This window comes from Micromonospora sp. NPDC050686, assembly GCF_040654475.1.
Classification (GTDB): Bacteria; Actinomycetota; Actinomycetes; order Mycobacteriales; family Micromonosporaceae; genus Micromonospora.
In genome coordinates, this window is sequence record NZ_JBFAID010000001.1 from 387,297 (window position 1) to 443,920 (window position 56,624).

49 protein-coding genes and 5 tRNA genes (1 of these 54 only partly in view) are annotated in these 56,624 nt (G+C 74.7%); 26 read left to right on the plus strand and 28 right to left on the minus strand.

Annotated elements, in window-relative coordinates; translation table 11 throughout:
• Positions 1–26: 26 nt before the first annotated feature.
• Together AB0H57_RS01775 and AB0H57_RS01780 are read left to right on the plus strand one after the other, a co-directional pair.
• Positions 27–1,448, plus strand: a complete 1,422-nt coding sequence (locus tag AB0H57_RS01775; RefSeq protein WP_357501551.1) for a GH1 family beta-glucosidase — start codon at positions 27–29, stop codon at positions 1,446–1,448.
• 77 nt (positions 1,449–1,525) lie between these two features.
• The gene (locus AB0H57_RS01780) at positions 1,526–2,572 is read left to right on the plus strand and encodes a LacI family DNA-binding transcriptional regulator (RefSeq protein WP_357501553.1); all 1,047 of its coding nucleotides are present in this window, start codon (positions 1,526–1,528) and stop codon (positions 2,570–2,572) included.
• Between the two features lie 142 nt (positions 2,573–2,714).
• Here the strand turns inward: AB0H57_RS01780 and AB0H57_RS01785 are convergent, their stop codons facing one another.
• Positions 2,715–3,926, minus strand: coding sequence for an acyl-CoA dehydrogenase family protein (locus AB0H57_RS01785; RefSeq protein WP_357501555.1), 1,212 nt, complete (start codon positions 3,924–3,926; stop codon positions 2,715–2,717).
• Positions 3,926–5,218: a phosphotransferase family protein gene (locus AB0H57_RS01790; RefSeq protein ID WP_357501557.1), complete on the minus strand. Its 1,293-nt coding sequence runs from the start codon at positions 5,216–5,218 to the stop codon at positions 3,926–3,928. Before AB0H57_RS01790 ends, AB0H57_RS01785 begins: the two co-directional genes overlap by 1 nt.
• Positions 5,219–5,367: 149 nt before the next feature.
• Between AB0H57_RS01790 and AB0H57_RS01795 the strand changes: the two genes are divergently transcribed.
• Together AB0H57_RS01795 and AB0H57_RS01800 are read left to right on the plus strand one after the other, a co-directional pair.
• A complete protein-coding gene (locus AB0H57_RS01795) occupies positions 5,368–6,066 on the plus strand; it encodes an amino acid-binding protein (RefSeq protein ID WP_357501559.1) in 699 nt (232 codons plus the stop codon).
• A 79-nt stretch (positions 6,067–6,145) separates the two neighbouring features.
• Complete coding sequence (locus AB0H57_RS01800) at positions 6,146–7,246, plus strand: GNAT family N-acetyltransferase (RefSeq protein ID WP_357501561.1); 1,101 nt, start codon at positions 6,146–6,148, stop codon at positions 7,244–7,246.
• A 196-nt stretch (positions 7,247–7,442) separates the two neighbouring features.
• Here AB0H57_RS01800 and AB0H57_RS01805 read toward each other — a convergent pair whose 3' ends face one another.
• Both AB0H57_RS01805 and AB0H57_RS01810 read right to left on the minus strand, forming a co-directional pair.
• Positions 7,443–9,008, minus strand: coding sequence for an aldehyde dehydrogenase family protein (locus AB0H57_RS01805; protein ID WP_357501563.1), 1,566 nt, complete (start codon positions 9,006–9,008; stop codon positions 7,443–7,445).
• A 277-nt stretch (positions 9,009–9,285) separates the two neighbouring features.
• On the minus strand, positions 9,286–10,149 hold the full coding sequence (locus tag AB0H57_RS01810) for an LPXTG cell wall anchor domain-containing protein (protein ID WP_357501565.1): 864 nt from the start codon (positions 10,147–10,149) through the stop codon (positions 9,286–9,288).
• Positions 10,150–10,506: 357 nt separating this feature from the next.
• On the opposite strand from AB0H57_RS01810, the gene AB0H57_RS01815 reads away from it, so the two are divergent.
• Both AB0H57_RS01815 and AB0H57_RS01820 read left to right on the plus strand, forming a co-directional pair.
• Entirely contained in the window at positions 10,507–13,401 is a 2,895-nt protein-coding gene (locus AB0H57_RS01815) for a glycoside hydrolase family 9 protein (protein ID WP_357501567.1), read from the plus strand.
• A gap of 85 nt (positions 13,402–13,486) precedes the next feature.
• On the plus strand, positions 13,487–14,002 hold the full coding sequence (locus tag AB0H57_RS01820; RefSeq protein ID WP_357501569.1) for a DUF488 domain-containing protein: 516 nt from the start codon (positions 13,487–13,489) through the stop codon (positions 14,000–14,002).
• A gap of 1 nt (position 14,003) precedes the next feature.
• Here the strand turns inward: AB0H57_RS01820 and AB0H57_RS01825 are convergent, their stop codons facing one another.
• The 4 genes from AB0H57_RS01825 to AB0H57_RS01840 all read right to left on the minus strand — a co-directional run bounded on the left by AB0H57_RS01825 (position 14,004) and on the right by AB0H57_RS01840 (position 15,992).
• Entirely contained in the window at positions 14,004–14,510 is a 507-nt protein-coding gene (locus AB0H57_RS01825) for a GNAT family protein (protein WP_357501717.1), read from the minus strand.
• Positions 14,511–14,603: 93 nt separating this feature from the next.
• Positions 14,604–14,813 (minus strand): hypothetical protein, encoded by a 210-nt coding sequence (locus AB0H57_RS01830; RefSeq protein ID WP_357501571.1) that lies wholly within the window; start codon positions 14,811–14,813, stop codon positions 14,604–14,606.
• Between the two features lie 8 nt (positions 14,814–14,821).
• A complete protein-coding gene (gene bioB / locus AB0H57_RS01835) occupies positions 14,822–15,817 on the minus strand; it encodes a biotin synthase BioB (RefSeq protein ID WP_357501573.1) in 996 nt (331 codons plus the stop codon).
• A 10-nt stretch (positions 15,818–15,827) separates the two neighbouring features.
• Positions 15,828–15,992 (minus strand): hypothetical protein, encoded by a 165-nt coding sequence (locus AB0H57_RS01840; RefSeq protein ID WP_357501575.1) that lies wholly within the window; start codon positions 15,990–15,992, stop codon positions 15,828–15,830.
• A 154-nt stretch (positions 15,993–16,146) separates the two neighbouring features.
• Here AB0H57_RS01840 and AB0H57_RS01845 point away from each other — a divergent pair, with 154 nt between their 5' ends.
• From AB0H57_RS01845 to AB0H57_RS01860, 4 genes are all read left to right on the plus strand, one after another.
• Positions 16,147–17,283, plus strand: a complete 1,137-nt coding sequence (locus tag AB0H57_RS01845) for an 8-amino-7-oxononanoate synthase (protein ID WP_357501577.1) — start codon at positions 16,147–16,149, stop codon at positions 17,281–17,283.
• Between the two features lie 157 nt (positions 17,284–17,440).
• Positions 17,441–18,145, plus strand: a complete 705-nt coding sequence (gene bioD / locus AB0H57_RS01850; protein WP_357501719.1) for a dethiobiotin synthase — start codon at positions 17,441–17,443, stop codon at positions 18,143–18,145.
• A gap of 53 nt (positions 18,146–18,198) precedes the next feature.
• The gene (locus tag AB0H57_RS01855; protein WP_357501579.1) at positions 18,199–19,908 is read left to right on the plus strand and encodes a histidine kinase; all 1,710 of its coding nucleotides are present in this window, start codon (positions 18,199–18,201) and stop codon (positions 19,906–19,908) included.
• The gene (locus AB0H57_RS01860; protein ID WP_357501581.1) at positions 19,905–20,561 is read left to right on the plus strand and encodes a response regulator transcription factor; all 657 of its coding nucleotides are present in this window, start codon (positions 19,905–19,907) and stop codon (positions 20,559–20,561) included. The genes AB0H57_RS01855 and AB0H57_RS01860 overlap by 4 nt, the downstream gene beginning before the upstream one ends.
• 18 nt (positions 20,562–20,579) lie before the next feature.
• Here the strand turns inward: AB0H57_RS01860 and AB0H57_RS01865 are convergent, their stop codons facing one another.
• The 4 genes from AB0H57_RS01865 to AB0H57_RS01880 form a co-directional block, all read right to left on the minus strand.
• Complete coding sequence (locus AB0H57_RS01865; RefSeq protein ID WP_357501583.1) at positions 20,580–21,371, minus strand: ABC transporter permease subunit; 792 nt, start codon at positions 21,369–21,371, stop codon at positions 20,580–20,582.
• The gene (locus AB0H57_RS01870) at positions 21,368–22,291 is read right to left on the minus strand and encodes an ATP-binding cassette domain-containing protein (protein ID WP_357501585.1); all 924 of its coding nucleotides are present in this window, start codon (positions 22,289–22,291) and stop codon (positions 21,368–21,370) included. The genes AB0H57_RS01865 and AB0H57_RS01870 overlap by 4 nt, the downstream gene beginning before the upstream one ends.
• A gap of 69 nt (positions 22,292–22,360) precedes the next feature.
• Positions 22,361–23,515, minus strand: coding sequence for a cytochrome P450 (locus AB0H57_RS01875; protein ID WP_357501721.1), 1,155 nt, complete (start codon positions 23,513–23,515; stop codon positions 22,361–22,363).
• Positions 23,516–23,572: 57 nt separating this feature from the next.
• Positions 23,573–24,241 (minus strand): 50S ribosomal protein L11 methyltransferase, encoded by a 669-nt coding sequence (locus AB0H57_RS01880; protein WP_357501587.1) that lies wholly within the window; start codon positions 24,239–24,241, stop codon positions 23,573–23,575.
• Positions 24,242–24,418: 177 nt separating this feature from the next.
• Here AB0H57_RS01880 and AB0H57_RS01885 point away from each other — a divergent pair, with 177 nt between their 5' ends.
• Positions 24,419–25,300, plus strand: coding sequence for a hypothetical protein (locus tag AB0H57_RS01885; protein ID WP_357501589.1), 882 nt, complete (start codon positions 24,419–24,421; stop codon positions 25,298–25,300).
• A gap of 90 nt (positions 25,301–25,390) precedes the next feature.
• Here the strand turns inward: AB0H57_RS01885 and AB0H57_RS01890 are convergent, their stop codons facing one another.
• Together AB0H57_RS01890 and AB0H57_RS01895 are read right to left on the minus strand one after the other, a co-directional pair.
• Positions 25,391–25,966, minus strand: coding sequence for a TIGR03086 family metal-binding protein (locus AB0H57_RS01890; protein WP_357501591.1), 576 nt, complete (start codon positions 25,964–25,966; stop codon positions 25,391–25,393).
• 136 nt (positions 25,967–26,102) lie between these two features.
• Positions 26,103–26,705, minus strand: coding sequence for a TetR/AcrR family transcriptional regulator (locus AB0H57_RS01895; protein ID WP_357501593.1), 603 nt, complete (start codon positions 26,703–26,705; stop codon positions 26,103–26,105).
• A 221-nt stretch (positions 26,706–26,926) separates the two neighbouring features.
• Here AB0H57_RS01895 and AB0H57_RS01900 point away from each other — a divergent pair.
• From AB0H57_RS01900 to AB0H57_RS01910, 3 genes are all read left to right on the plus strand, one after another.
• A tRNA-Gly gene (locus AB0H57_RS01900) sits at positions 26,927–26,999 on the plus strand.
• Between the two features lie 34 nt (positions 27,000–27,033).
• A tRNA-Cys gene (locus AB0H57_RS01905) sits at positions 27,034–27,104 on the plus strand.
• A gap of 12 nt (positions 27,105–27,116) precedes the next feature.
• Positions 27,117–27,191, plus strand: a tRNA-Val gene (locus AB0H57_RS01910).
• 50 nt (positions 27,192–27,241) lie between these two features.
• Here the strand turns inward: AB0H57_RS01910 and AB0H57_RS01915 are convergent.
• Positions 27,242–27,478: a DUF6458 family protein gene (locus AB0H57_RS01915; RefSeq protein WP_357501595.1), complete on the minus strand. Its 237-nt coding sequence runs from the start codon at positions 27,476–27,478 to the stop codon at positions 27,242–27,244.
• A 161-nt stretch (positions 27,479–27,639) separates the two neighbouring features.
• On the opposite strand from AB0H57_RS01915, the gene AB0H57_RS01920 reads away from it, so the two are divergent.
• Together AB0H57_RS01920 and AB0H57_RS01925 are read left to right on the plus strand one after the other, a co-directional pair.
• Positions 27,640–27,712, plus strand: a tRNA-Gly gene (locus AB0H57_RS01920).
• Between the two features lie 13 nt (positions 27,713–27,725).
• Positions 27,726–27,800, plus strand: a tRNA-Val gene (locus AB0H57_RS01925).
• Between the two features lie 170 nt (positions 27,801–27,970).
• Here the strand turns inward: AB0H57_RS01925 and AB0H57_RS01930 are convergent.
• Positions 27,971–28,558 (minus strand): hypothetical protein, encoded by a 588-nt coding sequence (locus AB0H57_RS01930; RefSeq protein WP_357501597.1) that lies wholly within the window; start codon positions 28,556–28,558, stop codon positions 27,971–27,973.
• A gap of 399 nt (positions 28,559–28,957) precedes the next feature.
• Between AB0H57_RS01930 and AB0H57_RS01935 the strand changes: the two genes are divergently transcribed.
• Positions 28,958–29,947 carry an NAD-dependent epimerase/dehydratase family protein gene (locus AB0H57_RS01935; RefSeq protein WP_357501599.1) on the plus strand — a complete coding sequence of 330 codons (990 nt, stop codon included), beginning with the start codon at positions 28,958–28,960 and terminating at the stop codon, positions 29,945–29,947.
• Between the two features lie 58 nt (positions 29,948–30,005).
• On the opposite strand, the gene AB0H57_RS01940 is transcribed toward AB0H57_RS01935, so the two are convergent.
• Complete coding sequence (locus AB0H57_RS01940) at positions 30,006–30,980, minus strand: nitroreductase family protein (protein ID WP_357501723.1); 975 nt, start codon at positions 30,978–30,980, stop codon at positions 30,006–30,008.
• 215 nt (positions 30,981–31,195) lie between these two features.
• On the opposite strand from AB0H57_RS01940, the gene AB0H57_RS01945 reads away from it, so the two are divergent.
• The gene (locus AB0H57_RS01945) at positions 31,196–31,834 is read left to right on the plus strand and encodes a response regulator transcription factor (protein ID WP_357501601.1); all 639 of its coding nucleotides are present in this window, start codon (positions 31,196–31,198) and stop codon (positions 31,832–31,834) included.
• A gap of 60 nt (positions 31,835–31,894) precedes the next feature.
• Here the strand turns inward: AB0H57_RS01945 and AB0H57_RS01950 are convergent, their stop codons facing one another.
• Positions 31,895–33,565 carry a GAF domain-containing sensor histidine kinase gene (locus AB0H57_RS01950; protein ID WP_357501725.1) on the minus strand — a complete coding sequence of 557 codons (1,671 nt, stop codon included), beginning with the start codon at positions 33,563–33,565 and terminating at the stop codon, positions 31,895–31,897.
• A gap of 99 nt (positions 33,566–33,664) precedes the next feature.
• A complete protein-coding gene (locus AB0H57_RS01955) occupies positions 33,665–34,705 on the minus strand; it encodes a nitroreductase family protein (protein ID WP_357501602.1) in 1,041 nt (346 codons plus the stop codon).
• Between the two features lie 163 nt (positions 34,706–34,868).
• On the opposite strand from AB0H57_RS01955, the gene AB0H57_RS01960 reads away from it, so the two are divergent.
• Entirely contained in the window at positions 34,869–37,214 is a 2,346-nt protein-coding gene (locus AB0H57_RS01960) for a heavy metal translocating P-type ATPase (RefSeq protein ID WP_357501604.1), read from the plus strand.
• A gap of 708 nt (positions 37,215–37,922) precedes the next feature.
• Here the strand turns inward: AB0H57_RS01960 and AB0H57_RS01965 are convergent.
• The 4 genes from AB0H57_RS01965 to AB0H57_RS01980 form a co-directional block, all read right to left on the minus strand.
• Positions 37,923–38,789: a universal stress protein gene (locus tag AB0H57_RS01965; protein WP_357501606.1), complete on the minus strand. Its 867-nt coding sequence runs from the start codon at positions 38,787–38,789 to the stop codon at positions 37,923–37,925.
• Positions 38,786–41,188 carry a phosphoketolase family protein gene (locus AB0H57_RS01970; protein WP_357501608.1) on the minus strand — a complete coding sequence of 801 codons (2,403 nt, stop codon included), beginning with the start codon at positions 41,186–41,188 and terminating at the stop codon, positions 38,786–38,788. Before AB0H57_RS01970 ends, AB0H57_RS01965 begins: the two co-directional genes overlap by 4 nt.
• A 122-nt stretch (positions 41,189–41,310) precedes the next feature.
• Complete coding sequence (locus tag AB0H57_RS01975) at positions 41,311–42,135, minus strand: universal stress protein (RefSeq protein WP_357501610.1); 825 nt, start codon at positions 42,133–42,135, stop codon at positions 41,311–41,313.
• A 159-nt stretch (positions 42,136–42,294) separates the two neighbouring features.
• Positions 42,295–43,080, minus strand: a complete 786-nt coding sequence (locus AB0H57_RS01980) for a PP2C family serine/threonine-protein phosphatase (RefSeq protein ID WP_357501612.1) — start codon at positions 43,078–43,080, stop codon at positions 42,295–42,297.
• 82 nt (positions 43,081–43,162) lie between these two features.
• Here AB0H57_RS01980 and AB0H57_RS01985 point away from each other — a divergent pair, with 82 nt between their 5' ends.
• From AB0H57_RS01985 to AB0H57_RS02010, 6 genes are all read left to right on the plus strand, one after another.
• Positions 43,163–43,396, plus strand: coding sequence for an HTH domain-containing protein (locus AB0H57_RS01985; RefSeq protein ID WP_357501614.1), 234 nt, complete (start codon positions 43,163–43,165; stop codon positions 43,394–43,396).
• Between the two features lie 2 nt (positions 43,397–43,398).
• Positions 43,399–43,971, plus strand: a complete 573-nt coding sequence (locus tag AB0H57_RS01990) for a Clp protease N-terminal domain-containing protein (protein WP_357501616.1) — start codon at positions 43,399–43,401, stop codon at positions 43,969–43,971.
• Positions 43,972–44,121: 150 nt separating this feature from the next.
• The gene (locus AB0H57_RS01995) at positions 44,122–45,102 is read left to right on the plus strand and encodes a diacylglycerol kinase family protein (protein WP_357501618.1); all 981 of its coding nucleotides are present in this window, start codon (positions 44,122–44,124) and stop codon (positions 45,100–45,102) included.
• Complete coding sequence (locus tag AB0H57_RS02000; RefSeq protein WP_357501620.1) at positions 45,095–46,096, plus strand: YihY/virulence factor BrkB family protein; 1,002 nt, start codon at positions 45,095–45,097, stop codon at positions 46,094–46,096. Before AB0H57_RS01995 ends, AB0H57_RS02000 begins: the two co-directional genes overlap by 8 nt.
• 77 nt (positions 46,097–46,173) lie before the next feature.
• A complete protein-coding gene (locus AB0H57_RS02005) occupies positions 46,174–47,664 on the plus strand; it encodes a phosphatase PAP2 family protein (RefSeq protein ID WP_357501622.1) in 1,491 nt (496 codons plus the stop codon).
• A 4-nt stretch (positions 47,665–47,668) separates the two neighbouring features.
• Entirely contained in the window at positions 47,669–48,469 is an 801-nt protein-coding gene (locus tag AB0H57_RS02010) for an endonuclease/exonuclease/phosphatase family protein (protein ID WP_357501624.1), read from the plus strand.
• A 149-nt stretch (positions 48,470–48,618) separates the two neighbouring features.
• Here the strand turns inward: AB0H57_RS02010 and AB0H57_RS02015 are convergent, their stop codons facing one another.
• The 3 genes from AB0H57_RS02015 to AB0H57_RS02025 all read right to left on the minus strand — a co-directional run bounded on the left by AB0H57_RS02015 (position 48,619) and on the right by AB0H57_RS02025 (position 53,303).
• Positions 48,619–49,458 (minus strand): alpha/beta hydrolase, encoded by an 840-nt coding sequence (locus tag AB0H57_RS02015; protein ID WP_357501626.1) that lies wholly within the window; start codon positions 49,456–49,458, stop codon positions 48,619–48,621.
• Positions 49,455–50,417, minus strand: coding sequence for a TIGR03557 family F420-dependent LLM class oxidoreductase (locus AB0H57_RS02020; RefSeq protein WP_357501628.1), 963 nt, complete (start codon positions 50,415–50,417; stop codon positions 49,455–49,457). The genes AB0H57_RS02015 and AB0H57_RS02020 overlap by 4 nt, the downstream gene beginning before the upstream one ends.
• 102 nt (positions 50,418–50,519) lie before the next feature.
• Positions 50,520–53,303 (minus strand): ABC transporter permease, encoded by a 2,784-nt coding sequence (locus AB0H57_RS02025; protein ID WP_357501630.1) that lies wholly within the window; start codon positions 53,301–53,303, stop codon positions 50,520–50,522.
• A 445-nt stretch (positions 53,304–53,748) separates the two neighbouring features.
• On the opposite strand from AB0H57_RS02025, the gene AB0H57_RS02030 reads away from it, so the two are divergent.
• On the plus strand, positions 53,749–55,110 hold the full coding sequence (locus tag AB0H57_RS02030; RefSeq protein WP_357501632.1) for a cellulase family glycosylhydrolase: 1,362 nt from the start codon (positions 53,749–53,751) through the stop codon (positions 55,108–55,110).
• A 90-nt stretch (positions 55,111–55,200) separates the two neighbouring features.
• On the opposite strand, the gene AB0H57_RS02035 is transcribed toward AB0H57_RS02030, so the two are convergent.
• Positions 55,201–56,475 carry a sigma-70 family RNA polymerase sigma factor gene (locus AB0H57_RS02035; protein WP_357501727.1) on the minus strand — a complete coding sequence of 425 codons (1,275 nt, stop codon included), beginning with the start codon at positions 56,473–56,475 and terminating at the stop codon, positions 55,201–55,203.
• Between the two features lie 3 nt (positions 56,476–56,478).
• Positions 56,479–56,624 carry the 3' end of a YciI family protein gene (locus AB0H57_RS02040; protein ID WP_357501729.1) on the minus strand. It continues 247 nt past the right edge of the window, so 146 of the gene's 393 nt are visible here — the last part of the coding sequence; its start codon lies beyond the right edge, outside the window; it ends in the stop codon at positions 56,479–56,481.

The window sequence follows — 56,624 nt, forward strand, 5'->3', positions numbered from 1 at the left end:
CCGCAGTCGCGAGCAGAGGTGGATCAGTGAGTAACCCAGCCAGCCCACCGGGTGTCGGGCTCCTCGACGAGGGCTCGGCCGCCCTCACCTTCCCGCCCGGCTTCCTCTGGGGCGCGGCCACCGCCGCGTACCAGATCGAGGGAGCGGTCGCCGAGGACGGTCGGACCCCGTCGATCTGGGACACGTTCAGCCACACCCCGGGGCGGACGGTGGCCGGGCACACCGGCGACGTGGCCTGCGACCACTACCACCGGATGCCGGCCGACGTACGGCTGATGGCCGACCTGGGGTTGAAGTCCTACCGGTTCTCGGTCTCCTGGTCCCGGGTGCAGCCCGACGGCTCGGGCCCGGCGAACCAGCGCGGCCTGGACTTCTACCGGCGGCTGGTGGACGAGCTGCGGGCGTACGACATCGAGCCGTGGCTGACCCTCTACCACTGGGACCTGCCCCAGCCGCTGGAGGACGCCGGCGGCTGGCCGGCGCGGGACACCGCCGGCCGGTTCGCCGACTACGCCCAACTCGTCGGGGATGCCCTCGGCGACCGGGTGAACCACTTCACCACGCTGAACGAGCCGTGGTGCTCGGCGTTCCTCGGTTACGGCGCGGGGGTGCACGCGCCGGGCCGTACCGACGGGACGGACGCGGTGCGGGCGGGGCACCACCTGATGCTCGGCCACGGGCTCGCCGTGCGGGCGGTGCGGGCGTCCCGCCCGGGCGCGCAGCTCGGGGTGACGGTCAACCTCTACCCGGTCACCCCGGTCTCCGACTCGCCGGCCGACACCGACGCCGCCCGGCGGATCGACGGGCTGATGAACCGGTTCTTCCTGGACCCGATCCTGCGCGGGTCCTACCCCACGGACCTGCGGGCCGACCTGCGCGGGGTGACCGACTTCGGGCACGTCCGGGACGGCGACCTGGCGATCATCTCGACCCCGCTGGACCAGGTCGGGGTCAACTACTACACCCGGCACGTGGTGTCCGCCGGGACCGGCCCGGCGGAGCCCGGGCCGTCCTGCTGGCCGGGGAGCGAGGACGTCCGGTTCGTGAGCCGGGGCATCCCGGTCACCGACATGGACTGGGAGATCGACGCGCCGGGGCTGCTGGAGACCCTCCAGCGGGTGCACCGGGAGTACACCGACCTGCCGATCTACGTCACCGAGAACGGCGCGGCGTTCGTCGACGCGGTGGTGGACGGTCGGGTGGACGACGCGGACCGGTTGGCATACTTTGACGCGCACCTGCGTGCCGCGCACGCCGCGATCGATTCCGGGGTGCCGCTCAAGGGGTACTTCGCCTGGTCATTGCTGGACAATTTCGAGTGGGCGTGGGGGTACACGAAGCGGTTCGGGATGGTCCGGGTCGACTACGACGACCAGGCCCGGATCCCCAAGTCCAGCGCCCGGTGGTATGCCGAGGTGATCCGGCGTAACGGTCTGGCCGCACAATAGGCGGGAGACCAGTAACGGACGGCCCGGCACCAGCGCCGATCATGGTGCCGGGCAGTCCGACGTCGGAGGAGCAGACGATGACAACGCAGCGCACCCGGTCACTCGGGCGCCCGACCCTCGACGCGGTCGCCGCACGCGCCGGTGTCGGGCGAGGCACGGTATCCCGCGTGGTCAACGGCTCGCCCCAGGTGAGCCCGGAGGCCCGGGCCGCGGTGCAGCAGGCCATCGCCGAACTGGGGTACGTGCCCAACCGGGCGGCCCGGGCGCTGGTCACCCAGCGGACCGACTCGGTGGCGCTGGTGGTCTCGGAGTCCGGCGAGCGGGTCTTCACCGAGCCGTTCTTCGCCGGCATCGTCCGGGGCGTCAGCTCCGGGCTGCTGGACACCCCGATGCAGCTCTGGCTGGCCATGGTGCAGTCGCCGATCGAGCGGGAGCGGGTCGAGCACCACCTGACCAACCAGCACGTCGACGGGGTGCTGCTGCTGTCGCTGCACGACGCCGACCCGCTGCCCACCCTGCTGGAGGAGCGGGGGCTGCCCACGGTGCTGGGCGGCCGGCCGGCCCGGATGCTGCAACCCGGCGCGCAGCCGGCGTACTACGTCGACATGGACAACGTCGGCGGGGGCCGGCAGGCGGTGGAGCACCTCTTCGCGCAGGGCCGGCGGCGGATCGCCACCATCGCCGGGCCGCAGGACATGGGCGCCGGCCTGGCCCGGTTGTCCGGCTACCAGGAGGCGGTGCGGGCCGCCGGGCTCCCGGTGGATCCGGACCTGATCGCGTACGGGGACTTCAGCGAGGGCAGTGGCACGGCCTGCATGCGGCGGCTGCTGGAGCTGCGTCCGGACCTGGACGCCGTCTTCGCCGCCTCCGACCTGATGGCGTTCGGCGCGCTGCGGACCCTGCGTGAGCTGGGCCGCCGGGTGCCCGAGGACGTGGCCCTTGTCGGTTTCGACGACGCGCCGATCGCCCGTCAGTCCGAGCCGCCGCTGACCACGGTCTTCCAGCCGGTGGAGGAGATGGGCCGCCAGATGGCCCGACTCCTGGTGGCGAGAATCCGCGGCGAAGCCCTCCCCACCCCCCACATCCTCCTGGACACCAAACTCATCCACCGCACCTCCGCCTAACCCCCACCCCAACCCACCCGCGCCTCCCGCCCGCTCTCCTCGTTGATCAAGGGGTTTGGGTCAACGGCACCGGCGTGTCGTGACGCAAACTCCTTGATCAACCGCCTCCTCCGGGCGCGGGCGGGCGGGGGTGGGGTGGGGGTTAGGTTCGGGGGTGGAGTTCGCGTTTGGCCAGGGAGGATTTGTGGACCTCGTCGGGTCCGTCGGCGAGGCGGAGGGTGCGGGTCTGGGCCCAGAGGGCGGCTAGCGGGGTGTCCTGGCTGACGCCGGCGCCGCCGTGGACCTGGATCGCCTTGTCGATCACCCACTCGGCCATCGCCGGGGTGGCGATCTTGATGGCCTGGATCTCGGTGTGCGCGCCCTTGTTGCCCACGGTGTCCATCAGCCAGGCGGTCTTGAGCACCAGCAGCCGGGCCTGCTCGATGCGCACCCGGGACTCGGCGATCCACTCGCGGACCACGCCCTGCTCCGCGAGGGGCCGGCCGAACGCGACCCGCTCCAGCGCCCGCCCGCACATCAGCTCCAGGGCCCGCTCGGCCATCCCGACCAGCCGCATGCAGTGGTGGATCCGCCCCGGCCCGAGCCGCGCCTGGGCGATGGCGAACCCGGCGCCCTCGGCGCCCACCAGGTTCGCCGCCGGCACCCGTACGTCGGTGAAGTCGATCTCGGCGTGCCCGCCGTGCGCGCCGTCGGTGTAGCCGAAGACGGTCATGCCGCGGCGGACCGTGACGCCGGGGGTGTCCCGGGGGACCAGGATCATGCTCTGCTGGCGGTGCCGGTGGGCGCCCGGGTCGGTCTTGCCCATCACGATGAGGATCTGGCAGCGCGGGTCCATCGCCCCGGACGACCACCACTTGCGGCCGTTGACCACGTACGCGTCGCCGTCGCGCTCGATCCGGGTGGCGATGTTGGTGGCGTCGGAGGAGGCCACCTCCGGCTCGGTCATGCAGAAGGCGGAGCGGATCTCCCCGTCCAGCAGGGGCTTGAGCCAGCGGTCCCGCTGCGCCTCGGAGCCGAACTCGGCGAGCAGTTCCATGTTGCCGGTGTCCGGGGCGGCGCAGTTGCACGCCTCCGGGGCGAGGTGCGGGCTGCGCCCGGTCAGCTCGGCGAGCGGGGCGTACTGGAGGTTGGTGAGCCCGGCGCCGTAGCGCGGGTCGGGGAGGAAGAGGTTCCACAGCCCCCGGGCCCGCGCCTCGGCCTTCAGCTCGTCCAGCACCGGCGGCCGGGCCCACGGGTCCCCGGCGGCGGCGACCTGCGCGGCGTGCACCGGCTCGGCCGGGTACACGCACTCGGCGAGGAACGCCGCCAGCCGCTCGCGCAGCTCCTCGGTGCGGGCGTCGTACGCGAAGTCCATCATCGCTCCCTGACGGCGTGCAGGCCGTGCTCGACCAGCGGGTCGACCAGCTCGCCGATCCGGTCGAAGCCACCGCCGAGCGTCTGCCCGAGGGTGTGCCGGTAGTGGATGCCCTCGCAGATCACCGCGAGCTTGAAACAGCCGAGCGCCACGTGCCAGTGCAGCGGCCCGACGTCGACGTCGCTGCGGCCGGCGTACCGGTCGATCAGATCGGCCCCGGTGGGGAAGCCGGCGCGCGGGCCGAGGCCGTCCGCGACAGGGTTGCCCTCGGCGAGGTCGCTGTCGCCCAGCACGTCCCAGTACGTCAGCAGCAGTCCCAGGTCGGCCAGCGGGTCGCCGAGGGTGGCCATCTCCCAGTCCAGCACCGCCCGGACCGCCACCGGGTCGGTGGTGGTCAGCAGGTTGTCCAGCCGGAAGTCGCCGTGCACCACGCGCCCGGCGTCGGCCCGTTCCGGCACGCTGTCGGCGAGCGCGTCGCGCAGCTCCTCGACCCCGGGCAGCGCCCGACTGCGCGACTTCTCGAGCTGCCCGGCCCAGCGGCGCACCTGCCGACCGAGGTAGCCGTCGGGGCGGCCGAAGTCGGCCAGCCCCACCTCGGCCGGGTCGACCGTGTGCAGCGCGGCGAGCGTGTCCATCATCGCCATGGCCAGGTCGTGGCGCTGCCCGGCGGTGAGCGGGTCGGTCTGCACCCGGCTGCGCAGCACCCTGCCGTCGACCTTCGCCATCAGGTAGAACGGCGCCCCGATGATCGCGGGGTCGGCGCAGAGCAGCAGCGCCGCCGGCACCGGCACCGCGGTCGGCGCCAGCGCGGTGATCACCCGGTGTTCCCGGGCCATGTCGTGCGCGGTGGCCAGCACGTGCCCCAGCGGCGGGCGGCGCAGCACCAGCTCCCGGTCGCCGTCCCGCAGCAGGTAGGTCAGGTTGGACTTGCCGCCGGCGATCAGCGTTGCGGTCAGCGGACCACCGACCAGCTCCGGCCGGCGTTCGGCCAGGTAGGCCGCGAGCCGGTCCAGGTCGAGCCCCTTCGGTACGCCACCCCGCGTGGCGGGCGGCACGTCGGCGGGCTCCCCGGCCCGGCCCCCGCGCACGGCGGGCGGCGCGTCGACCTGCTCGGCGGCGGTGGCCGGGCCGCCGGGCGGTGCGCTGCCCTGCTCCTGGGCGGTGGCCGGACCGCCGGACGGCGCGTCGACCCGCTCCGGGGCGGTGCCGGAGGGCTGGTGTGGGGCGGCCGGGCGGGCCGGGGTGGCCGGCTGGTTTCCCGGCCGGAGCGCGTCGACGGCCGGATCGGTCATCCGATTAGTTGATGGCAGCTCAGCTTTGTTGTCAAGGTCGGATTTGACCGGCGGGTCACGGTGCCGCAACAGGGACGAAATGGGCGCGCGGCAGGCTGGGACCCAGCCTGCCGGCCGTCACGCGCCGGCCGCCGAGCGGAGGGACGCACATGTTGCTGCGAGTTCGGGTGACCCTGCCGGATCGACCCGGCACGCTCGGCCAGGTGGCCCGTACCCTCGGCGTGTCCGGCGCGGACATCGTCCAGGTGGTGGTCCTGGAACGGCTCGGCGGGCGCGCGGTGGACGACTTCACCGTGGTCTGGCCCGGGGCCGCCCGGGTGGAGCGGCTGATGGCCGGCCTCGCCGCCATCCCCGGCGTACGCGTCGACGGGGTGTGGCGGGCGATCGGCGCCCCGACCACCACCGGCCAGGACGCCGAGCTGCTGGCCCAGATCGCCGCGAACCCCGCCGACGGGGTGGCCACGCTGGTCGACGCGGTGCCCGGGCTGCTCGCCGCCGACTGGGCGGTGGCCGCGGTCGTACCCCTGGACTGGGCGTCCCGGGCCGGCGGCAGCGCGAGCGTCGCGCACGCGAGCTGGCGGGCGCCGCAGCCGCCGGTGCTGCCCGAGGTGACCCCGCTGCGGGCCCGCACGTTGACCGCCGGGGACGGCACCCACTACGCGCTCGCCCCGTTCGGCCGGGCCGGGCTGGTCCTGGTGGTGGCCCGGGAGCACGGCGAGCCGCTGACCGCCGCCGCGTTCCACTCGATCGAGGTCGACCGGCTCGCCCAGCTGGTCCGGGCCGGCGCGGTCATCCTCGGCGACCGGCTCGACCTGGTGGACGCCCCGCCGGTGACCAACGTCACCTGACCCGTCCCGCCGTTTCACCCGCGGGCAACGGGGGCGCAACAGGCCGCCGGCAGGGTCGGTGGTGAGGAAGGGAGCGGACATGACGCTGTGGCGGATCCGAGCCACCGTGGACGACCGGCCGGGTTACCTGTCGGTCCTCACGGCGAGTCTCGCGCTGCGTGGGGTGAACATCCTCACCGTGCAGGTGCACACGACCGAGGCGGGAGCCGTCGACGACTTTCTCGTCGACGCGCCCGACGCGCTCGGCGAGGCGGAGCTGGTCGCCGCCGTCGACCGGGGCCGGGGGCGGGACTGCTGGGTGGCGCGCAGCGAGGCGCGCGGGCTGGTCGACCAACCCACCCGGGTGCTGGCCCTGGCCACCCGGCTGGTCCGGGACCCCGACGCGACCGGGGCGGCGCTGCACGCCCTGCTCGGCGCGGACGACGTGAGCTGGCGGCCGACACCGGCCGGGGCGTCCGCCGGGGTGGGCGGGTCGACGATGCTGCTGGCCGACCCGGCTGGCGGGTCGTACCGGCTGGCCCGGCGGGAGCCGAGCTTCACCCCGGCCGAGTACGCCCGGGCGCAGGCGCTGGCCGAGCTGTCGGCCGCGGTGACCCGCCGGGACGCCGAGCGGGTGACCCTGGTGCTGCCCGACTCGGCCGAGGTGGTGGTCCGCCCCGCCACCCCGGACGACCTGCCGGGGCTGGTCGAGCTGCACGACGGGTGCTCGCCGCGCACGGTGCAGCGGCGCTACCTGAGCGGCGCGGCCCGGCCGTCGCCGGAACGGCTGCGCCGGCTGCTGGACCCGGCCCGGGGGCTCACCCTGCTCGCCACCGCCACCGCCACCGCCACCGCCACCGCCACCGCCACCGCCGGCGCGGCGGAGCGGGTGGTGGCGATGGCCAACCTGCTCGGCGAGGGCGACGAGGCGGAGGCCGCCCTGCTGGTCCGGGACGACTGGCAGCGGCGTGGGCTCGGCTCGGCGCTGCTGCGCCGGCTGCTCGGGCACGCCGACCGGGTCGGCATCGCCGCCGTGCTGCTGCACGTCCAGGCCGATAACACCCCGATGCTGCGCACCGTACGCCGGTTGGCGCGGCCGGCCCCGATCGAGCGGGACGGCTCGCTGCTCACCGTGACGGTCCCGCTGGCCGGCCCGGCGCGGGCGCCTCGGCCGGCGGACGCCGCGGCCCGGGCCGACTGAGACCCCGGTCCCGCCGTCCGGCGGGACCCACACCGACGCGGGGTGACAACGAGGTCACCGGCGACACCAGGGCCGACCTCCGGTGCGGGGGACGGTACGCCGGCAGGGCCCCCGGTGCGGGGGCCCTGTCCTTTGTCGCCGGCGGCCGCCCGGCCGAGCGCCGGCCGGACCTGGCCCGGGCCCGGCCGGCGCGGGCTCAGGTCGCCGGGTAGCTGCTGTAGTCGGGGAAGTTCCCGTACAGCCGGCCGTCGCCGCCCACGGTGACCGCCTGCACCAGCAGGTCCCCGCCGACGAACGCCCCCTTCCACGACGCGCCCCGGCCGCCGAACGGCTCGTCCCGGTCGCCGCGGGAGCGCGGCTTGTTGATGCCCACCTTGAACGCCTGGAGGTCGACCGCCAGCTTGCCGGCGAGGTCCTCGTCGTCGCAGGCGAGCGAGGCGACCAGCGCGCCGTTGGAGGCGTTCATCGCGGCGAGCAGTTCGTCGGTGGTGTCCACCACGACGATGGTGTCGACCGGGCCGAACGGCTCGGCGTGCATCAGCCGGGACCGGCCGGGCGGGGCGAGCAGGACCGCCGGCGCCACGTAGGCGGAGGTGTCCTGCCCGTCGAGGAAGGGCGCGCCGTCGAGCCGGCCCCGGTGCAGCGGGACGGCGCCGCCGCGGACCGCCTCGTCGACCTTGCGGCGCAGCTCGTCGGCCTTGGCGGCGCTGATCAGCGGGCCGAAGTCCAGTTCGGGCAGCGGGTCGCCGGCCGACCAGGTCCCGTCCACCGCGAGGGGATGCCCGAACCGGACCGAGCGGACGACCGGCAGGTACATGTCGAGGAACTGGTCGACCAGGTCGCGCTGCACCACGAACCGGGGGTACGCGGTGCACCGCTGCTTGCCGTACTCGAAGCCCTTCTTCAGGTGCGCGGCGAGCAGGTCCCACTGGGAGAAGTCCCAGATGCCCCAGGCGTTCAAGCCCTCCTGCTCGATGAAGTGCCGCTTGTCGGTGTCGAGCAGCGCGGCGGCCACCTTGCCGCCGTTGGACCGCCCGCCGACGAAGGCCACCGCGCCGACCTCCGGCGCCCGGACCAGCACCTCGGACAGTTCCTCCCCGCTGCCCGAGAGCAGGGTGGCGGGCAGCCCGGCGCGGTGCATCAGCGCGTGCGCCACGGTGAGGCAGACCGCGCCGCCTTGGGACGGCGTCTTGGCGATGACCGCGTTGCCGGCGAGCAGTTGCACCAGCTCGGCGTGGACCAGCACGCTCATCGGGTAGTTCCAGGAGGCGATGTTGCTGACCGGGCCGGGCAGCGGCTCGCGGCCGTCGGCGAGCATCCGGTCGATCTCGCCGACGTACCAGCGCACGCCGTCCAGCGCCCGGTCCACGTCGGCGCAGGCCAGCCGCCACGGCTTGCCGATCTCCCAGACCAGCAGCAGGGCGAGCAGGTCCCGGTGGGCGGTCAGCGCGTCGAGGGCGTCGTTGACCCGGGCCTTGCGGTCGGCCAGGTCGGTGGCCGCCCAGTCCCGGTGCGCGACGGCGGCGTGCGCCACGGCGGCCCGCGCGGTGTCGGCGTCCACCCGGGGCAGGTTGACCAGCACGGTGTTGTCGACCGGGGTACGGACCGGACTGGGCGTGCCGACCGCCCGCCACTGTCCGGATACCAGGTTGTGCAGCGTGCTGACGCCGTCGGGCCCGGTGCTGAAGGCCTCGGGCGTGGCGGCCATGGCGCGGGCGAGGGTGTCGGCCCAGGCGGTGCCGTCGGCGAGTCTGAGAGCCATCGCGATCTCCTCAGGGTTGACCAGGGAGCGGCGGCGTCGATGGCACCGCTGGTGTGGCGTACTGTCGCGCGTCGCCGATCGGGCGGGCAACCGTACGCTCGTATCCCAGGACGGCCGGTCCACCGGTTGGCGTGGCCGGTGCCGCGCCGGGCCTGCCTCGAGCTGCGGTTACCCGGGTCTATGATCGAAGATCACCGATTATGTGATCCACGCCCGCCAACGCGGAACCGGCCGCCGGACCAGGGGTCCGACGGCCGGTTGTGCAGTGGTGCGGGGATCAGCTGGTGAAGCGGACCTTGTCCCGGCGGCGACGCAGCGTCATCAGTACGACGCCGCCACCGATCAGGGCGAGGCCGGTGACCGCGATGCTGGTCGCGGCCACGCCGGTGAGCGGCAGCCCGCCGCCGTCACCGCCGCCGTCGCCGCCCCCGACCGACGAGCCGGGCGAGCCGGGGACGCCGCCGGTCGGCGACTCCGAGGGGGAGCCGGTCGGCGACTCGGACTCGGACGGCGACTCCGTAGCCGTGGCGGACTCGGACGGGTTCGGCGACTCGGACTCGGACGGCGACTCCGACGGCACCGGCGACTCGGACGGGTTCGGCGACTCGGACGGGTTCGGCGACTCCGACGGGTTCGGCGACTCCGACGCAGACGGGGACGCCGACGGGGACGGGGACGGCTTCGTGGTGCCGGCGCAGGTGTGGCTCAGGTTGAACCGCTCCGCCGTGCCGCTGATGACGGCGCTGCCGTCGACCAGGGTCCAGCCCGCCGGGGTGAACAGGTAGGCGTGGATGGTCTGCGGGTTCTTGCCGCCGGTGGAGTAGAGGTGGTCCGGGTACGCGTCGGTGGCGTCCGGAATCTTGACATCGACCTGGTCGGTGCCGTCGCTGAAGGTCAGCGAGAGCGTCTCGAAGCTGCTGGCGCCGCCCGGGAGGACGAAGTGCCAGCCGTCCTGGTCGGTGCCCCGGCCGGCGAACCGCTCGTCGTTGCACTCCTGGTTGAAGCCGGCCGCGGTCGAGCCCTTGTGCGCCGAGTGGAGCGGGACGGTGTTCGACGCCCAGGCCGGGGTGGCGAAGGCGAGGCAGGCCGTGGCGGCGACCGCGGTGAGGGCCGGGCGCGCGACGTGCCGACGCTGTGGCATAAGGAATCCTCCGAAACGGGAGCGGTGACGGCACATGATCGCACGGCGGTACCCGATCGGCGACATCGGACGTTCGGTCTGACCTGCGACAACATGACGGACCGAAGTTGACGCCGAAGCCGAACCCGGGCCGATTCCACGGCGTGTCGGCGTAACGCACAGAAGTCCGGCGGCGCTGCGGACCCGCAGCCGCCGCCTTCCCAAGGTGACGCCGAACCTATTACATTGTCGAACATCCATGGGAGCGCTCCCGCATCCCCGTGGCCACCCACCACCACCACCGCCGCCGCCGGTAGCTCGACCGCGACGTCGTTCCGGTCCGGGCTGCCGTGCGGCACCCACCCACAGGAGCTCGCCATGCCCCATCCGATTCCGCCGCCACCCGGCCGGGCCCGGGTCCGCCGCCTGGTCGCCGCCCTGGCGGTCGGTGCCCTCGCGGCCGTCGCCGTCCCCGGCGCGTCCGCCGGGGCCACCACCCGCGGCGCGGTCACCGCCGCCAGCGGGCAGGCCGCGGCCGCGCCGGCCTTCAACTACGCCGAGGCGCTGCAGAAGTCGCTGCTCTTCTACGAGGCGCAGCAGTCCGGGCGGAAACCCGCCTGGAACCGGGTCTCCTGGCGCGGCGACTCGGCGCTCACCGACGGCGCCGACGCCGGCCTCGACCTCACCGGCGGCTGGTACGACGCGGGCGACCACGTGAAGTTCGGCTTCCCGATGGCGTTCAGCGCGACCATGCTGGCCTGGGGCGCGATCGAGTACCGCGACGGCTACGCCGCCTCCGGCCAACTCCCGCACCTGCTGAACAACCTGCGCTTCGTCAACGACTACTTCGTCAGCGCGCACCCCGCGCCGAACGTCCTCTACGGACAGGTCGGCAAGGGCAACGACGACCACAAGTGGTGGGGGCCGGCCGAGGTGCTGCCGATGACGCGGCCCGCGTACAAGATCGATGCGAGCTGTGGCGGCGCGGACCTGGCGGGAGAGACGGCGGCCGCGATGGCGGCGTCGTCCATGGTGTTCCGCCCCACCGACGCCGCCTACGCCGACAAGCTGCTCGGCCACGCCAAGCAGCTCTACACGTTTGCCGACACGGTGCGCAAGAGCTACCACGAGTGCATCACCGACGCGACCAGCTTCTACAAGTCCTGGAGCGGCTACACCGACGAGCTGGTCTGGGGCGCCATCTGGCTCTACCGGGCCACCGGCGACGCCGCCTACCTGACCAAGGCGGAGACCGAGTACGACCGCCTGGGCACCGAGCCGCAGTCGACCACCCGTTCCTACAAGTGGACGATCGCCTGGGACAACAAGCAGTTCGGCGCGTACGTGCTGCTGGCCAACCTGACCGGCAAGCAGAAGTACGTCGACGACGCCAACCGGTGGCTGGACTACTGGACCGTCGGCGTCAACGGGCAGCGGGTGCCGTACTCGCCCGGCGGGATGGCGGTGCTCGACTCCTGGGGCGCGCTGCGCTACGCCGCCAACACCGCCTTCGCCGCGCTGGTCTACAGCGACAGGACCACCGACGCGACCCGCCGGACCCGCTACCACGACTTCGCCGTCCGGCAGATCAACTACGCGCTCGGCGACAACCCGCGCAACTCCAGCTACGTCATCGGGTTCGGCGCCAACTCGCCGAAGAACCCGCACCACCGCACCGCGCACGGCTCCTGGTGGGACAGCCAGACCGTACCCACCGAGACCCGGCACGTGCTCTACGGCGCGTTGGTCGGCGGGCCGTCCTCGGCCAACGACGCGTACACCGACAGCCGGTCGGACTACGTGATGAACGAGGTGGCCACCGACTACAACGCCGGCTTCACCTCCGCCCTGGCCCGGCTCACCAACGAGTACGGCGGCAGCCCGCTGGCCGGGTTCCCGGTGGCCGAGCGGCCGGACCTGGACGAGCTGACCGTGGAGACCACGGTGATGCAGGCCGAACCGCGGGCCACCGGGCTCAAGGCGATCATCTACAACAAGTCGGCCTTCCCGGCCCGCGCGCTGACCACCGGGAAGTTCCGCTACTACTTCCGCCCCGACGGCACCGGCCCGGTCACCGTCACCCCCGGCTACACCCAGGGCTGCCCGTCGCCGTCGACCGCCAAGCAGCTCAGCGGCGACATCTGGTACGTCGAGGTCGACTGCACCGGGTACACCATCGCCCCGGCCGGGCAGTCGCAGCACCGGATGGAGGTGCAGTTCAAGATCGGCGTACCGGAGGGCGGCACCTGGGACCCGACCAACGACCCGTCGTACCAGGCCACCGCCGGGCCGAACCGGAAGGTGCCGCTCTACTCCGGCGGCGTGCGGGTCTGGGGCGAGGAGCCGGGACCGGCCATCCCGGACACCACCGCGCCGACCACTCCCGGCACCCCGGTCGCCTCGGCGGTCACCGCCACCGGTCTCACCCTCACCTGGGCCGCCGCCACGGACAGCGGCGGCAGCGGCCTCGCCGGCTACGAGGTCACCCGGACCCAGGCCGGCGCCGACCCGGTGGTGCTGCCGGCCAGCACGAACAGCCTGGCGGTGACCGGGCTCGCGCCGCAGCGGACGTACCAGTTCACCGTGGTCGCCCGCGACGGTGCCGGCAACCGGTCGGCGGCCTCGCCCGCCGTCACGGTGACCACCCCGGCCGCCCCCGCGCCGGACACCACCGCGCCGACCCCGCCCGGCGCCCCCACCGCCTCGGCCGTCGGCCCGACCGGGCTCACCCTCGCCTGGGGGCCGGCCACCGACAACGTGGGGGTCACCGGCTACCGGGTCTACCGCTCCGGGAACGTCCTGGTCGGCTCCACCACCGGCACCACGCTCGCGGTGACCGGGCTGACCGCCGCCACCACGTACACCTTCACGGTGGTCGCGGTGGACGCGGCCGGCAACGTCTCCGCGGCCTCCGCGCCGGTCACCGTGACCACGACGGCCCCGCCGGCCGGCGGGAACTGCACCGTCGGGTACGTCAGCAGCGGCTGGGACACCGGGTTCACCGCGAACATCACGGTCACCAACACCGGCACGACGACGATCAACGGCTGGACCCTCGCCTTCACCTTCCCGAGCACCGGGCAGAAGGCCGGCGCGGGCTGGTCGGCGAACATCACCCAGACCGGCACCGCGGTGACCGCCTCCAACGTGGCCTACAACGGCACGATCGCCCCCGGGGCGTCGGTCAGCTTCGGCTTCAACGGCACCCACACCGGCACCAACCCCACCCCCACCACCTTCACCCTGAACGGAACCCCCTGCACCACCTCCTGACCCAGCCCGTGTGCAGATCTTGGCGAGTTGGCGTTCGGTACGAGCGCTGATTCGCCAAGATTCGGGGCACCCTGGGGAGGTGCTGGTGACGGTGGGGCATGGGGCGGCGGACCGCGAGCGGCTGGGGGAGGTGCTGGGTGGGGCGGGGGTCGCGCTGGTGGTGGACGTGCGGCGGTACCCGGCCAGCCGCACCAACCCGGACGTACGCCGAGAGGCGCTCGAACGCTGGCTGCCCGAACGGGGGATCGCCTACCGCTGGGAGCCCCGCCTCGGTGGCCGCCGGCACGTCCGCGCCGGGGAACCGGAGCCGGACACCTGGTGGACGGTGCCCGCGTTCCGGGCGTACGCCGCGTACACCCGGACCGCGGAGTTCGACGCGGCGCTGACGGAGGTGCTCGCCGACGCGGCGCACCGGACCACGGCGGTGATGTGCAGCGAGAGCGTGTGGTGGCGCTGCCACCGGCGGCTGATCGCGGACGTGGCGGTGCTCGGCCGGGGCGTACCGGTCGAGCACCTGATGCCTGACGGGCGGCGCACCCCGCACCGGCCGGCCGACGGTGCCCGCCGCCTCCCCGACGGCCACCTGATCTGGGACGGCTGAGTCAGTCCGCCAGCTCCTCGGCGAGCAGGTCCATCAGCAGGCCGTCGTGCCAGCGGCCGTCCGCCCCGCGCTCGTAGCGGCGCAGGATGCCCACCGGCCGGAACCCCACCTTCGCGTACGCCCGGATGGCCGCCGTGTTGGCCGCCGCCGGGTCGATGGTGAACCGATGGTGGCCGTGCTGGTCGATCAGGTGCCGGATCAGCGTGCGCACGGCGTCCCCGCCGAGGCCCCGGCCGCGTACCGCCGGGTCGAGGAAGAGGTCCAGGCTGGCGTGGCGGTAGTCCGGGTCGGGTTCGGCGTACCACTGGATCGCGCCGATGACCCGGCCGTCGAACTCCACGGCGTACACGGTCAGCTCGTCGTCGTCGAGGTCGGCCCGGACCGCGCCGGCCAGGTCGTCGCCGCCGCGCCACCAGCGGCGTACCTCCGGGTGGGTGCGGATGCGCGCCAGCGCCGGCACGTCCGCGTCGGTGGCCGGGCGCAGCGTGACGGCCCGGCCGGAGAGCACGAGCCTCGCGTTCGATGGTTCATCGACCAGCATGCCGTCACCGTACCGCCGCCCCGAGGCCGCCGTCGGAGAGACGACCGGGCGACGCTCCGGTCAGCCGCGGGTTTCGCCGTGCTCGACGCAGCGTGCGGCCCAGCCGACCGGCAGGACCTGCACCTTCATCCGACGGCGGCACTGGGCGCAGTAGCGCGGGGGCTCGAGCGCCCGGGCCGCCGCGCAGGCCGCGTGGTCGCCGGCCCCGGTGGCCGTACCGCAGCGGTCGCACCACGGCGCGGCCGGCGCGGTCGGGAAAGGCTCGGTCACGGCGGGCGTCACAGGGTGGCGGAGAGCGCCTTGACCGGCATCTTCAGGTCGTCGAGCAGCTTCAGGTCGTCGGTGGCCGACCGGCCCAGGGTGGTCAGATAGTTGCCGACGATGACCGCGTTGATCCCGCCGAGCAGGCCGTCCCGGGTGCCCAGGTCGCCGAGGGTGAGCTCGCGGCCACCGGCGTACCGGAGGATGGTGCGCGGCATGGCCAGCCGGAACGCGGCGATGGCCCGCAGCGCGTCCTTGCCCTCGACCACCGGGCGGTCGCCGAGCGGGGTCCCCGGGCGCGGGTTGAGGAAGTTCAGCGGGACCTCGTGCGGGTCCAGCTCGGCGAGCTGCGCGGCGAACTCGGCCCGCTGCTCGACGGTCTCGCCGAGGCCGAGGATGCCGCCGCAGCAGACCTCCATGCCGGACTCGCGGACCATCCGCAGGGTCTCCCAGCGCTCCTCCCAGGAGTGCGTGGTGACCACGTTCGGGAAGTAGGAGCGGCAGGTCTCCAGGTTGTGGTTGTAGCGGTGCACACCCATCTCGACCAGCTCGTCGACCTGCTCCTGGGTGAGCATGCCCAGCGACGCGGCGACCTGGATGTCGACCTCGGCCTTGATGGCGGCGACGCCCTCGCGCATCTGCTTCATCAGCCGGGCGTCCGGGCCGCGCACCGCGGCCACGATGCAGAACTCGGTCGCCCCGGTCGCGGCGGTCTGCTTCGCCGCCGCCACCAGGTTGGGGATGTCCAGCCAGACCGACCGCACCGGCGAGGTGAACAGGCCCGACTGGGAGCAGAAGTGGCAGTCCTCGGGGCAGCCGCCGGTCTTCAGCGACACGATGCCCTCGACCTCGACCTCCGGGCCGCACCAGCGCATCCGCACCTCGTGGGCGAGCTGGAGGGCGGCGGGCAGGTCCTCGTCGGGAAGGTTCAGCACGGCGAGGACGCCGGCCTCGTCGAGGCCGACTCCGTTCTCCAGCACCTGGGTGCGGGCGCGGTCGAGAATCTCTGGCATGGCCCGTACCCTACAAGGCCCGCTGACGGGCGGAAACGGCCTCCGGGTCGGGCGCGGGCAGGCCGTCGACCAGCCGGATCCGGGCCGCCGGTGGCAGCGCCGGGTCGGCCGCGGCCAGCAGTACGGCGAGCCGCAGGGCGCGGCGCAGCAGGCGGGTTCCTCGGTCGCTTCTCACCCGCGCAGCCTCCGAGCTGAAGTGAGGTTGAGGTCAAGCCGGCGCCGGCGTGCCTGCGGACGGGCCGGTGCTCCGCGCCACGCCGGGAGCGATCCGGCGGAGTGGTAATTTCGCCCGGCGGAAGCGGATGACCGGGCGCGGAGGAGGCGGTGACGTGGCGGACTGGCTGGCGGCCCTGGACCGCCGCGCCGAGTTGCGGGCCAAGGCGGGGCTGACCCGCCGGCTGCGACCGCGGGCCGCCGGCGACCCGGTGGTCGACCTCGCCGGCAACGACTACCTGGGGCTGGCCGTCCATCCCGAGGTCACCGCCGCGGCCGTGGCGGCGCTGTCGGCGTACGGGCTGGGCGCGACCGGGTCGCGGCTGGTGCGCGGCTCGACCGACGCGCACCACGCGCTGGAGGACGCGCTGGCCGACTGGCTCGGCGCCGAGCGGGCGTTGGTCTTCTCCTCCGGCTACCTGGCCAACCTGGCCGCCGTCCGGGGCCTGGTGCGCCCCCGTACCCTGCTGGTCTCCGACGCGCACAACCACGCCTCGCTGATCGACGGCTGCCGGATCTCCGGCGCGGAGGTCGTGGTGACCCCGCACGCCGACGTCGACGCGGTGGCCGCCGCGCTGGCCGCCGCCCCGGGCCGGCCGGCCGTGGTGGTGACCGAGTCGGTGTTCTCCGTCGACGGCGACCTGGCCCCGCTGGCCCGGCTGCACGCGGTGGCCCGCCAGCACGGCGCGCTGCTGCTGGTGGACGACGCCCACGGCCTCGGCGTCACCGGTCCCGCCGGTGCCGGCGGGGTGGCCGCCGCCGGGCTCGCCGGGCAGTCGGACGTGGTGGTCACCGCCACCCTGTCCAAGGCGCTGGGCGGGGCGGGTGGCGTGGTGGCCGGCCCGGCGCCGTTCGTGCGGCACCTCGTCGAGACCGGCCGTACCTTCATCTTCGACACCGCGCCGCCGCCGGCCGTGGTGGCCGGGGTGCGCGCCGCCGTGGGCCTGGCCCGGGCCGGCGACGACCTGCGCGCCGAGCTGGCCGAGCGGGTGGCGCTGGCGGTGCGCCGGCTGCGCGCCGCCCGGCTCGCCGTCTCCGATCCGGACGGCGCGGTGGTCTCGGTGACCGCGCCGGGCCCGGAGGCCGCCACCGCCTGGGCCGCCGACTGCCGGGACCGGGGCGTGGCGGTGGGCTGCTTCCGGCCGCCGTCCACCCCGGACAGCCGGTCCCGGCTGCGGCTCACGGTCAACGCCGGCGTGCCCCGGCGTGACTTCGAACGGGCCCTGGACGTCATCGTGGCCTGCGCATCATGAGCGCGAGGAGTGAGCCGGTCTTGCGAGCCCCGCAGTCGCGAACCAGATCGGCATCATGAGCGCGAGGAGTGAGCCGGTTCTGTGAGCCCCGCAGTCGCGAACAACCAGGGCCAGCGCCGTGAGGAGGGGTGGGACAGTGAGCGCGTGGAAGGGGCCGGTGCTGGTCACCGGAACCGACACCGAGGTGGGCAAGACGGTGGTGACCGCGGCCGTCGCCGCGGCGGCGCAGGCCGCCGGCATGCGGGTCGCGGTGATCAAACCCGGCCAGACGGGTACGGCCACCGGCGAGCCCGGCGACGTCGACTCGGTGCACCGGCTGGCCGCCCCGCTCACCGGCCGGACGCTGGCCAGCTTCCCGGACCCGCTCGCCCCGCTGGCGGCGGCCCGGGTGGCCGGGCTGGAGCCGCTGGAGCTGTACACCGCCGTCGACGCGGTCCGCGCGGAGGCCGACAAGCACGACCTGGTCCTCGTCGAGGGGGCCGGGGGGCTGCTCGTACCGATGGGGTTGCGCCCGTCGGGGGAGCCGTGGACGGTGGCCGACCTGGCCGTGTCGCTGGGCATCCCCGCGGTGGTGGTGGCCCGGGCCGGGCTGGGCACCCTGAACCACACCGCGCTGACCCTGGAGGCGTTGGAGCGGCGGGGTGTCCCGGCCGGGGTGGTGCTGGGCGCCTGGCCGGCCGAGCCGGAGCTGGTGCACTGGGCGAACCTGACCGACCTGGTGCCGAACCTGCTGGGCGCGGTGCCGATGGGCGCCGGGGCGATGGACCCGGGCGTGTTCCGCCGGTCCGCCCCGGGGTGGCTCACCCCCGAGCTGTACGGGGTGCTGGACGACTGGCGGGCGTGGGCCGAGGAGATCAGCTGAGCACCTGACTTTCGTCGGTGCCCGACCCGGCCCGGCGTGGGTAGCCTGGCCCGGTGCGGGGCTGGTGGCGTAGGTGGAGCGGTCGGGAGTCGTCCGACCTGCTGCTCTGGGCGGTGGTCGCCGCCCCCGTCGGGTACGCCCGCCTCACCCCGCCGTACGAGCCGTACGTCGGTGTGCTGCTGGCCGGGTCGCTGTTGCTGCTCGCGGTGGCGGTGGCGGTCGGCCGGCGGGCGCCGCTGGCACCGGTGGTGCTGGCGCTGGCCGGGTCGGCGTTCGACGGCAACTTCGTCTTCGCGCTGCTGGCCTTCAGCTACCTGGCCGGCCGGCGGGGCGCGCGTACCGGTCGGGTGGTGGGATTGTTCGCCGCGGTGGCCGTGGCCGGCACGGTGCTGCACCTGGGGTTGCTGGGCACCGGCATGGCGACCTGGTTCCTGCTCAGCTGCGTGCTGCTCGGCGCCGGGGTGTTCCCCTGGCTGGTGGGCGACTACCGCCGGCAGCGGCACGCGCTGGTGGTGGCCGGCTGGGAGCACGCGGAGGCGTTGGAACGCGAGCAGCGGGGCGCCGCCGAGCGGGTCCGGCTGCGGGAACGCGCCCGGATCGCCCGGGACATGCACGACACGCTCGGCCACGAGCTGAGCCTGGTCGCGCTGCGCGCGGCGGCCCTGGAGCTGGCCGACGACCTCGATCCCCGGCACCGGGCGGCGGCCGGGGAGCTGCGGGCCAGCGTGGCCGGGGCGACCGAACGGCTGCACGAGATCATCGGGGTGCTCCGCGAGCCGGCGGAGCCGGCCGCCACCGGCCCGGCCGGGGCGAGCGTCGCCGACCTGGTGGACGGCGCACGCGAGGCCGGCATGGCGGTGACCCTGCGGCTCGCGCCCGAGGCCGCGGGGCTGCCGGCGATGGTCGGGCACGCGGCGCACCGGGTGGTCCGGGAGGCGCTCACCAACGCCGCCCGGTATGCCCCGAGCGCGCCGGTGACGGTCGTCGTCGAGGCGGACGCGGCCGGCGCGGTGGTGGTGCGGGTGTCGAACGACGCGCCGCCGGACGAGCCGCTGCCGGGCCCCCGGTCGCACGGTTCGGGCCTGCTCGCGCTCGCCGAACGGGTCCGGTTGGCCGGGGGCGTCCTCGACGCCGGCCCGGCGGCCGACGGCGGCTTCGCGGTCCGCGCCCGCTTCCCGGTGCCGGACCCCGCCGGGCCGGGTCACGCCCGCGCGGTGGACCACGCCCCCGCCGGCCCGGCCACCGCCCCGCCGTCCCACAGGCCGGCGCCCGGCCGCGCCTGGCGTCCGTGGTCCGGCCACGTCCCGCATCCGTGGTCCGGCCGCGCCTGGCGTCCCTGGCCCGGCCACGTCCCGCGTCCGTGGCCCGGCGGGGGGCCGGATCCGGAGGGCGGGCAGGGCCCGCCGAGCGTCGCCGGGCAACGGCTGCGGGACGCCCGGCGCGGGGTGCGGCGCAGCCTGCTGGTGGCGCTCGCCGCGCCGGCCGCCGCCGCCTCGGCGCTCGCGCTGGTCTACTACCCGGTGGCCACCGCCGGCGCGGTGCTGGACCGCGCCAGCTACGAGCGGATGCGCCCCGGCACCCCCCGCCCCGAGCTGGCCGGGCTGCCCCGCCGCCAGGTCGAGCCGCCGCCGGACGCCCCGGGCGCCGCCGGCGGCGCGCGCTGCGAGTACTACACCGACGGGAACTTCCCCCTGGCCCGGCCGGCCTGGCGGCTCTGCTTCGCCGACGGCCGGCTGATCAGCAAGGAGCGGTACGACAGATGAGCGGGACGATCCGGCTGCTGCTCGCCGACGACGAGGCGATGATCCGCGCCGGAGTGCGGGCGATCCTGGCCACCGATCCGGGGATCGAGGTGGTGGCCGAGGCCGGGGACGGTGCGGCGGCGGTGGAGGCGGCCCGCGCGCACCGGCCGGACGTCGCCCTGCTGGACATCCGGATGCCGAGGCTGGACGGGCTCGCCGCGGCCGCGGAGATCCGCCGGCTGCTGCCCGGGACGGCCACGGTGCTGCTCACCACGTTCGGCGAGGACGAGTACGTGGTCCGGGCGCTCGGCGCCGGGGCGGCCGGGTTCCTGCTGAAGTCGGGCGACCCGCGGGAGCTGATCGCCGGAGTGCGGGCGGTCGCCGGGGGCGGGGCGTACCTGTCGCCGCGGGTGGCGCGGCGGGTGATCGAGCTGACCGGCGCGCGGATGGCGCGGGTGCCGGCGGCGCGGGACCGGACGGCGGGGCTGACCGGCCGGGAGCGTGAGGTGCTCGGGCTGGTCGGGGCCGGCCTGTCCAATGCCGAGATCGCCCGCCGGCTCTTCCTCACCGAGGGCACCGTGAAGAGCTACCTGACCAGCATCTTCACCCGGCTGGAGGTGCGCAACCGGGTGCAGGCGGCGATCCTGGCGTACGAGGCGGGCCTGACCGGCTGACCGGCCGGCGGCCGGGCTTCAGGCGTCCCGGCGGCGCAGCGCCCACCGGCCGGCGGTGAGCGCGGCGACCGCCCAGCCGGCGAGCAGCAGCAGGCCCACGACCGGCGGGTACGGATGGTCGTCGCCGGCCATGAAGTGGCCGCCGGCCACCCCCGGGAAGGCGTCGGCGATCCGGTCCAGCACGGTGATGCCGGGCTCCTGCAACGACAGCGGGACGATCATCAGCAGTGCGAGGAGCACGACCACGCTCAGCACCGCGCCGCGGAGCACGGCGCCGACGCCCAGCGCCAGCACCCCGACCAGGGCCAGGTACGCCGCCACGGCGAGCAGGTCACCGGCGGTGCCGGCCACCGGCGCCCGCCCCCACCGGCCGAGCACCGGCGCGGCGGCGGCCACCCCGACCAGGCCGAGCAGCAGCCCGAAGCCGAAGGTGACCGCGCCGGCCACCACCGCCTTGGCCAGCAGCACGGTGCCCCGGGACGGGGTGGCGGTCAGCGTGCCGCGCAGGGTGCCGGTGGCGTACTCGCTGGTGACGGCGAGCAGGCCGAGGGCGAGCACGGCGTACTGGGTCAGCTCCAGCGAGCCGATCACCACGCTGCCGACGGTGACGACGCCGGCGTCGTCGGCGGGGTCGTCGTTGGTGTTGCCGTTCGCCGCGTAGATGGCCAGCTGGGCCGAGGTGGCCGCCATCACCAGCGCCCCGGCCAGCAGCGTCCACCAGGTGCTGCGCACCGACCACAGCTTCGTCCACTCGGCGGCCACCGCGCCGGGGAGCGCGGGACGGGTACGGGTGGCGTCGACGGCGTTCATCGGGGACCACCTCCGGCGTATTCGACGGCGTCGGCGGTCAGTTCCATGAAGGCCTCCTCCAGGGTGGCGGCCACCGGGCTCAGCTCGTGCAGCGCCACCCCCAGCTCGTACGCCAGGTCCCCGACCCGTTCGGCGCCGGCGCCGGTGACGGTGAAGCCGGCCGGGCCGTCGGCGGTCACCGTCGCCCCGTCACCGGCCAGCTGGCCGGCCAGCCGGGCCAGCGCCTCCGGGTGCGGCCCGCGGACCCGTACCGAACCGGCCGGCCCGGCGGCGAGCAACTCGTCGACCGGGGCGTCGGCGATCAGCCGGCCCCGGCCGATGACCACCAGGTGCCGGGCGGTCTGCTGCATCTCGCTCATCAGGTGGCTGGAGACGAGCACGGTCCGCCCCTCGGCGGCCAGCCCCGCGGTCAGCTCGCGGATCCACCGCACCCCGTCCGGGTCGAGCCCGTTGACCGGCTCGTCGAACATCAGCACCGGCGGGTCGCCGAGCAGCGCACCCGCGATGCCCAGCCGCTGCGCCATGCCGAGGGAGAGGGCCCGTCCGGGTTTCCGGGCGGCCCGGTCGTCGAGGCCGGCCACGGCGAGCGCCTCGTCGACCCGGCGGCGGGGGATGCCGTTGCTGCGGGCCATGGCCAGCAGGTGCGCCCGGCCCGACCGGGCGGGGTGCAGGGCGCGGGCGTCGAGGAGCGCGCCCACCTCGTGCAGCGGGTGCCGCAGCTCCCGGTACGGGCGGCCGGCGACCAGCGCCCGCCCGGCGGTCGGCCGGTCCAGGCCGAGCACCATCCGCATGGTGGTGGACTTGCCGGCCCCGTTCGGGCCGAGGAAACCGGTGACCCGGCCGGGCGCGATGTCGACGGTCAGGTCGTCGACCGCGGTCACCGCCCCGAACCGCTTGGTCAACCCACGTAATGTGATCATGCGCTGACGCTAGGCGGCTCGGCGGTGGCCGCGCGGCTGCCGAACGGCGTCGATCACCCCTGACCTTCGTCAGGCGGTGGCGACCCGACGTGGCCCGGCCGGGCCCGCGCCGGCTCGTCGGATCATGAAGGCGTCCGGCATCCGGAAGGTGAGGTTGTCCGGGCACCACGGCGGGCGGAGCACGGTCACCCCGTCCAGCAGCGGCGCGGCCTCGGCGACCACCACCGCCGCCTCCAGCCGGGCCAGCTGCGCCCCGACGCAGCGGTGTGCGCCCGCGCCGAAGGCGAGGTGCCGGCGCGACCCGCGCTGCCCGGGGCGGAACTCGGCGGGCGCCGGCACCACCGCCGGGTCGCGGCCGGCGCGGGCCAGCCAGAGTACGACGCTGCTGCCCGCCGGCACGGCCGTGCCGCCGAGCGTGGTGTCCACCGCGGCCACCCGCCGCCAGGTGACGATCGGCGGTTCCAGCCGCAGCCCCTCCTCGACCACGTCGGCGACGTCGACGGTGTCGGCGCGCAGCCCGGCGCGTACCGCGGGTTCGGCGGTGAGCCGGTGCAGCAGCAGGGTGAGGAACTGCGAGGTGGTCTCCTGCCCGGCCACCAGCAGGAAGAACAGCGCGCCGACCACCACGTCGGGGGAGTGCCCGGCGGCCCGCAGTCGGGCGGCGAGGCCGCCGCCGGTGGCGGCGAAGCCGCGCAGCACGGTGTGGAAGCGGCCCACCTGCGTGGCGAGGGCGAGCTGGCGGTCGGCGTCCAGCGGCGCCCAGAACAGTTCCAGCGCAGCCCGGGCGAAGTCCTTCACCGCGCCGACCGGGGCGTCGGGCAGCTCCACCAGCCGGGCCAGCACCAGCAGCGGCAGGTCGGCGGCGAGTTCGGCGTACAGGTCGACCGGCTCGCCGGCGTCGAGGGCGGCGGCCAGCCGGGCCACCCGCCGCCGGACCAGGTCGGTCAGCCACGGCCGCTGCGCGGCCACCCGGTCCGGGTGCAGCGCGTCGGCGACGATCGCGCGGATCTCCGGGTGACTGGCCCCGGAGTTGTTGGCCAGCGTGGGCGGGAGCCGGAACCGGTGCCCGGCGAGCACCCGCAACGCGGCCACCGGCACCGGGGTCACCGCGTCGAGCGCGTTGTCCGGGCGGAAGGTCACCGGGTCGGCGAGCACCTGCCGGACCAGCGCGTGCCGGGTCACCACTAGATGGGGTACGCCGAGGTGGTCCGGCACGGTCGCCACGTCCGGCCACGCGTGGTCGACGTGATCCCCCCAGCCCCGGAACAGCACGCCGTCACGCTAGCGGGCGGCCCCGGGCAGGCCGGGGTTCAGCTCCCACACGGTGGTGTGCTTCACCCGTACGCTCTCCAGCGCCTCCGGCACCGGCACGTCGTAGCCGGCCAGCTCGCGGAACCGGTCCCGGGGCAGGAACGCCCGCCCCGGGTCGCCCACCAGCACCCGGGCGCCGGCGCGGGCCACCCGTAGCAGGAAGCGCAGCATCCGCCGCGCCATCGCCTCGCTGTAGAACGCGTCCCCGACGAGCACCACCTCGGCGTCACCGGCGTCGCCGTCCAGGATGTCGCCCAGTTCGGCGTCGACGCGTACCCCGTTGGCCTCGGCGTTGAGCGCGACGGCCGCGACGGCCCGCTCGTCGACCTCGACCGCGCGGACGGCGGCGGCGCCGGCCCGGGCGGCGGCGATGGCCACCAGGCCGGAGCCGGCGGCCAGGTCGAGCACCCGGCGGCCGGCGACCACCTCGGGGTGGTCGGTGACGTAGCGCGCGAGGCCCTGCCCGCCGGCCCAGGCGAAGGCCCAGAACGGCGGTGGCTGGGCGCTGTGGAACTCGCCCTCGGTCAGCTCCCAGAGCCCGATCGGCTCGTCGGCCTGGTGCAGGTGGACCTCGGGGACGAACGGCACCGGGGCCAGCCGGGCGTGCAGCCGGACGAAGGCCGCGGAGATGTCGGACACCCGGTGATTGTCCCCGGCTTCGGTTCTGGGCGTGTCGCGGGGCGGCGGTGATCGGTTCACCACCCACCGTGAGATCGGCCCCCGGAGTTGGCGGACGGTGCGAACACGCCCGTCTACCCGGGGGCCGGAGCCGCCCATAGCGTCTTCGGTGCGGACGACCGACGGGAGGGTGAGGCGGTGGTGCGGGTGCGGCGGTACGCGCTGCGGGTGGGTCTGCTGTTGGCCGGGGTGCTGGTCGCGGTCGTCGGCGGGGCGGTGCCCGCCGGGGCCGCGCCGGGCTTCGCCACCGAGCTGACCGGGTTGCCGGACGAGTTCACCGCCGGCGACCGGGTGCAGACCGTCTCCGCGGTGGTGTCCCGCACCGGCGGTGGTGGTTGTCTGAAGGTCCGGTGGTCGCTGGTGCTCACCGTGGACGGCATCCGGCTGGACCAGGTGAAGCTGGACCGGGTGGAGGACGACGGTTCCTTCCCCGTCGACGTCCGCACCGAGGGGGACACGGCCCGGTTGACCGACCGCCGGCTCGACCCGGGCACGCTCTGCCCGGACCGGACGGTGACCGCCCGCTACCGGATGGCGTTCGCCGAGGACGTCACGCGGGGGCGGATCAGCCTCGCCGCCGAGGCGTACGACGAGGGTCTGCGGTTGCTGGCCCGGCGGACGGCGACTCGCAGCGTGGTCGGCGCGGGCGCGGCGGTGGAACCGGCGCCGCCGGCGGAGCCGACGGTCGAACCCGCGGCGCCCACGGACGAGCCCACGGTGGAGCCGGAGGTGGCGCCGACCGTCGAGCCGACGGAGGAGAGCGCCGCGGCCGGGGCGCCGGTCGCCCAGGCACCGCCCGGGGCCGAGCCGGGCCGCCGGGTGGCGGACTCGGGCGGGTTCGGGGTCGTGCAGGCGGCGTTCCTCCTCGGTGGGCTGCTGCTCTTCCTCGGCGTCGGCCTGCTGCTGCGGCTGCGGCAGTTGGTGCGGACGGACCGCGCGGCCCGGGAGTGGGCCGAGTCGCCCGGACGGGCCTGGGAGCGGGCCCCGGCGGCCCGGCGCTGGCGGACCGCCCGCCGCTGACCCGTTACAAGAACTCACCTCTTGTAAACCGCCGGCTGCCGCTGCGCCCCGGCACCGGCCAGGCGGCGTCGACCGCCCGCTGACCGGCCGTCACGGGGCCCAGTCCGGGTCGCGGCCGAAGGCGGCGATCAGCCGGTCCTGCTCGTCCGCCTCGGTCGCCGTTGCCCGGCCGGGACGGGTCAGCTCACCCTGCCGATACTGCTCGGCCCGGCCGGCGAACCAGCGGGCACACTCCCGGACCGCGCCGGCGTCGAGCGCCGGATCGGCGCCGATCGCCACCGCCAGGTCCCACCCGTGTACGAGGTGCTCCGCCACCAGCTGGTGCAGGTACTCGTCGACCGGGGTGTCCCCGGCGGAGAGGTGCACCACGCCACCCGAGACGCCCGGGTTGGTGGCCGCCACCTCCGCCTGCGACGCCGCCTCCCGGGCGGTGCCGACCGGGTCGGCGCCGAGGACGTCACCGGCGTACCGGTCGCCGACCTCGTCGACGGTGCGGCCGGCGAGCAGCGCGACGCTCCACCGGTCCTCGCTCACCACGTGGTTGACCAGCGTCCGGACGTCCCAACCCGGGCACGGGGTCGGGTCTGACCACTGGTCCGGACCGATCTGGTCCACCCGGTCGGTGAACTCGGCCAGGCTGCGGCGATAGGCGTCGAGCAGCTCCATACCGTCGATTGTCGCGGCTGCTCCGGTTGATCCGGGCGGTTTTGTCCGGCCGCTCGGTCGGCAACTTCGTCCAGGCCCCGGCCCGCGGTGCGGCCAGGCGTCCGCGGTTTGTCCGGGACCCGGCCCGCGGCGCGGGTCACTCCAGGTCCGTCGGGTCCAGCCCGAGTTCGCGGGCGGCGACCATCCGGATCCACGAGGCGAACTGCCGGCGGGAGATCACCCGGTCGTGGACCGCCAGCTGCACGGCGAGGCCGTCCATCACCGCGCTGATCCGCCAGGCGGCGCCCGCCGGGTCGGCACACTCGAAGGTGCCGTCGCGGACGCCGTCGGAGATGACCGCCGCCAGGTCCTCCCGCCACCGCAGGTCCAGCCGGCGGGACACCTTCTCCAACTCCGGCGTACGCAGCGACTCCGACCAGCCGTCGATCCACATGGACCAGGACGTGGGCCGCCCGGCGGGGGTGTAGAGGCGCAGGATCCGGCGCAGCTTGACCAGCGGCGGGGCGGGGGAGCGGAGCACCGCGTCCAGCCGGGCCAGATCCTGCTCCACCGCGTACGCGAACGCCTGGGCGAGCAGCCGGTCCTTGGTGGCGAAGTGGTAGAAGACCAGCGCCTGGCTCACCCCGGCGGCCTCCGCCACGTCGGCGGTGCGGGTGTTGGCCAGGCCGCGTTGCTGGATCACGTCACAGGCCGTGCGCAGCAGGGCATCCAGGCGGATCTCGGCGGCACGTCTCGTCACGCCGGTTACCGTAACCCATCGACGTGACCACGAGCGGTCACCAACCCGCCCCGCGGTGACGTGGCTTGGTTGAAACCGCACACCCGGTCCGACGCCCGGGCTCCCGGCCGGTCGTGGCCTCGTGCCGCGGGCGGCCGGACGCGCCGGAGCGCACCCCGAGTTGGCAACTCTTCCGGCCCTGGGCTAAAGTTCTCATCCGTCACCCGATGTCGCGGTGACACGCGGACGTAGCGCAGCTGGTAGCGCATCACCTTGCCAAGGTGAGGGTCGCGGGTTCGAATCCCGTCGTCCGCTCGGAGCTGCCGCCACGCATGACGGGGGCAACCTCGGTGGGGTGGCCGAGAGGCGAGGCAACGGCCTGCAAAGCCGTGTACGCGGGTTCAAATCCCGTCCCCACCTCGGATCAGACGCGGGCGATTGGCGCAGTGGGAGCGCGCTTCCTTGACACGGAAGAGGTCACTGGTTCAAACCCAGTATCGCCCACCAGAGGAAGAGGCCGGATCATCATGATCCGGCCTCTTCGCCTTTCCCGTTGATCAGAGCGGCGGAACGTCGCGGCGTTCCTCGACCCGGCGGTACTCCACCGGCTCGGCGGTGGTGACCACCTCGCGTCGGCGGCCCCACACCAGCGTCGTCATGATGAGGCCGAGCACGCCTGCGGCCATCAGGATCCAGCCGACGACGTCGAGGTTCACCCCGCCGATGCTGGCGTCGAGCGCGAAGGTGAGGATCGCGCCGACCGCGATCAGGAAGATGCTCATGCCGATTCCCACGACAGCCTCCTTCAGGGGGGATGTGGTGTGCTGTCGCGAGCGTCAGTACCCCGTCGGTGACCAGCGCAATCACCCGCTGCGTCGAGGCGCGGTGGGGCCGGGCCGGGGACGATCTTGTCATCGGGTACAGTTGTCCCGTCGCCGACGAACGCCGGTGGCACGCGGACGTAGCGCAGCTGGTAGCGCATCACCTTGCCAAGGTGAGGGTCGCGGGTTCGAATCCCGTCGTCCGCTCGCAGCACCGCACGGGCGATTGGCGCAGTGGGAGCGCGCTTCCTTGACACGGAAGAGGTCACTGGTTCAAACCCAGTATCGCCCACCAGTCCCTGCGGAACCCGGCTCATCGAGCCGGGTTCTCTTTGTTCCGGCCCCGGCCGGGTCCCGCGCCGCCGAGATCTTGGACAGTTCAAGTTCGTCGCTGACGGGAACGGTCCAAGATCTGGATACGCCGAAGGCCGGCACCCGTTGTCGGGTGCCGGCCTTCGGGTTGGCTCAGCTGTTCCAGTACTGGGCGACCAGGTCGGCGGCCTGCTGCTCCCACTGGGCGTAGTGGTCCGGGTAAGCGGACACCTGCACCGTCTGCGCGGCCTTGGTCAGCGGCATGTCCTGCCAGCCGTCGACCTGCTTGAGGCCCTTCAGGAACGCGGTGGTGGAGTACTCGGGGTCGGTGATCTGCTCGACCGTGCCCCAACCACTGGACGGGCGCTGCTGGAACAGGCCCTGCGAGTCGTGGTCGTTACGGTCACCGAGGTGACCCAGGTTCTCCAGCTTCGACTCCTGCAACGCCGTCGCGATCGACACGACCGCGGCCCGCTCGTCCATACCCGACTTCTTCGTCGCTGCGATGATCGCCTTCACGTTCGCGATCTGCTCGTCGCTCAGGTCGATCTTCGACTGGGCGCCCTGCACACCGTGCGGGATCAGCTTGCCCGCGTCGGGCTTGTCGGCCTGCACGGCCGCGATCGGGGCCATACCCGAGGTGGGAGTGGCATCGTGGTGGCTCAGCGGGCCGGCGGCGAGACCACCGGCGAAGGCCAGACCAGCAATACCCAGCACGCTCTTACGAATGATCGTGTTCATGGGGGTAGCTCCATTCGGGGGTCGGCACCCGGCACGCCCATGGGGCGCACTCGGGTGCAAGCACCACGCCAGGCGCTCAAAAGTCTCGGGGATCCGGCGGCTCGCGGGGCGGGGGCCTCTGCGCGGCGCCAGACCATGTGTAACGACCGCCGGCCCGCCATCATTCCCGGCCCGGGGGCCCGGGGCTGGCGGCGTGGGGTGCTGCTGCGGTCGTCCGGGTGATGTAACGACCGGGCTCGGCCCAGCATTCCGCCGGACGTGTCCCGGCCGTCGAGCGAATCGGACATGCGGCGCTCCACGGTACGAACCGGGCCGCAACGGCGGTGCGCTTTCTGCCGTCGGCATAGCCACCCGGACGGAATCCGCGCGGCCCCGTCCGGATCCGGCACGGTGGGCGACATGAAACTTCTGGTGCTGGGCGGGACGGGCTTCGTCGGCGGGGCCATCGTGGCCGAGGCGGTGCGCCGCGGCTGGGACGTGACGGTGTTCAACCGGGGCCGGCACGGGGCGGTGCCGGAGGGCGTACGCCGGTTGCGGGGTGACCGCCTCGCGCCCGGCGGCCTCGCCGCGCTGGCCGGCGGGACGTGGGACATCGCGGTCGACACCTGGGACGGCGCTCCCCGGGCGGTCCAGGACGTCGCGCGGGTCCTGGCCGGCGCGGTCCGGCACTACGGCTACGTCTCCAGCGGATCGGTGTACGTGTCGCCGGCCCCGCCCGGGGTGGGCGAGGACGCGCCGGTGGTCGACGCTGCGGCCGACGCGGACGACGGCGACTACGCGTCGAACAAGGCCGGTGGGGAGCGGGCGGCGGTGGAGGTCTTCGGCGAGCGGGCGGTGCTGGCCCGCGCCGGACTGATTCTCGGGCCCGGGGAGGACATCGGCCGGCTGCCGTGGTGGTTGCGGCGGATTGCCCGGGGCGGGCCGGTGCTCGCTCCCGGGCCGGCGGACCTGCCGTTGCAGTACGTCGACGTCCGTGACCTGGCCGGCTGGCTGCTGGACCAGTGCGCCGACGGGCGGGGTGGGGCGTACAACGTGGTGGGGCGGACCGGGCACGCGACGATGGCGGAGCTGCTCCACGCCTGCGAGGCAGCGACCGGGTCGGGCGCCGAACTGCGCTGGACCGATCCGGAGCGGATCCTCGCCGCCGGGGTGGCGCCGTGGACCGAGCTGCCGATCTGGATCCCGCCGGGGCACGAGTACCGCTGGTTGCAGGAGCAGGACGTGACGAACGCGTACGCGTCGGGGTTGGCCTGCCGCCCGGTGGCCGAGACGGTCGCCGACACCTGGCGCTGGCTTCGCGAGGTCGGGGTGGTGCCGCCGCGCGCCGGACGCCCAGCGCGGGCGGCCGTCGGCCTGGACCCGGCGCGGGAGGCGGCGCTGCTGAGCTGACCGGGGCGGCGCACCCTCCCGAGGCAGAGGGGCCTCGCCGCTCAGGTGCCACCGCGGTTCAGGCGGGCACCACCGGCAGGTCGAGCACCTCGTCGACGCCCCGGCGCGGGGTCGGGCGACCAAGCTGGCCGTACCCGATCCGCATCACCATCTGCGGCGTGCCGAACCGGCCCAGCGACAGCCGCAGGGCCTCGCGGGCGCCGGGCACCTCGATCGGCTGGGACATCATGGACGCGCCCAGCCCGGCGTCGGTGGCGGTCAGCAGCACCCGTTGCAGCGCCTGACCGGCCACGAGCTGGTCGGTGGCGGTGTTGCCGGCGGAGCCGAGCACCACCACCAGCGGCTCCGGCTCGAAGTCGCGCCCGGGCGCCCGGCTGCGGCCGCCGAAGCCGCGGGCCGGCAACAGGTCCTGCGGCTCGCTCTGCGGGCCACCGGCGGCGGCCGGCACCCCGTCCGGCGCCGGTTCGGTACGTACCCACTCGGCCAGCTCCGCCCGGTAGTCGGGGTCGCGTTCGAGGACCCGGTTGGCGCTGCGCGCGATCTCCGCGAACGCGTTCACCGCGCTCACCCCGATCAGCAGCTCCAGCCAGCACTGCTCGGCCCGGGCCGCCTCGCCGAGGCGCCACCGGGTGTCCGCCGGCACCGGGTCCGGCCAGAACGGGGCCCGGTTGCTGAACCGGCGGGCGACGGCCGCGTGCAGGCTCTGTTCGGCGGGGGTGGGCCGGCGCGGCAGGTCGGGGACCAGCCGGGCCATCACCTCCGGCTCCGCCGGGTACGGCCGCAGCCGGACCCGGGCGGGCGTGCCGGCCACGGCCAGCGCCAGTCGCAGGTTGAACAGCGCCGCCCCGCAGGCGATCCGGGCACCCCAGCCGCTCGGGTCGGTGGCGGGCAGCCGCCGCGCCGGGTCGACGGAGAGCTCGATACCGCCGTCACGCAGCCGGAACCGCCACGGCTGACTGTTGTGCAGCGACGGCGCCCGGACGGCGTCGGCCACGGCGGCCCGCAGCTGCGCGACGGTGAAGCCGGTGTCCATGGTCATGCTCCTTCCGTGGCAGGTCGTGCCACCCCCGCTCGGGTCCACCCCCACCGTCCGTCAGCCCGGGCGGTCCCGGGCAGGGCCGGACGTCCCGACCACCCGGGCTGAGTGTTAGGAGGGGCCCCGCTACCCACCGGAAGCGATAGCAGGGGCCCCCCTTCTCGGGACCTTTGGCCTGTGCGGGGACGGCCTCGGGCGGGTAGAAACGAGGGATGATCCGGGTGTTCCTGCTCGACGACCACGAGGTCGTCCGCCGTGGCCTTGCCGACCTGTTGACCAGTAGCGGCGACATCGAGGTGGTCGGCGAGTCCGGCTCCGCGCCGGAGGCGGCCCGCCGCATCCCCGCGCTGCGCCCGGACGTGGCGATCCTCGACGCCCGCCTGCCCGACGGCAACGGCATCGACGTCTGCCGGGACGTCCGCGCGGTGGACTCCTCGATCAAGGGCCTCATCCTCACCTCGTACGAGGACGACGAGGCGCTCTTCGCGGCGATCATGGCCGGCGCGGCGGGCTACGTGCTCAAGCAGATCCGCGGCACCGACCTGGTCGACGCGGTCCGCCGGGTGGCCGCCGGGCAGTCGCTGCTCGACCCGGCGATCACCACCCGGGTGCTGGAGCGCATCCGCAGCGGGGTGGAGCAGCCGCGCGAGCTGAAGAGCCTCACCGAGCAGGAACGGCGGATCCTGGAGTACGTCGCCGAGGGGCTGACCAACCGGGAGATCGCCGGCAAGATGTTCCTGGCCGAGAAGACGGTCAAGAACTACGTCTCCAGCGTGCTGGCCAAGCTGGGCCTGGAGCGGCGGACCCAGGCGGCGGTGCTGGCCACCCGGCTGCTCGGCAAGAACCGCTGACCTCGCCAGCCACCGCTGACCTCGCCGCCGGGGCCACCCCGTCCGGCCCGGGCCGCCGGCTCAGTCCCGCAGCGGGACGCTCCAGCGCAGCTCGGTGCCGTGCGGGATCACCCGGCCGAGCTGGAAGTCCCCGCCGAGGCGTTCGGCCCGTTCGCGCAGGTTGACCAGCCCGCTGCGGGCCGCCGCCGGGTCGCAGCCCACCCCGTCGTCGGTGACCGTCACGGTCACCCAACCGGCCTCCACCCGGACCGCCACCGCGACCCGCTCGGCGCGGGCGTGGCGGACCGCGTTGGACAGCGCCTCGCGCAGCACGGCGGTCAGCTCGGGGCGCAGCGTGTCGGGCACGGCGCTGTCGATCGGGCCGACCAGCTCCAGCTCCGGCCGGTAGCCCAGCGACTCGGTGGCCACCTCGATCGCCTCGCGGATCTCGGTGCGCAGCGCGGCGCTCATCGGCGTACGCAGCTCGAAGATGGTGCGGCGGATGTCGCGGATGGTGGCGTCCAGGTCGTCCACGGCCGCGTTGATCCGCTTGGCCACCTCGGGGCGGGCGTTCATCGCCCCGCTCTGCAGTTGCAGGCCGGTGGCGAAGAGCCGCTGGATCACCACGTCGTGCAGGTCCCGGGCGATCCGCTCGCGGTCCTCCAGCACCACCAGCAACTCGCGTTCCTCCTGGCCGCGGGCGCGTTCCATGGCCAGCGCCGCCTGGCCGGCGAAGCTGCCCAGCAGCGCCACGTCGTCGTCGGCGGTCCCGCCGCGATCCGGCTGGTGCGCGATGACCAGCACGCCGTGCAGGGTGTCGGCGGCGGCGAGCGGGGAGACCACCGCCGGCCCGGCGACCACCGGCACCGGCCACGGCGCGGCCTCGGCCAGGTTCTCCACCAACTCGTGCCGGCGTTCGGTGACCGAGCCGGCGAAGGTGGTCTCGCCCGCCGGCAGCAGCGCCCCCACCATCTCCGCGGTGCGTTCGCCGGCGCCGTCGACCACCTCCACGGTGAACTGCCCGGCGTCCTCGTCGTAGAGCAGCACCAGCGCCAGCTCCGCCCCGGCGACCTCCCGCGCCCGGCGGGCCACCAGGGCCAGCGCGTCGGTGCGGCGCACCTCACCCAGCAGCACCGAGGTGATCTCGGCGGTGGCGGCCAGCCAGCGTTCCCGGCGGTGGGCCAGCGCGTAGAGGCGGGCGTTCTCGATCGCCACGCCGGCCGCGGCGGCCAGCGCCACCACGATCTCCTCGTCGTCCTCGGTGAACTCCGCCGCGCCCTGCTTCTCGGCCAGGTAGAGGTTGCCGAAGACCTGGTCGCGGATGCGTACCGGCACGCCGAGGAAGCTGTGCATCGGCGGGTGGTGCGGCGGGAAGCCGTACGACTTGGGATGCTGGGTGATGTCCGGCATCCGCACCGGCCGGGGGTCGTCGATGAGCAGGCCGAGCACCCCCCGGCCGTGCGGCAGATCGCCGATCTTGGCGTGCAGCTCCGCGTCGATGCCGTGGATGATGAAGTCGTGCAGCAGCCGGTCCGGGCCGATCACCCCGAGCGCGCCGTACCGGGCGCCGACCAGTTCGCAGGCCGACTGCACGATCCGCTGCAGCGTGCTGCGCAGGTCCAGGTCGGAGCCGATGCCGACCACCGCGTCGAGCAGGGCACGCAGCCGTTCCCGGCTGGTCACCACGTCGCCGACCCGGTCCAGCATCTCCTGGAGCAGCTCGTCGAGACGGACCCGGGACAGCGGGCTCAGACCCAGGGAGGGAGCCGCCGGGGATTCGGGCCGGGGATTCGGTGCGCTGCTCGCCACGCAGGCGATGCTATCGCCCGCGAACCGCGCGGCACGAGCCAGTCACGGCCGCACGTCGCCGACCGCGGACGTGTCGACCACCTGCTCCGTGGGCAGCCGCGGGGTGTGCGGCGGTCCGGCGTGCGCCGGGTCCGCGATCCCCAACCGCACCACGAGGTACGGGAAGCCCATCCCGGAGAGCACGCCCCGCAGCGTCTGCCGGGTGCCCTCGACCTCCACCACGCCCGACAGCGGCACCAGGGACACCCCCAGCCGGGTGGCGGTCAGCCAGGCCGCGGAGAGCGCCTCGCCGGCCCGCAGCCAGCTGTCCGGCTCGTCCTCGTCGCCGTAGAGCAGCGCGTACACGGCGGCCCGGTCGTGCCCGGGGCCGATCGGCAGGGTGCCCGCCCGGCCGAAGTCGCGGCCCGGCACGGTGGTCTGCGGGGCCTGCTCGGGCAGCACCTCCGGTGGCAGGCCGGTGCCGGTGCCGGTGCGGCTCGTCCAGTACGCCAGCTCCTCCCGGAGCTGGGGGTCCTCCGCCTCGACCGAGCCAGCGTGGCCGGCCGCGGCGGCCAGCTCCATCACCTGGTCGGAGTCGAGGATGTGCAGCCGGGCGCCCTCGCCGGTGGCGGCCCGGGTGATCTCACCGATCGCGGCGGTCGGGATCTGCTCGTCGCTGACCGGCCGCCGGTCGGTGTGCCGGACCTGCATGCACTGCACCAGGTGCATGGCCTGCGGGTCGGCGCCGGGGTGGCGCAGGCTGGTCAGCCGGGCCAGCAGCTCGGGGTCACCGGCGTCGGGCAGCCGTTCCACCACCGGCACCCAGCCCTCGGCGGCCAGCGCCACCCGGGCGTGGTGCAGCGCCGCGCCGCAGCTGAGCGCCAGCAGCCGCCCCTCCGGGTCGGTGGCGGCCAGCTGCCGGTCGCGGACCATCCGCAGCTCCAGCGAGTCGGGCAGCACCCGCCAGCGCCACGGCTGGGTGTTGTGCACCGAGGGGGCGTAACCGGCCGTCGCGGCGGCCTCCGCGAGGGCGGTGGTCAGCGGGCGGTCCGTAGCCGGCGTTCCGTGGCTCATCGTCACGACCTTTCCGTGTTTCGTCCCCATCGTGCCCCACCGGGTGCCGTGCCGGGCGGGGTTGCGCCTTCATCCTCTGGCATGCCCGGTCCGCGCACACGGTACGCACGCCCGGGGTCACCGGGTCCTTCGGCCCGGGGTGAATGCCCGCATTGCCCTGCCCGGCCGGGGTTGCCGCTGAGACGATTCCGAGGTGGGAGCCGAACCGCGCGAATGCCTGCCGGAACGGCCGGCCAGGGGGCCCCGGCTCAACTGGGCCGAGTGGGCCCCGCTGATCCTGCTCACCCTGGCGGCGCTGGCCGGCGGCGCGCTCTGGCTGGCCGGGCTGCGCGGCGCCGCCGACCTGGTCTGGGCCGCGGTGACCCTGGTCGCCCTGCTGCCCGCCACCTGGGCGGTGCTGCGACAGTTGTGGCACCGGCAGTTCGGGGTGGACGTGATCGCCGTGCTGGCGCTGGCCGGCGCGCTGGGCGTACGCGAGTACCTGGCCGGCGCCGTGATCGCGGTGATGGTGGCGACCGGGCGGTCGCTGGAGTCGTACGCCCAGGCGCGGGCGACCCGGGATCTGCGGGCCCTGTTGGAGCGCGCGCCGCGGCGGGCCCGGCGGCGCGCCGCGGACGGCGGGATCGAGGTGGTGCCGCTGGACCAGGTGGCGGCCGGCGACCGGCTGGTGGTCGGCCCGGGCGACGTGGTGCCGGTGGACGGCACGGCGGAGGAACCGGCGACGCTGGACGAGTCGGTGGTCACCGGGGAGTCGCAGCTGGTGTCGCGGGCGGCGGGGGAGCCGGTCGCCAGCGGTGTGGTCAACGCCGGCGCCGGCTTCGGGCTGCGCGCGACGCGCAGCGCCGCCGAGAGCACGTACGCCGGCATCGTGCGGCTGGCCGAGGAGGCGACCGCCCACAAGGCGCCGATGGTCCGGATGGCCGACCGGTACGCCGCCGCGTTCGTGCCGTTCACCCTGGCCCTGGCCGGGCTGGCCTGGCTGCTCTCCGGACAGTTCATCCGGGCGGTGGCGGTGCTGGTGGTGGCCACCCCCTGCCCGTTGCTGCTGGCCACCCCGATCGCCATCGTCTCCGGGCTGTCCCGGGTGGCGCGGCGCGGGGTGCTGGTCCGCGACGGCGGCTCGCTGGAGCTGCTCGGCCGGGCCCGGACGCTGATGATGGACAAGACCGGCACCCTCACCGCGGGCCGGCCCCGGGCCGCCGAGACCGTGGTCGCCCCCGGCGCGGACCGGGACGAGGTGCTCCGGCTGGCCGCCTCGGTGGAGCAGTTGTCGCCGCACGTGCTGGCCGCCGCGCTGGTCCGGCAGGCCCGGGTGCAGGGGTTGGCGCTGGGTGAGCCGACCGAGGTGACCGAGGAGCCGGGGCGCGGGGTACGCGGCCGGGTGGACGGGCGGGTGGTCCGGGTCGGGCAGCTCGCCGGCGGGCTGCCCGACTGGGCCGAGCGGGCCCGGCGGCGCGCCGAACTGGCCGGCCGCTCGGTGGTCTGGGTCAGCGCCGACGACCACCCGCTCGGCGCGATCCTGCTGGAGGACCCGGTCCGCGCCGACGCCCGCCGCACCGTGCGCCGGCTGCGCGAGGCGGGACTGACCCGGCTGGTCATGGTGACCGGCGACCGGGCCCGGACCGCCGAGCAGGTCGCCCGGGCCGTCGGGGTGGACGACGTGGTGGCGCAGTGCTCGCCGCAGGAGAAGGCGGCCCGGGTACGCGCCGAGTCGGACCGGGCGGTCACGCTGATGGTCGGCGACGGCGTCAACGACGCCCCGGCGCTGGCGGAGGCGCACGTCGGGGTGGCGATGGGCGCGACCGGCGCGACCGCCTCGGCGGACGTGGCCGACGCGGTGCTCAGCGTGGACCGGCTGGACCGGCTCGCCGACGCGGTGGAGATCGCTCGGTACGCCCGCCGCATCGCCGTGCAGTCGGCCACCATCGGGATGGGGCTGGCGGTGGTGGCGATGGTGGTCGCGGCGGCCGGCGGGCTGCCCCCGGTGGCCGGCGCCTTCCTCCAGGAGGGCATCGACGTGCTGGTGATCCTCAACGCGCTGCGGGCGTTGGGCGGCGGGCTGCGCCGGCGGGACGTGCCGCCGGCCACCCGCGAGCTGCTCGACCGGTACGCCGGCGAGCACGCCCCGGTGCGGGACGTGTTGGCCCGGTTGCGGGACACCGCCGACCTGGTCGCCACCCGCCCACAGGCGCCGGAGTGCGTGCCGGCGGTGCGCGAGGTGCACCGCCGGCTGGTCGACGAGGTGCTGCCGCACGAAACCGCCGAGGAGCGGCAGCTGTATCCGGCGCTGGCCGGCCCGCTGGGCAGCGAGGAGGCCACCTCGACCATGAGCCGCGGCCACGTGGAGATCGCCGCGCTGGTGGACCGGATCGGCGGCCACCTGGCGGAACACGCCGACGGGCGGCTGCGCCCGGACGAGGTACCCGACCTGCTGGCCGCCCTGTACGGCCTGGACGCCGTCCTCCGGCTGCATCTGGCACAGGAGGAGGAGGACTACTTCTCGCTCAACCCCGCCGACGGCGGTGGCGACACTCGCTGAGGCCCGGCCGGGCCCTGGGTGTCGCCCTCGCGTGGTGGCTGCCCTGGCGCGTCCGGCCGCCGTCGCGGACATGCCCCGAGACGGCGGGGCCTCGGTCGTTGCCTGCTCTGAACGTTGCCGGGCTTCGGGCGTTGCCGGGCTTCGGGCGTTGCCGGGCTTCGGGCGTTGCGGGGCTTCGGGCGTTGCGGGGCTTCGGGCGTTGCCGGGCTTCGGGGTGCCGGGCTCAGGCGTTGCGGTTGCTCCGGGCGGGAACTCGGCCCGCTAAGCCGAACCGCGGGGCCACGCCGCGCGTTGCGGGGATGCCTCGGGGTGTGGGTGACCCCCTCGGCCACGCGGCCGGTGTGGCCGGGGCTTCGGGTGTGTCGGCGGGTGGGAGTGGACTCGCGAATGAGCGTGATGACTCTCAGGTATCAAAATACCTGAGAGTCATCACGCTCGAACTGTCACCTGCCCGGCGGATGGTGGGCCTGCCGCATGGTTCCGCCGCCCACCCGGTCCGCCCGCCGACGGCCCAGGCGGCCCCGGCCGCCTCCCCCCGGCCGCCCGGGCGGGCTCGGCGGCCCGCGCCCGGGCGGACTCCACGGCCCGCGCCCGGCGTCACCGTCCCCGCCGCCCGCACCCGGCGTCACCGCCCCGGCGACAGCGCCGGCCTGTGCCGCTCCGGGCACACCGGCAGGCGACACCGGCAGGCCCGAGCGCGCCGGTGGCTCAGCGCTCCCTGGCGACCGCGACCGGGCAGTGGGCGTGCTGGATCAGCTGCTGGCTGACCGAGCCCAGCAGCATGCCGCGCAGCCCGCCCCGGCCCCGGCTGCCCACCACGACCAACTGGGCGTCCCGGCTCGCCTCGACCAGGACGCCGGCCGCGCTGCCGGGCACCACCTCGACCTCGATCGCCAGCTCCGGGAAGGTCTCCCGCCACCGGGCCAGGGCCTGCTCGGTGGCCGTGCGGTCCTCGGCGGCGCTGGCGGCGGCCTCCTCCTCCGACGGCCCCCGGCGGGGCGACGGCGGCTGGGTGACCCGGACGACCCGCAGCGGCGTCCGCCGCTGGGCCGCCCGCTCGACGGCGAAGCCGAGCGCCACCTGCGCGGACTCGGAGCCGTCGAAGCCCACCACGACGGGCCCGGTCGCGCCCGGTTGGGAGTCGCGGACCACCACCACCGGGCAGTGCGCGTGGGCGGCCACCGACACGGCGGTGGAGCCGACCAGCAGTCCGCCGAACCCGCCGTGCCCGCGGCTGCCGAGCACCAGCACGCTGGCCGCGGCGGACCGTTCCTGGAGCACCAGCGCGGGCGGGCCGTCGAACACCTCACCGTGCACGGTCAGCCCGGGGTGGGCCGCGGCGGCGTCCGAGGCCGCCTTCTGGACCAGCCCCTCGACCTCGCGGCGGGCGGTGTCGTCCGGCCAGATGCCGGGGGCGACGCCGGGACCGATCCAACCGGCCACGGTCAACCACTCGAAGACGTACGCCAGGCGCACCGGCCGCCCGGACCGGCCGGCCTCGGCCAGCGCCCAGTCCAGGGCGACCGCCGCGTCGGCGGATCCGTCATAGCCGACCAGGATCTCCTCGTCGCTCATGATTCCCCTCGCAGCTCCTGCTCGGTCTCCCGGATCCACCGCCACTCGGCGACCCGCGGGTCGTCCTCGCCGTACCGGCGGGTGTAGTCGCGGCAGGCCTGCCGGGTGTCCACCATCTTCTGGCGCAGGTGGGCGGCGCGGGCGGCCAGCCCGGGCACCCGGTCGATGACGTCGATGACCAGGTGGAAGCGGTCCAGGTCGTTGAGCATCACCATGTCGAACGGGGTGGTCGTGGTGCCCTCCTCCTTGTAGCCGCGCACGTGCAGGTTCTCGTGGTTGGCCCGGCGGTAGGTGAGCCGGTGGATCAGCCACGGGTAGCCGTGGTAGGCGAAGATGACCGGCTTGTCGCGGGTGAAGATGGTGTCGAACTCGTTGTCGGGCAGGCCGTGCGGGTGCTCCGAGGGCGGTTGCAGGCGCATCAGGTCGACCACGTTGACCACCCGGACCTTCAGCTCCGGCAGGTGCCGGCGCAGCAGGTCGGCCGCGGCCAGGGTCTCCAGCGTCGGCACGTCGCCGGCGCAGGCGAGCACCACTTCCGGCTCGGCGCCCTCGTCGGTGCTGGCCCAGTCCCAGATGCCCAGGCCGCGCCGGCAGTGCTGGACCGCCTCGTCCATGGTCAGCCAGTTCGGCGCGGGCTGCTTGCCGGCCACCACCACGTTGATGTAGTGCCGGCTGCGCAGGCAGTGGTCCATGGTGGAAAGCAGGGTGTTGCCGTCCGGCGGCAGGTAGACCCGGACCACCTCGGCCTTCTTGTTGACCACGTGGTCGATGAAGCCCGGGTCCTGGTGCGAGAAGCCGTTGTGGTCCTGTCGCCACACGTGGCTGGAGAGCAGGTAGTTCAGCGACGCGACCGGCTCCCGCCAGGGGATGTGCCGGGTCACCTTCAGCCACTTGGCGTGCTGGTTGACCATCGAGTCGACGATGTGGATGAACGCCTCGTAGCTGGTGAACAGGCCGTGCCGGCCGGTCAGCAGGTAGCCCTCCAGCCAGCCCTGGCACAGGTGCTCGGAGAGCACCTCCATCACCCGGCCGTCGGGGGAGAGGTGGTCGTCGCCGGGGACCTCGGCGGCGACGAACGCCCGGTCGGTGACCTCGAACGCCGCGCCGAGCCGGTTCGAGGCGACCTCGTCCGGCCCGAACAGCCGGAAGGACTGCGGGTTGCGGGCGATGACGTCGCGTACCCAGGGGCCCAGCGCGCCGGTGGCGCCGGCCATCGGCTCCCCCGGCCGCGGCACGTCGATGCCGTACTCGCGGAAGTCGGGCAGGTCCAGGTCGCGCAGCAGCCGGCCGCCGTTGGCCACCGGGTTGGCGCTCATCCGCCGGTCCCCGTTCGGGGGTACGGCGGACACCTCGGCCACCGGCACGCCGGTGGCGTCGAACAGCTCCTCCGGCCGGTAGCTGCGCAGCCAGCGCTCCAGCTCGGCCAGGTGCTGCGGGTTGTCGCGCACCTCGGCGATCGGCACCTGGTGGGCGCGGAAGGTGCCCTCCACGTGCTTGCCGTCGACCTCCTGCGGGCCGGTCCAACCCTTCGGCGTACGCAGGACGATCATCGGCCAGCGGGGCCGGTGCACGGGGCCGCCGGAGCGGGCCGCCCGCTGGATCTCGGCGATCTCGTCGCAGGCCCGGTCCAGGGTGGCGGCCAGCAGTTGGTGCACCGCCGTGGGGTCGTCCCCGGCGACCACGTACGGCCGGTAGCCGTAGCCGCGCATCAGGTCGAGCAGGTCCTCCTCGGGGATCCGGTCCAGCACCGTCGGGTTGGCGATCTTGTAGCCGTTGAGGTGCAGGATGGGCAGCACCGCGCCGTCGCGGGCCGGGTTGAGGAAGACGTTCGACAGCCAGCTGCCCGCCAGCGGGCCGGTCTCCGCCTCGCCGTCACCGATGACGCAGGCGACCAGCAGGTCCGGGTTGTCGAAGGCGGCGCCGTACGCGTGGCTCAGCGCGTACCCGAGCTCGCCGCCCTCGTGGATCGAACCCGGCACCTCCGCCGCCACGTGGCTGGGGATGCCGCCGGGGAAGGAGAACTGGCGGAACAGCCGCTGCATGCCGGTCTCGTCCCGGCTCACCGAGTGGTACAGCTCGCTGTAGGTGCCCTCCAGCCAGGTGTTCGCCACGATTGCCGGGCCGCCGTGCCCAGGGCCGGTGACGTAGATGGCGGACAGGTCGCGTTGGACGATGACCCGGTCGAGGTGGGTGTAGATCAGGTTGAGCCCGGGGCTGGTGCCCCAGTGGCCCAGCAGGCGGGGCTTGACATGCTCGGGGCGCAGCGGTTCCCGCAGCAGCGGGTTGTCGAGCAGGTAGATCTGCCCGACGGTGAGGTAGTTCGCCGCGCGCCAGTAGGCGTCGAGCCGGCGCAGCTCGTCTCCGGTCAGGGGGCTGTGCAGGTCGAGAGCGGTGTCCATGCTGCATTAGCCTCTCGCGGGTCGGGGACTTTCGCACCCGGAAGCGCCTTTCCGCCGGGCCGGTCCAGCTTCGCGTTCGGCCCGCCCGCCGGTCAGGGCCGTTGGGCCCGGCGGCGCGGGCGTCATGCCCCGTCCGGGGGCGGCGGTGCCAGCCCGCGTACGACGATGACCGGGCCGGGGGAGTGGTAGAGCAGGGACTGGCTGACCTCGCCCAGCATGCCGCGCCACGCCTCGTCGCCCCGCGCGCCCACCACGCTGACCTGCGCGGAGCGGGACTGTTCCAGCAGGACGGTGCCCGGGTCGCCGGAGATGGTGTGGCACTCCGCGGCCACCGTCGGGTGCCGCCGCGCGGCGTGGGACACCAGGTCGAGCAGGAGTTGGTCGTCGCGGGGTCGCCCCGGGTCGGTGACCTGGACGGCGAGCAGCCGGGCCGACCGGCGGGCCGCCTCCGCGAAGGCGAAGTCGAGGGCGGTGCGGGAGCTGGTCGAGCGGTCGACGCCGACCAGCACCGGCCCGGCGGGCGGCGGCTGCGAACGGACCACCAGCACGGGGCAGCCGGCGCGGGCGGCGAGCTGGACGGCGGGCGCGTCGGCCGGTACGCACCGGACGCAGCCGGCCATCCCGCCGTCGCCGATCGCCACCAGGTACGCCGACTCGGACCGGCGGATCAGCGCCGTCACCGGCGAGCCCTCGACGATCTCGCCGCTCACCGGCACCGCCGGCTCGACGTCGCTGGCGGTGGCCGCGGCCCGCTCGATCAGGTTCTCCGCATCGTCCCGGGTGACGCCGCCCGGCGTCTCGAACGCGGCCTCCCAGTTGAACGCGTGCAGCAGGGCCAGGGGCCGGTCGTGCGTGGCGGCCTCCCGGGCGGCCAGCCGGACCACCTGCATCGACTCCTCGGCGGGGCCCACTCCGGCCACGACCGCCCCGTCGGCGGGTGTGGTCACTCGGCACTCACCTCCCCCAACCCACCGTAATCCCACCCCACCCCCCGCGTGCGGGATCGGATGTAAGGAGGGGACCCCGCTTAACGCTTTTGGTAGCGGCGGGGCCCCTTCTTAACGCCCGTCTGTCAACAAGGGCCCCCGCCTAACATCCGGGCGGGGTTACCCAAGGTGGTGGGCGCGGATGACCACGGCGGTGGCGTTGTCGTCGCCACCGGCGTCGAGGGTGGCGGTGAGCAGGTCGCGGACCGCCTGGGCGGGGGTGGCGGCGGCCAGGTGGCCGCGCAGCGCGTGGTAGTCGACCTGGTCGCTGACGCCGTCGGTGCAGAGCAGCCAGGTGTCGCCGGCGCGCAACGGCACGGCCAGCAGGTCGGCGTCCGGCCGTTCCGGGTGGCCGAGGTAGCGCAGCAGTTGGTAGCGGGCGCGCTCGGCCTCGGGCGAGTCGGCGGCGTACCAGCCGTGCAGCACGCCCAGCCAGGCGGCGGTGTGGTCGACGGTGAGCAGTTCCAGCAGCCCGTCGCGCATCCGGTAGGCCCGGGAGTCGCCGAGCTGGGCCAGCCACACCTGCCCGCCGTCCGGCTCGGCCACCAGGGCGGTGAGCGTGCAGCCGGTCAGCTCGTGCCGGGGGGCGCCGACGGCGCGTACCCGGGTCTGCGCCTCGGCGGTCGCGGCCCGCAGCGGACCGGCGCCGACCTCGGGCCAGGCGGCGCGGATCCGTTCGACGACGGTGGCGGTGGCGGTGGCGCCGGCCAGCCGGCTGCCCTCGCCGGAGCCCATGCCGTCGACCACCGTGGCGAACGGCAGCTCCTCGTCGACGTGCAGCACGTCGAAGTTGGCCGGGTACCGGTTGCCGACCACGCTGCCGCCGGCGATCTCCAGCTCGACCCGGCCGGTCAGGTGCCGCCGCACCTGCGGTGCGGGCTGGTCACGGCGGGGACGGAGGCGCACGGGCTGACGCTAGCACCGGCCGGACGCGACGCGCATGTCAACTGAGGTTGACAAACCAGCATCGTCAACCTACGTTGACAGCATGAGTCAGGCAACGGAACTCGCGGCAGCCGCCGGCAGCACCGACCCGAAGGTCGGTCTCCGCGCGGTGCTCGCCCTGCGCCGGCTCCTCGAACGGCTCGAGGTGGTCCAGGTGGACAACGCCCGTCGACAGGGCTGGTCCTGGCAGGAGATCGCCGACGCGCTCGAGGTCAGCCGGCAGGCGGTCCACAAGAAGCACGCCGGGCGACCGGCGGTGCCCGGCAGTTGGGAGTGATCATGTTCGAACGGTTCACCGACCGGGCCCGTGCGGTCGTCCACCGGGCGCTCGACGAGGCCCGGGCCGAGGGGCAGCGGCCGGTCGGCACGGAGCACCTGCTGCTCGGCGTCCTCGCCGACCCCGACGCCCTCGCCACCCGGGTGCTCGCCGAGGCCGGGGTGGGCGCGGACGACCTGCGCGCCCGGATCCGCCAGCACACCGGCAACGCCGGCCTGGCCGAGGCGGACGCCGCGGCGCTGCGGGAGATCGGCATCGACCTGGCCGCCATCGTGGCCCGGATCGAGGAGTCCTTCGGCCCGGACGCGCTGCGCGAGGCGGCGCCCCCGCCGCGCCGCCGCTGGGGCCGCCGGCGTTTCCTGGGCGGCCCGTTCTCGCCCCGCTCGAAGAAGGCGCTGGAGCTGTCGCTGCGCGAGGCGATCCGGCTGCGCCACCGGCACATCGGCACCGAGCACATCCTGCTCGGGCTGCTCCGCGAGGGCGGCGGCCTCGGCGCGCTGGTGCTCACCGAGGCCGGGGTGGACCTGGCCGAGCTGCGCCGCCGGGTCGAGGAAGCCCTGCGTACGGCGGCCTGACCCGCCACCCGGGAAAGCCGCGTCGGCCGTCCGGCCGGCGCGGCCGGTAAACCTCTTTGCGGCACACGCAACGTCCCGCCCCGTCGGCTCGCTGGCCGGCCCGATCTGCTGCACACTTGCGCCGTGGATGGTGGAGATGGCAGGCGTCCGGTGACCGCGGACAACCCCGCGCCGCGCTCCGCGGTGGTGGTCAACCCCGCGAAGGTGACCGATCTCGACGAGTTCCGGCGCATTGTGAACGACGCCCTCGGCGCGGCCGGCTGGCCCGAGCCGGTGTGGTACGAGACCACCGTCGAGGACCCCGGCCGGGGCCAGACCGAGGAGGCCGTCCGGGCCGGCGCCGAGGTCGTCTTCGCCTGCGGCGGCGACGGCACGGTGATGGCCTGCGTCACCGCGCTCGCCGGCACCGAGACCGCCCTCGCGGTCCTGCCGCAGGGCACCGGCAACCTGCTCGCCGCCAACCTGGGACTCTCCAACGACCTGGCCGCCGGCCTCCAGGTCGCCGTCGAGCGCGGAATGCGCCGCCTGGACGTCGGCGTGGTCGACGATCAGTGCTTCGCGGTGATGGCCGGGATGGGCTTCGACGCCCAGATGCTCGACTCCACCTCCGAGACCACCAAGAAGCGGATCGGCTGGCCGGCGTACGTCGTCGGGGCGGCGAAGCACCTGCGGGACCGGCCGATGCGGGTTTCCATCCGGATCGACGGCGAGCCGCCGGTGCGGCGCCGGGCCCGGTCGGTCCTGGTCGCCAACGTTGGCCGGCTCCAGGGCGGGGTACGGCTGCTCACCGACGCCGAGCCCGACGACGGCTGGCTCGACGTCGCCGTGCTCACCCCCCGCCGGGTGCGGCACTGGCTGGCGATGGGCTGGGCGCTGGTGCGCCGCCGCGGCAGCGTGCCCGGGATGGAGGTGTTCCGGGCCCGCAAGGTCGAGATCGCCAGCAACCGGGCCCAGCCGCGGCAGCTCGACGGTGACCTGATCGAGCCGGGCCGCTCGCTGAAGGCCGAGATCCGGCCGGAGTCGCTGTGGCTGTGCGTGCCGCGGCCGGCGCAGCACCCCGACCTGGCGGTGGACGCGGACGCGGTCGGCGAGCGCGGTGAGCGGCTGGTCGAGGAGGCTCGCCGTGAGTAGCACCAAGCTGGTTCCCGAGACCCGGCTGATGGCCCGGGAGGAGCTCTCCGCCGACGACGCCTGGCACACGTTGCGCCGGCACGGCGGCTGGCACCTGCTGCGGGACGCGTTCGTCCGGTTCCGCTACGGCGACGGGTTCAGCCACTCCCGGGCGTTCGCCCTCCAGCTCTGCCTCGCCGTGGTGCCGTTCATGATCGCGCTCACCGGGTTGATCAGCGAGATGGGCGTGGCGGAGGGCGGCCAGGTGGTCGCCGACACCGTCCTGGCGCTCACCCCCGGCCAGAGCGAGCAGATGGTGCAGGAGCTGCTCGGCGACACCGAGCGGATCGAACGCGCCGGTGAGCTGGCGCTGACCCTCGGTCTGATCACCGGGCTGGTCGCGTTGACCACCACCATGGCCCAGATCGAGCGGGGCGCGAACCGGATCTACGGCGTCGAGCGGGACCGGCCCGCCCTCGCCAAGTACGTGCGGGCCGCGGCGCTCGCGGTCTTCGCCGGCCTGCCCGCCCTGGTGGGCTTCCTGATCCTGGTAGGCGGCCGGGAGATGGGCAACTCGGTGCAGCGCCACTACGAGTGGGGCGAGCTGGCCAACCAGACCTGGAACGTGATCCGCTGGCCGCTGAGCCTCGGGTTGACCGTGCTCGCGGTGGCGGTGCTGTTCCGGCACGCGCCCCGGCGCCGGCAGCCCGGCCTGTCCTGGCTCTTCTTCGGCGCCGGCATCGCCACCGGGCTGTGGTGGCTGGCCAGCCTGCTGCTCGCCGCGTACGTGAAGTTCGGCGGCGGGTTCGGGCAGACCTACGGCGCGCTCACCGGCATCATGGCCCTGCTGCTGTGGGCCAACCTCACCGGCATGGCGCTCTTCGGCGGGCTGGCCCTCGCCGCCCAGTTGGAGGCGATGCGCATCGGCGTCGAGGAGCCGGCCCAGCCGGACCTGTGGCAGCCGGAGGCGCGGGAGGGCGAAATCATGGACACCGGCGGGATGACCGCACTCTGACCGCCGCCTGCGGTGTACGCGCAGCGCGAACCGGGTACCTCGCGGCTCGCCGGGATGTGCACTACGGGAGGTGCGGCGTGACCGCGGTCAAGGAGTCGGGGCGGCGACCGCTCGAGCATTTCGCCGAGCGCAGCGTCGCCGGGCTGGTCGGCATCGCCGCCGCCGGGGTGGGCTTCGGCCTGTTGCTGATGCTGGTCCGGTTCAAGTGGGGTCCGCTCTACGACGCCGACCACGGGATCGCGGAGTGGTTCAACGGCCTCGTCGCGCCGCACCACGCGCTGGTGACCGCGCTCCAGGCGATCACCGACCTGGGCGGGCGGCCGGTGCTGATCTGGCTGGTCACCATCGCGGTGATCGGCCTGCTGATCCGCCGGCAGTCCCGGCTCGCGGTCTATCTGATCATCACCGGGGTCGGTGGGCTGATCCTCGACCCGTCGCTGAAGACCCTGGTGGGCCGGCTGCGCCCGGTGGTGGAGGTGCCGGTGGCCAGCGCCCCCGGCAACAGCTTCCCGTCCGGGCACGCGCTCGGCTCGTTCGTCGCGTACGGGGCGTTGCTGCTGGTCTTCCTGCCCGCGATGGCGCCGCGCTGGCGCAAGCCGGCCGTCGCGCTCGTGGGTGTGCTGGTGGTCCTGATCGGGCTGACCCGCATCGCCCTCGGCGTGCACTTCGTCTCCGACGTGCTCGCCGGCTGGCTGCTCGGCGCCTGCTGGCTCCTCGTCTCCGCGTACGCCTTCCGGCTGTGGCGGCGCGAGCGCGACCGGCCGGTGCCACCGATCAGCGAGGGCCTGGAGCCGGAGGCCGGGCACGAGATCAGCCCCGCCCCGGACGAGGAGCGCGTGCTGGAGCACCCGCGGTCCGCCGTCGCCGAGCTGGTGGTCGGCTGGGTGCTGGTCTTCGGCGCGCTCTACGGCTTCGGGATGCTGGTCAGCTATCACGCCGGGGGCACCTTCTTCGACACCCTGGACACCGAGGTGCCGCGCTGGTTCGCCGAGCGGCACACCGACGTGCTGACCGACCTGAGCTGGTGGTGGAGCAAGTTCGGCGACACCCACGCGATCATGCTGATCTCGCTGGTCTTCTGCCCGCTGGTGCTGGCGATCTGGCGGCGCTGGCGACCGGTGCTCTTCGTGGTGCTGGCGATGTTCGGCGAGCTGAGCCTCTTCCTCGCCTCGGCCCGCGCGGTGGACCGGCCGCGCCCGCCGGTGGAGAACCTGGACGGGCAGATGCCCACCTCGTCCTTCCCCTCCGGGCACATCGCCGCCACCATCTGCCTCTGGACGGCGATGGCGATCATCGTCTTCCCCCGTACCGACCGCTGGTGGCGCTGGCTCTTCGTGGCCCTGGCGGTGATCATGCCGGTCGGCGTGGCAGTGTCCCGGATGTACCGGGGCATGCACCACCCGACCGACTTCATGGGCGCGATCCTGCTCAGCGCGCTCTGGCTGGGGTTGCTCTACTGGGTGGTCCGGCCGAACGCCGACGTGCACCAGGGCAACCAGCCGAGCATCGAGTCGGCGGACGTGCACACCCTCGACGACGAGCTGGCCAAGGCTGCCCGGCCGGACTGACGACGTGCTGCGGGTGATGACCTGGAACATCCGGACCGGCGGGCGGGACCGGGGCGGCGGGGACCGCCTCGACCGGGTGGTCCGGGTCGTCGCCGCCGCGCGCCCGGACGTGCTCGCCCTGCAGGAGCTGCGCGACTTCGACCGGGGCGGCCTGCTGGCCGAGGTCGCGGGCCGGATGGGGCTGCGCCCCCACCTGGCCCGCTCGTGGTTCGGGCAGCCGGTTGCGGTGCTGGTCCGCCCGCCGCTGCGGCTGCTGCACGCCGACCGGCTGCGCCGGCCGTTCCACCACGCCGCGGCGCGGGTCGCGGTGGCCACCGGCGCCGGGCCGCTGACCGTGCTCAGCACCCACCTCAATCCGTACGCCGGTGGCGTCCGGCGCGCCGAGGCGGAGTGGCTGGCCGCCGCGGTCCGCCGGGCCGGCCCGCTGGCGCTGCTGGCGGGCGACCTGAACACGCTGGAGCCGACGGTGGACCACACCGAACGGCTGGCCCGCCTGCCCGAGCACTACCGGCGCCGGCACCTGCGCCGCGACGGCCGTACGGTGGACACCCGCGCGGTGGCCCGGCTGCTCGCCGCTGGCCTGGTCGACCTCTGGGCGGCCGGCGGGGCCGCGGAGGCCGACGGGTTGACCGTGCCCACCCGGCACGGCGGGGCCGAGTTCTCCGGGATGCGCCTGGACTACCTGCTGGGCACGGCGGCCGTCGCCGAGGTCGCCCGGGGGTGCCGGGTGGTCCGCGACGACGAGACCGACCACGCCTCCGACCACTACCCGCTGCTGGTGGAGCTGGCGCTCGACCCCGCCTGAGCGCCACGCTCGGCGGGACGGCGGTCAGAGCACCAGGTTCAGCAGCACGGTCAGCAGCACCGAGGCGAGGATCGAGAAGAGGATCATCAGCAGGCAGCCGAGGCCACCGCCGAGCGGTCGGATCTCCGTGTTGCCGATACGCATGGACGTCACCTTGTCGGGGTCAGGGACAGCAGGCCGTGGATCGCCTCGGCGGCCTGGGTCGGGGCCGTGGTGAGCACGTTGTGGGCGGCGCCGGGCACGCTCGCCGCCCGGCCGCCGGGGACCAGCCGGGCGGCCTCGTCGCGCCACGACCGGGGAACGAGGGTGTCCCGCTCGCCGGTGAGCACGAGGGTGGGCGCGGTGACCCGGACCAGGTCGGCCTCGACGGCGTTGCGCACCGAGTGGGAGAGCGAGGCGTACACCCGCCAGGGGCGGGCGTCGAGCACGTCGCGCAGCAGGATGGGCACCTGCCACGGCGCCTCGCGCAGGGCGTCGAGCAGCCAGCGCCCGACCTGCCCCCGGCGGGTACGCGCCGCGGGGTCGCTGGTCGGGCCGGCCAGCACCAGGGCGCGGACCGCCTCCGGGTGCCGGGCGGCCAGCGCGGCGGCGACCTCCGCGCCGAATGAGTGCCCGACCAGGCAGACCGGCGGCAGCCGGTACTCCGCCAGCCAGGCCGCGAGGTGCGCGGCGTGCCGGCCCACGTCGTACGCGCTGCCCGGTCGCGCGGTGAGCCCGAAGCCGGGCAGGTCCGGGACGTACACCGGCTGGCTGGCGGCCAGCGCGACGGCCAGCCGGGTGAGGTAGCGGTGCGACACCGCCAGCCCGTGCACCAGCACCACCGGGGTGCGGCCGGAGGTCGGCTCGGCGGACCGGCGGGTGTGCGTGCGCAACCCCGCCACCAGCCGCCACTCGCTGGTCAGCCCGGCGGCGGGCCGGGGCGCGGCCAGGGCCAGGCGCAGTTCCGCCGGGCCGAACCGGCCGGGCGGGCGAGACGGCAGCCGGCTCACAGCTCGCGCAGCCGGGGGAGCAACTGCTCCTGCGCCCAGTCCAGGAACATCGGCTGGGTGTCCCCGCCGACCTGGACGAGCGCCACGTGGGTGAAGCCGGCGTCGGCGAACTTCTTGACCGCCTCCACGTGCCGGTCCAGGTCCGGCCCGCAGGAGATGCTCTCCGCCACGTCGTCCTCCCGCACGAACTGGGTGGCGGCGGCGAAGGCGTCCGGGTCGGGCAGGTCCGTGTTGACCTTCCAGCCCAGCCCGAACCAGCGGAACTGGTCGTGCACGATCTTGCGGCACTCCGCCTCGTCCGGCCCGTAGCAGATGGCCACCTGGCCGTAGCGGGGGCGGCCCGCCCCGCCGGCCTCCTCGTACATCTCCACCAGGTGCGGCAGCGGGTCGGTGGCGATCAGCGCGTCGCCGTACTCGGCGGCCAGGGTGGCCGACTGCCGGCCGGAGGCGGCCACCGCCATCGGCACCGGCCGCTGCGGACGGTCCCAGACGTACGCGTCGGGCACGTCGAAGTGGTTGCCGGAGAAGGTCAGCGTCTCGCCGTTGAGCAGCGGCCGGATGATCTGCAATGCCTCCTCGAACATCTCGTGCCGCTGCTGCACGTGCGGCCAGCCGCCGACCACGTGCTCGTTGAGGTTCTCGCCGGCACCGAGCCCGAGGGTGAACCGGCCGTCCGAGAGCAGCCCGACGGTGCTCGCCTTCTGCGCCACCACCGCCGGGTGGTACCGGCGGATCGGGCAGGTCACGAAGGACAGCAGCTCGGCCCGGTTGGTGGCGTGCGCGACCGCGCCGAGCACCGACCAGGCGTACGGGGAGTGGCCCTGGGAGTCCAGCCAGGGGTAGTAGTGGTCGGACATGACCAGATGGTCGAAGCCGGCCGCCTCGGCGCGGATCGCGTAGTCGACCAGTTCCTTCGGCCCGGCCTGCTCGCACAGCAGGGTGTAGCCAACCTTGACCATGGTGCTCTCCTTCCGGGCTGATCGTCATCGGATACCCGATCGCACGTCGATCAACCCTGGTGTCCGTCCGTCCGGCACCGGGGCCACGGTGGCCGCTCGCCTTCAGTCCTCGGTGAGGAGGCGGGCGGTGGGCAGCCGCCGCAGCAACACGGCGGGGGCGAGGCCGGCGAGCGTGGAGAGCAGCATCGCCGCCGCACCCGCGCCGCACGCCACCGCCGTGACCCGCCCGTCGAGCCGCCCGACGAGCAGGGCGGCGGCGCCGGCGCCGGTCAGCGCGCCGGCGACGGCGCCGAGCAGCCCGATGCCGGCGGCCTCGTAGAGCACCAGTCGACGCAGCGCGGCCTCCGGCCAGCCGATCGCCCGGAGCGTGGCGAACTCGGCGGCCCGCTCCCGGACGTTCAGGTACATGACATCGACGGTGCCAAGCAGCCCGAACAGCAGCACCCCCGCCGCGGCGACGAGGTCGAGCCCGCGTACCTGGACCGACACCGCGCGGCCGAGCAGCGAGCCGACCATCCCGTCCTGGAAGGCCCAGACCCCGGCGGCGACCAGCGTGACCGAGCCCACCCCGACGGCCAGGCTGCCCACCCCGGCGGCGGTGCGGGCCGGCACCCGGGCCAGGTTGGTCAGGGCCAGGCCCAGGACCGTGTGGCTGGTCGCCGTCCGGCGGGCCGGCACCACCGCCGGATGCAGCACCACCGCCGGCCGGGTCCGGGCGGCGCGTACCGCGGGGGCGGCGCTCGCCGCTGCGGTCAGCAGCACGCCGACCGGCACGCACAGCAGCGCGGCGCGGGCGGAGATCTGCACCCCGGCGAGCCCGGCGACCGGGAGCGCGGCGGCTGCCCCGGCCAGGCCCGCGAGCAGGCCGACCGTCGCCGACTCGGCGAGGACGAGCGCGGCGAGCCGCCAGGCCGGCCAGCCGACGCAGGCCAGCACCGCCAACTCCCGCGACCGGCCCCGGACGGCTGTCGACACCGCGTTGCCGACCAGGAAGCCGCAGACCACCAGCAGCAACCCGAGCAGGAAGAGGTTCTTGCGATCCACTGCCGCCACGATCTGCGTGGCCACGCCCTGCTTCGTCCACAGCTCCGTCACCGCCAACGGAGGCCGCCCGTCAGCGGCGGCGGGCAGCCGGACGGTGGCGGGCACCGCCGACGAGCCGAGGAGGATCCGCACGTCCAGGCCGGTGCGGTGGACGATCTCGTCGGCGACCATCCGCACCCGCTCCCGGGCCACCGCATCGAACCGGTCGACTCCGGCCACCCTGACCCGGACCGCACCCAGCGGCGCCCGCGCCAGCCCGGCCTCGGTGTCCAGCAACGGCTGCGCGGCGGCCAGCGAGGTCAGCAGCGTCGGCGCCCGGCCGGGATAGCCCAACGGGTCATCGTTCGGCAGCAGCCCCTGCCCGCCGAGCAGGTCGCGGGACCGGGCGTCCGCGCCGACCGGTGCCGCCTGCCGGTAGCTCTCCAGTCCGGCGTGCGCGTCGTCGGCGCCCAGGGCGGCCGGGTCGAACAGGCCCACCGGTTCGAGGGTCCACCCGTCCTCGGGCCGGGGCCGGGCCAGCGCCGTCCCCTCCCGCCCCACCGTCCGGCCGAAGAACCACGAACGGAAGGACCACGTGTCGACGGTCTGCCCGTCCAGGGCCGACGGGCCGTCCGGAGTGGCCGGCGCGACCCGGTGGCCGGCGGCCGGCTCCTCGGCGTACCGGGGCGGGCCGGGCCGCAGCACGGAAGAGACCTGGGACAGGGGTGCCTCCGGCGAGGCCAGCGCCGCGTCGATCGTGTCGCGGTACTCCTGCGCGAGGTCGTACCGGGTGGTGCGCGGCGTGGTTCCGCCGGCCCGGTCCAGTCGCTGCCACGCCGCGCGGGCACCGGCCGCCACCTCGTCGGCGTACCCGTCGACCAGCCGCGCCGCACCCACCTCGAGCTGCTGGTCGATGCCGGGCTCGGTGGCGGCCAGCACGGGCAGGCGGCGGCTGCCCGGCGGCGGCGCGTCCGGGCGCAGGTAACGGCCCGCGCGTACCGCGCCGTCCAGGCCCAGCAGTTGGCCCTCGGCCGCCGGGTCGACCGCCGCGAGTGTCATCGGCACCACCGGCGACAGGTCCACCTCCAGCCGTCGGGTACGCGGTATGTCGCTCAGCGGCCGGCCCATGGTGAGCACCGTGGCGGAGCGGAACGTGCCGTCCGACAGCAGCTGAAAGGCCAGCACCGGGCTGACGTGGGTGCGCCGCAGGTCCGGGTCGTTGCTGCCGACCACGGTCGGGCAGATCTGCCGTCGCGCGCCCCCGGGCGACACCTCCAACGGGCCGGCACCACCGCTGCCGGGGCACTCCAGCCCCGACCTGGCGGGATCGACCCGGGTGCCGTCGGCGTAGACGAGACGCTGACCCAGCTCGGCGAGCGGCACCAGCGGACGCCGCGAGACGTAGACGTAGATCGGCGCCGCGGCGAGCCCGGTGAGCCGCCGGTCGGCGTGAACCAGCGGGGCGACCTTGATCAGCTGCCGTTGCGCGGCGCGGTCCACCAGCGCGGTGACGTCCACCCGCAGCTGGGGCGCCACGTCCGTGACGCCGAGGACGGCGATCGGGGCGGCCACCTCGACCCCCGGCACCCCACGGATCCGGTCCCACTGCGCGAGGCTGATCCCGCCGTCCGGATCGACGACCTGGTCGGCGCGGAGCAGGCCCCCGGTCTGCCGGTCGGCCGGGCGGACCAGGATGTCGTACGGCGGCCGGAACCGGTCGTCGACCGTGCCGCTGGCCACCAGCCGGGAGGTGGTGGCGGCGCCGCTCAGCACGACGAAGCCCGTGGTGGCCAGCAGCACGGCGGCCAGCACGCCGGCGGTCCGGCCGCGGGAATGCCGCAGCTGAGCCCAGACCGTCCGCAACACCGGCCACCGTCCTGTCCGTGGGAGCGACCGGCCCATCTTCGCCGTCCCGCGTCGTCCGGGGGGTTCCCGGCGGGCGGCCGAACGCGCCCACCGGGGATCCGGGCATCACCGGCTCAGCGGGCAAATCGCACTTCCGCTCAACGCCTTGACGCGGTGCATGCGACTGCCATGGGTCTGCCTTAACCGGTTCAGATTCCGGTGCTGCGCATCCTTGTGCTGGGGATGACCACCCCTGCGGTGGTCCGTGGCAGCACGGGCCACCGCGGGACCGGCCCGGAGCGCGGGCCGCTACTTAACCGGTTGCGTTCATCGATTGCGGTGCCTACGCTGATGCCTGCGCCGCCGGGAGCCGGGCGGCGGCTGTCGGGCTGCAGCCGCCTTCCCCTGTCACCACCACCGCACCCCCACCTGGGCACCGGGGGAGACCTCCCTGAGGAAGGCCATGAAGAAGACCCTCTCCGTCGCGGGCGCCGCCCTGCTGACGGTCCTCGCCGCCGTGTTCGCCTTCGGGCAGCCGGCGCAAGCCGCCAACGGCTTCTCCGTCGCCAACGGCCGGCTCTACGACGCCAACGGCACCGAGTTCGTGATGCGCGGGGTCAACCACGCGCACACCTGGTACCCGCAGCAGACCGCCTCCTTCGCCAACATCAAGAAGCTCGGCGCGAACACCGTCCGGGTGGTGCTGGCCAGCGGCGACCGCTGGACGAAGAACAGCGCCGCCGACGTCGCCAACGTGATCTCGCTGTGCAAGGCCAACAAGCTGATCTGCGTGCTGGAGGTGCACGACACCACCGGCTACGGCGAGGACGGCGCCGCCACCACGCTGGCCAAGGCCACCGACTACTGGCTGAGCATCGCCGACGTGCTCAAGGGCCAGGAGAAGTACGTGATCGTCAACATCGGCAACGAGCCGTACGGCAACCAGGGCTACGCTGCCTGGGCCACCGACACGGCCAACGCGATCAAGCGGCTGCGCACCGGCGGCCTCACCCACACCATCATGGTCGACGCCCCGAACTGGGGTCAGGACTGGTCCTTCACCATGCGCGACAACGCCGGCACGGTGTTCAACGCCGACCCGCAGAAGAACACCGTCTTCTCGATCCACATGTACGGGGTCTTCGACACCGCCGCGGAGATCAGCGACTACCTGGGCCGGTTCCGCACCGCCGGACTGCCCATTGTGGTCGGTGAGTTCGGCTTCAACCACTCCGACGGCAACCCGGACGAGGACGCCATCATGGCCTACAGCCAGGCCAACGGGATCGGTTACCTGGGCTGGTCGTGGAGCGGCAACGGCGGTGGCGTCGAGTACCTGGACATGGCCACCAACTTCGACCCGAACCAGCTGACCAGCTGGGGTCAGCGGATCTTCAACGGGGCCAACGGCATCAAGGCCACCGCCCGGGAGGCGTCCGTCTACGCCAGCACCCCGCCACCGACCACGACCCCGCCGACGAGCATCCCGCCCACCACGACCCCGCCGACGACCCCGCCGCCCAGCGGCGGCTGCACGGCTGCCTACACGATCGTCAACTCGTGGCAGGGCGGCTTCCAGGGCGAGGTCAAGGTGACCGCCGGCTCGGCCGCGATCGGCGGCTGGTCGGTGCGGTGGACGTTCGCCAACGGCCAGACCGCCAGCCAGGCGTGGAACGCCACGGTCAGCAACAGCGGGTCGACGTACACCGCCCGCAACGTCGACTACAACGGCCGGCTCGGCGCCGGCGCCAGTACCACCTTCGGCTTCATCGGCAGCTGGAACGGCACCAACCCGGTACCCGCGGTCGCCTGCACCGCGAGCTGACCCGCCCGGGCGGCCGGCCCAGCCACCGCCGCCCCACTGCCTGATCAAGGAGTTTGCGTCGGAACGCCGACGCCGACGCAAACTCCTTGATCACCGGGGTGGGGGCGGGGGGTTGGGTGGGGCGGTGGCTAGGCGGGCGGCGCGCATCAGCAGGTATTCCTGCTCTCGGCGGCTGGTGGTGTGGGCGGCGGCGGAGCGGTAGTGCGCCACCGCGGCGTCCCGGTCGCCGGCCATCTCGTGCAGGTGGGCGCGGGCGGCGTCGAGCCGATGGGAGCCGGCCAGCCGGGGGTCGGCGGCCGGCGCGGCGAGCGCGTCCAGGCCGGCGGCCGGGCCGTGCACCATGGCGGTCGCCACCGCCCGGTTGAGCGCCACCACCGGGCTGCCGGTGAGCCGCTCCAGCACCCCGTACAGCGCGAGGATCTGCGGCCAGTCGGTGGCCGCCGCGCTCGGCGCCTCGTCGTGCAGCGCGGCGACGGCCGCCTGGAGCTGGTACGGCCCGACCGGCCCCCGGGCCATCGCGGTGGTGACCAGCGCCGTTCCCTCGGCGATCGCGGCCGGGTCCCAGCGGGAGCGATCCTGCTCGGCCAGCGGGATGAGCTCTCCGGACGGGCCGGTACGAGCGTCGGCGCGGGCGTCGGTGAGCAGCATCAGCGCGAGCAGCCCGGCCACCTCGCTGTCGTCGGGCAGCAGCCGGTGCATCTCCCGGGCCAGCCGGATCGCCTCCTCGGCGAGGTCGACCCGGCGCAGGTCGGCGCCGAGGCTCGCGGTGTGGCCCTCGGTGAAGATCAAATAGAGCACGTGCAGCACGGCGGAGAGCCGGGCCGCCCGGTCGGCCGGCTCGGGCAGCCGGAACGGCAGCCCGGAGTCGCGGATTCGTTGCTTGGCCCGGCTGATCCGCTGCGCCATGGTGGCCTCGGGCACCAGGAACGCCCGGGCGATCTCGGCGGTGCTCAGCCCGCCGACCGCGCGCAGGGTCAACGCGATCGCAGACGGGGTCGTCAACGACGGGTGACAGCAGAGGAAGAGCAACGTCAGCGTGTCGTCCCGGTCGGCGGGCGGTTCGTCGGCCGCCGGCGCGGCCCGCCGGTCCCCGGGCTCGCGCCGGGCCGCGCGTTCCTCCCGGTCCCGCCGCGCCGTCTCGGCGCGGACCAGCTCGATCATCCGGCGGTACGCGACCTGGATCAGCCAGCCGCGCGGGTTGTCCGGCAGCCCCTCGTCCGGCCACTGGGTGGCCGCCGCCAGCAGCGCCTCCTGCACGGCGTCCTCGGCCGTGGCGAAGTCACCGAAGCGGCGGCTGAGCACGCCGATGACCTGCGGCGCCAGCTCGCGCAGCAGGTCCTCGACGGTCCGGTCCGGTAGGTCCAGCGGTCACATCTCCTGCGGTGGGGCGGACATCACCGGGTGCACCTCGATCGGCATGTTCAGCGGCCGGCCGCCCGGCCCGGGGGCGGTGGAGATGTGCGCGGCGATCCGCACCGCCCGCTCGACGTCCTCGCAGTCGACGATCCACCAGC

Coding starts and splice junctions, on each gene's coding strand:
- AB0H57_RS02030 (WP_357501632.1), top strand. CDS start 53,749: ATGAAGAAGACCCTCTCCGTCGCGGGCGCCGCCCTGCTGACGGTCCTC.
- AB0H57_RS01955 (WP_357501602.1), bottom strand. CDS start 34,705: ATGGGGACGAAACACGGAAAGGTCGTGACGATGAGCCACGGAACGCCG.
- AB0H57_RS01985 (WP_357501614.1), top strand. CDS start 43,163: ATGAGTCAGGCAACGGAACTCGCGGCAGCCGCCGGCAGCACCGACCCG.
- AB0H57_RS01800 (WP_357501561.1), top strand. CDS start 6,146: ATGACGCTGTGGCGGATCCGAGCCACCGTGGACGACCGGCCGGGTTAC.
- AB0H57_RS01790 (WP_357501557.1), bottom strand. CDS start 5,218: ATGACCGATCCGGCCGTCGACGCGCTCCGGCCGGGAAACCAGCCGGCC.
- AB0H57_RS01970 (WP_357501608.1), bottom strand. CDS start 41,188: ATGGACACCGCTCTCGACCTGCACAGCCCCCTGACCGGAGACGAGCTG.
- AB0H57_RS01870 (WP_357501585.1), bottom strand. CDS start 22,291: ATGATCACATTACGTGGGTTGACCAAGCGGTTCGGGGCGGTGACCGCG.
- AB0H57_RS01945 (WP_357501601.1), top strand. CDS start 31,196: ATGATCCGGGTGTTCCTGCTCGACGACCACGAGGTCGTCCGCCGTGGC.
- AB0H57_RS01965 (WP_357501606.1), bottom strand. CDS start 38,789: ATGAGCGACGAGGAGATCCTGGTCGGCTATGACGGATCCGCCGACGCG.
- bioB (WP_357501573.1), bottom strand. CDS start 15,817: ATGCCAGAGATTCTCGACCGCGCCCGCACCCAGGTGCTGGAGAACGGA.
- AB0H57_RS01865 (WP_357501583.1), bottom strand. CDS start 21,371: ATGAACGCCGTCGACGCCACCCGTACCCGTCCCGCGCTCCCCGGCGCG.
- AB0H57_RS01940 (WP_357501723.1), bottom strand. CDS start 30,980: ATGGACACCGGCTTCACCGTCGCGCAGCTGCGGGCCGCCGTGGCCGAC.
- AB0H57_RS01990 (WP_357501616.1), top strand. CDS start 43,399: ATGTTCGAACGGTTCACCGACCGGGCCCGTGCGGTCGTCCACCGGGCG.
- AB0H57_RS01890 (WP_357501591.1), bottom strand. CDS start 25,966: ATGGAGCTGCTCGACGCCTATCGCCGCAGCCTGGCCGAGTTCACCGAC.
- AB0H57_RS01930 (WP_357501597.1), bottom strand. CDS start 28,558: ATGAACACGATCATTCGTAAGAGCGTGCTGGGTATTGCTGGTCTGGCC.
- AB0H57_RS01815 (WP_357501567.1), top strand. CDS start 10,507: ATGCCCCATCCGATTCCGCCGCCACCCGGCCGGGCCCGGGTCCGCCGC.
- AB0H57_RS02020 (WP_357501628.1), bottom strand. CDS start 50,417: ATGGTCAAGGTTGGCTACACCCTGCTGTGCGAGCAGGCCGGGCCGAAG.
- AB0H57_RS01805 (WP_357501563.1), bottom strand. CDS start 9,008: ATGGCTCTCAGACTCGCCGACGGCACCGCCTGGGCCGACACCCTCGCC.
- AB0H57_RS01810 (WP_357501565.1), bottom strand. CDS start 10,149: ATGCCACAGCGTCGGCACGTCGCGCGCCCGGCCCTCACCGCGGTCGCC.
- AB0H57_RS01860 (WP_357501581.1), top strand. CDS start 19,905: ATGAGCGGGACGATCCGGCTGCTGCTCGCCGACGACGAGGCGATGATC.
- AB0H57_RS01795 (WP_357501559.1), top strand. CDS start 5,368: ATGTTGCTGCGAGTTCGGGTGACCCTGCCGGATCGACCCGGCACGCTC.
- AB0H57_RS01780 (WP_357501553.1), top strand. CDS start 1,526: ATGACAACGCAGCGCACCCGGTCACTCGGGCGCCCGACCCTCGACGCG.
- AB0H57_RS01935 (WP_357501599.1), top strand. CDS start 28,958: ATGAAACTTCTGGTGCTGGGCGGGACGGGCTTCGTCGGCGGGGCCATC.
- AB0H57_RS01785 (WP_357501555.1), bottom strand. CDS start 3,926: ATGGACTTCGCGTACGACGCCCGCACCGAGGAGCTGCGCGAGCGGCTG.